Annotated in this window: 53 protein-coding genes and 3 tRNA genes (1 of these 56 cut by a window edge); 33 read left to right on the forward strand and 23 right to left on the reverse strand. The window is 65.2% G+C overall.

Annotation, left to right across the window (positions count from 1 at the left end; genetic code table 11):
* Nucleotides 1-468, forward strand: a 468-nt coding sequence (locus tag I2H36_RS15195; RefSeq protein WP_246718851.1) for a methyl-accepting chemotaxis protein, incomplete at its 5' end; no start/stop codon positions are given.
* 492 nt (nt 469-960) lie between these two features.
* Here the strand turns inward: I2H36_RS15195 and I2H36_RS15200 are convergent.
* The 7 genes from I2H36_RS15200 to hemC form a co-directional block, all read right to left on the reverse strand.
* Nucleotides 961-1035 (reverse strand) — tRNA-Gly (locus tag I2H36_RS15200).
* Nucleotides 1036-1135: 100 nt separating this feature from the next.
* Nucleotides 1136-1211, reverse strand: a tRNA-Ala gene (locus I2H36_RS15205).
* A gap of 48 nt (nt 1212-1259) precedes the next feature.
* A tRNA-Thr gene (locus tag I2H36_RS15210) sits at nt 1260-1335 on the reverse strand.
* A gap of 81 nt (nt 1336-1416) precedes the next feature.
* Entirely contained in the window at nt 1417-3006 is a 1590-nt protein-coding gene (locus tag I2H36_RS15215; RefSeq protein ID WP_196264756.1) for a heme biosynthesis protein HemY, read from the reverse strand.
* An 18-nt stretch (nt 3007-3024) separates the two neighbouring features.
* The gene (locus I2H36_RS15220; protein WP_196264757.1) at nt 3025-4671 is read right to left on the reverse strand and encodes a hypothetical protein; all 1647 of its coding nucleotides are present in this window, start codon (nt 4669-4671) and stop codon (nt 3025-3027) included.
* A gap of 198 nt (nt 4672-4869) precedes the next feature.
* Entirely contained in the window at nt 4870-5565 is a 696-nt protein-coding gene (locus tag I2H36_RS15225) for a uroporphyrinogen-III synthase (protein ID WP_196264758.1), read from the reverse strand.
* Complete coding sequence (gene hemC, locus I2H36_RS15230; protein WP_196264759.1) at nt 5565-6506, reverse strand: hydroxymethylbilane synthase; 942 nt, start codon at nt 6504-6506, stop codon at nt 5565-5567. Before hemC ends, I2H36_RS15225 begins: the two co-directional genes overlap by 1 nt.
* A 122-nt stretch (nt 6507-6628) precedes the next feature.
* Here hemC and tsaD point away from each other — a divergent pair, with 122 nt between their 5' ends.
* The 4 genes from tsaD to I2H36_RS15250 all read left to right on the forward strand — a co-directional run bounded on the left by tsaD (nt 6629) and on the right by I2H36_RS15250 (nt 9581).
* Entirely contained in the window at nt 6629-7684 is a 1056-nt protein-coding gene (gene tsaD, locus I2H36_RS15235; protein WP_196264760.1) for a tRNA (adenosine(37)-N6)-threonylcarbamoyltransferase complex transferase subunit TsaD, read from the forward strand.
* Nucleotides 7685-7852: 168 nt separating this feature from the next.
* The gene (locus tag I2H36_RS15240) at nt 7853-8128 is read left to right on the forward strand and encodes a hypothetical protein (RefSeq protein WP_196264761.1); all 276 of its coding nucleotides are present in this window, start codon (nt 7853-7855) and stop codon (nt 8126-8128) included.
* Complete coding sequence (locus I2H36_RS15245) at nt 8125-9120, forward strand: NAD(P)H-dependent glycerol-3-phosphate dehydrogenase (RefSeq protein WP_196264762.1); 996 nt, start codon at nt 8125-8127, stop codon at nt 9118-9120. The genes I2H36_RS15240 and I2H36_RS15245 overlap by 4 nt, the downstream gene beginning before the upstream one ends.
* Before the next feature lie 47 nt (nt 9121-9167).
* Nucleotides 9168-9581, forward strand: a complete 414-nt coding sequence (locus I2H36_RS15250) for an EVE domain-containing protein (RefSeq protein WP_196264763.1) — start codon at nt 9168-9170, stop codon at nt 9579-9581.
* Between the two features lie 15 nt (nt 9582-9596).
* Here the strand turns inward: I2H36_RS15250 and fabF are convergent, their stop codons facing one another.
* Nucleotides 9597-10865, reverse strand: coding sequence for a beta-ketoacyl-ACP synthase II (gene fabF, locus I2H36_RS15255; protein ID WP_196264764.1), 1269 nt, complete (start codon nt 10863-10865; stop codon nt 9597-9599).
* A gap of 139 nt (nt 10866-11004) precedes the next feature.
* Between fabF and I2H36_RS15260 the strand changes: the two genes are divergently transcribed.
* The 4 genes from I2H36_RS15260 (at nt 11005) to I2H36_RS15275 (ending at nt 14965) form a co-directional block, all read left to right on the forward strand.
* Nucleotides 11005-11472 carry a MarR family winged helix-turn-helix transcriptional regulator gene (locus I2H36_RS15260; RefSeq protein ID WP_196264765.1) on the forward strand — a complete coding sequence of 156 codons (468 nt, stop codon included), beginning with the start codon at nt 11005-11007 and terminating at the stop codon, nt 11470-11472.
* A 97-nt stretch (nt 11473-11569) separates the two neighbouring features.
* Entirely contained in the window at nt 11570-13528 is a 1959-nt protein-coding gene (acs, locus tag I2H36_RS15265; RefSeq protein WP_196264766.1) for an acetate--CoA ligase, read from the forward strand.
* Nucleotides 13529-13733: 205 nt separating this feature from the next.
* Nucleotides 13734-14372, forward strand: coding sequence for a VOC family protein (locus I2H36_RS15270; RefSeq protein ID WP_196264767.1), 639 nt, complete (start codon nt 13734-13736; stop codon nt 14370-14372).
* A 101-nt stretch (nt 14373-14473) separates the two neighbouring features.
* The gene (locus tag I2H36_RS15275) at nt 14474-14965 is read left to right on the forward strand and encodes a L,D-transpeptidase (RefSeq protein WP_196264768.1); all 492 of its coding nucleotides are present in this window, start codon (nt 14474-14476) and stop codon (nt 14963-14965) included.
* Here I2H36_RS15275 and I2H36_RS15280 read toward each other — a convergent pair.
* From I2H36_RS15280 to I2H36_RS15295, 4 genes are all read right to left on the reverse strand, one after another.
* On the reverse strand, nt 14962-16269 hold the full coding sequence (locus tag I2H36_RS15280; RefSeq protein ID WP_246718852.1) for a class I SAM-dependent methyltransferase: 1308 nt from the start codon (nt 16267-16269) through the stop codon (nt 14962-14964). The genes I2H36_RS15275 and I2H36_RS15280 overlap by 4 nt on opposite strands.
* An 83-nt stretch (nt 16270-16352) precedes the next feature.
* Complete coding sequence (locus I2H36_RS15285; RefSeq protein ID WP_196264769.1) at nt 16353-17231, reverse strand: RNA polymerase sigma factor SigJ; 879 nt, start codon at nt 17229-17231, stop codon at nt 16353-16355.
* Entirely contained in the window at nt 17218-17679 is a 462-nt protein-coding gene (locus I2H36_RS15290) for a carboxymuconolactone decarboxylase family protein (protein WP_196264770.1), read from the reverse strand. The genes I2H36_RS15285 and I2H36_RS15290 overlap by 14 nt, the downstream gene beginning before the upstream one ends.
* A gap of 82 nt (nt 17680-17761) precedes the next feature.
* A complete protein-coding gene (locus I2H36_RS15295) occupies nt 17762-17992 on the reverse strand; it encodes a DUF1674 domain-containing protein (protein WP_196264771.1) in 231 nt (76 codons plus the stop codon).
* 104 nt (nt 17993-18096) lie between these two features.
* Between I2H36_RS15295 and htpX the strand changes: the two genes are divergently transcribed.
* The 3 genes from htpX to I2H36_RS15310 all read left to right on the forward strand — a co-directional run bounded on the left by htpX (nt 18097) and on the right by I2H36_RS15310 (nt 22358).
* Nucleotides 18097-19041 carry a zinc metalloprotease HtpX gene (htpX, locus tag I2H36_RS15300; protein ID WP_196264772.1) on the forward strand — a complete coding sequence of 315 codons (945 nt, stop codon included), beginning with the start codon at nt 18097-18099 and terminating at the stop codon, nt 19039-19041.
* 3 nt (nt 19042-19044) lie between these two features.
* The gene (gene rsmB / locus I2H36_RS15305) at nt 19045-20358 is read left to right on the forward strand and encodes a 16S rRNA (cytosine(967)-C(5))-methyltransferase RsmB (protein WP_281433003.1); all 1314 of its coding nucleotides are present in this window, start codon (nt 19045-19047) and stop codon (nt 20356-20358) included.
* Between the two features lie 245 nt (nt 20359-20603).
* Nucleotides 20604-22358, forward strand: coding sequence for a heparinase II/III domain-containing protein (locus I2H36_RS15310; protein WP_196264773.1), 1755 nt, complete (start codon nt 20604-20606; stop codon nt 22356-22358).
* Nucleotides 22359-22594: 236 nt separating this feature from the next.
* Here the strand turns inward: I2H36_RS15310 and I2H36_RS15315 are convergent, their stop codons facing one another.
* A complete protein-coding gene (locus I2H36_RS15315; RefSeq protein WP_196264774.1) occupies nt 22595-22828 on the reverse strand; it encodes a hypothetical protein in 234 nt (77 codons plus the stop codon).
* 250 nt (nt 22829-23078) lie between these two features.
* Between I2H36_RS15315 and I2H36_RS15320 the strand changes: the two genes are divergently transcribed.
* The 3 genes from I2H36_RS15320 (at nt 23079) to I2H36_RS15330 (ending at nt 25960) form a co-directional block, all read left to right on the forward strand.
* Nucleotides 23079-23642: an AAA family ATPase gene (locus I2H36_RS15320; RefSeq protein ID WP_196264775.1), complete on the forward strand. Its 564-nt coding sequence runs from the start codon at nt 23079-23081 to the stop codon at nt 23640-23642.
* A 123-nt stretch (nt 23643-23765) separates the two neighbouring features.
* Nucleotides 23766-25358 carry a bifunctional phosphoribosylaminoimidazolecarboxamide formyltransferase/IMP cyclohydrolase gene (gene purH, locus I2H36_RS15325; RefSeq protein ID WP_196264776.1) on the forward strand — a complete coding sequence of 531 codons (1593 nt, stop codon included), beginning with the start codon at nt 23766-23768 and terminating at the stop codon, nt 25356-25358.
* Between the two features lie 281 nt (nt 25359-25639).
* A complete protein-coding gene (locus tag I2H36_RS15330) occupies nt 25640-25960 on the forward strand; it encodes a heavy metal-binding domain-containing protein (RefSeq protein WP_036355294.1) in 321 nt (106 codons plus the stop codon).
* A 7-nt stretch (nt 25961-25967) separates the two neighbouring features.
* On the opposite strand, the gene I2H36_RS15335 is transcribed toward I2H36_RS15330, so the two are convergent.
* The 3 genes from I2H36_RS15335 to I2H36_RS15345 all read right to left on the reverse strand — a co-directional run bounded on the left by I2H36_RS15335 (nt 25968) and on the right by I2H36_RS15345 (nt 32684).
* The gene (locus I2H36_RS15335; RefSeq protein WP_196264777.1) at nt 25968-27347 is read right to left on the reverse strand and encodes an MFS transporter; all 1380 of its coding nucleotides are present in this window, start codon (nt 27345-27347) and stop codon (nt 25968-25970) included.
* Nucleotides 27348-27392: 45 nt separating this feature from the next.
* Nucleotides 27393-32216, reverse strand: coding sequence for an NAD-glutamate dehydrogenase (locus I2H36_RS15340; protein WP_196264778.1), 4824 nt, complete (start codon nt 32214-32216; stop codon nt 27393-27395).
* A 117-nt stretch (nt 32217-32333) separates the two neighbouring features.
* Nucleotides 32334-32684 (reverse strand): winged helix-turn-helix transcriptional regulator, encoded by a 351-nt coding sequence (locus I2H36_RS15345; RefSeq protein WP_196264779.1) that lies wholly within the window; start codon nt 32682-32684, stop codon nt 32334-32336.
* A gap of 95 nt (nt 32685-32779) precedes the next feature.
* On the opposite strand from I2H36_RS15345, the gene I2H36_RS15350 reads away from it, so the two are divergent.
* Together I2H36_RS15350 and I2H36_RS15355 are read left to right on the forward strand one after the other, a co-directional pair.
* Complete coding sequence (locus I2H36_RS15350) at nt 32780-33796, forward strand: zinc-binding alcohol dehydrogenase family protein (RefSeq protein WP_196264780.1); 1017 nt, start codon at nt 32780-32782, stop codon at nt 33794-33796.
* Nucleotides 33797-34221: 425 nt separating this feature from the next.
* The gene (locus I2H36_RS15355; RefSeq protein WP_196264781.1) at nt 34222-34602 is read left to right on the forward strand and encodes a DUF2794 domain-containing protein; all 381 of its coding nucleotides are present in this window, start codon (nt 34222-34224) and stop codon (nt 34600-34602) included.
* Here the strand turns inward: I2H36_RS15355 and I2H36_RS15360 are convergent.
* Nucleotides 34599-35141 (reverse strand): GNAT family N-acetyltransferase, encoded by a 543-nt coding sequence (locus tag I2H36_RS15360; protein ID WP_196264782.1) that lies wholly within the window; start codon nt 35139-35141, stop codon nt 34599-34601. The two genes, I2H36_RS15355 and I2H36_RS15360, sit on opposite strands and share 4 nt — an antisense overlap.
* A 110-nt stretch (nt 35142-35251) precedes the next feature.
* Between I2H36_RS15360 and I2H36_RS15365 the strand changes: the two genes are divergently transcribed.
* Nucleotides 35252-36748, forward strand: coding sequence for an MFS transporter (locus I2H36_RS15365; RefSeq protein ID WP_343234459.1), 1497 nt, complete (start codon nt 35252-35254; stop codon nt 36746-36748).
* 61 nt (nt 36749-36809) lie between these two features.
* Here I2H36_RS15365 and I2H36_RS15370 read toward each other — a convergent pair whose 3' ends face one another.
* The 3 genes from I2H36_RS15370 to I2H36_RS15380 all read right to left on the reverse strand — a co-directional run bounded on the left by I2H36_RS15370 (nt 36810) and on the right by I2H36_RS15380 (nt 41107).
* Nucleotides 36810-37592 carry a Bax inhibitor-1/YccA family protein gene (locus I2H36_RS15370; RefSeq protein WP_196264783.1) on the reverse strand — a complete coding sequence of 261 codons (783 nt, stop codon included), beginning with the start codon at nt 37590-37592 and terminating at the stop codon, nt 36810-36812.
* A 226-nt stretch (nt 37593-37818) separates the two neighbouring features.
* A complete protein-coding gene (locus I2H36_RS15375) occupies nt 37819-40404 on the reverse strand; it encodes an ABC transporter permease (RefSeq protein WP_196264784.1) in 2586 nt (861 codons plus the stop codon).
* Nucleotides 40405-40414: 10 nt separating this feature from the next.
* Nucleotides 40415-41107 (reverse strand): ABC transporter ATP-binding protein, encoded by a 693-nt coding sequence (locus I2H36_RS15380; RefSeq protein WP_196264785.1) that lies wholly within the window; start codon nt 41105-41107, stop codon nt 40415-40417.
* Between the two features lie 72 nt (nt 41108-41179).
* Between I2H36_RS15380 and I2H36_RS15385 the strand changes: the two genes are divergently transcribed.
* The 8 genes from I2H36_RS15385 (at nt 41180) to I2H36_RS20365 (ending at nt 47598) form a co-directional block, all read left to right on the forward strand.
* The gene (locus I2H36_RS15385; protein ID WP_196264786.1) at nt 41180-41842 is read left to right on the forward strand and encodes an arylesterase; all 663 of its coding nucleotides are present in this window, start codon (nt 41180-41182) and stop codon (nt 41840-41842) included.
* Nucleotides 41843-41906: 64 nt separating this feature from the next.
* On the forward strand, nt 41907-42950 hold the full coding sequence (locus I2H36_RS15390; RefSeq protein ID WP_196264787.1) for an aldo/keto reductase: 1044 nt from the start codon (nt 41907-41909) through the stop codon (nt 42948-42950).
* 314 nt (nt 42951-43264) lie between these two features.
* Complete coding sequence (gene thpR / locus I2H36_RS15395; RefSeq protein WP_196264788.1) at nt 43265-43801, forward strand: RNA 2',3'-cyclic phosphodiesterase; 537 nt, start codon at nt 43265-43267, stop codon at nt 43799-43801.
* A 39-nt stretch (nt 43802-43840) separates the two neighbouring features.
* The gene (locus tag I2H36_RS15400) at nt 43841-44431 is read left to right on the forward strand and encodes a histidine phosphatase family protein (RefSeq protein ID WP_196264789.1); all 591 of its coding nucleotides are present in this window, start codon (nt 43841-43843) and stop codon (nt 44429-44431) included.
* A gap of 196 nt (nt 44432-44627) precedes the next feature.
* Nucleotides 44628-45644, forward strand: a complete 1017-nt coding sequence (locus I2H36_RS15405; protein WP_196264790.1) for a YeiH family protein — start codon at nt 44628-44630, stop codon at nt 45642-45644.
* Nucleotides 45645-45710: 66 nt separating this feature from the next.
* Entirely contained in the window at nt 45711-46013 is a 303-nt protein-coding gene (locus I2H36_RS15410) for a 4a-hydroxytetrahydrobiopterin dehydratase (protein WP_210331088.1), read from the forward strand.
* Between the two features lie 3 nt (nt 46014-46016).
* Nucleotides 46017-46421 carry a GFA family protein gene (locus I2H36_RS15415; RefSeq protein ID WP_196264791.1) on the forward strand — a complete coding sequence of 135 codons (405 nt, stop codon included), beginning with the start codon at nt 46017-46019 and terminating at the stop codon, nt 46419-46421.
* A 253-nt stretch (nt 46422-46674) separates the two neighbouring features.
* The gene (locus tag I2H36_RS20365; RefSeq protein ID WP_210331089.1) at nt 46675-47598 is read left to right on the forward strand and encodes a calcium-binding protein; all 924 of its coding nucleotides are present in this window, start codon (nt 46675-46677) and stop codon (nt 47596-47598) included.
* Between the two features lie 57 nt (nt 47599-47655).
* On the opposite strand, the gene I2H36_RS15430 is transcribed toward I2H36_RS20365, so the two are convergent.
* Nucleotides 47656-48441, reverse strand: coding sequence for an SDR family NAD(P)-dependent oxidoreductase (locus I2H36_RS15430; RefSeq protein WP_196264792.1), 786 nt, complete (start codon nt 48439-48441; stop codon nt 47656-47658).
* A gap of 80 nt (nt 48442-48521) precedes the next feature.
* On the opposite strand from I2H36_RS15430, the gene I2H36_RS15435 reads away from it, so the two are divergent.
* The 4 genes from I2H36_RS15435 to I2H36_RS15450 all read left to right on the forward strand — a co-directional run bounded on the left by I2H36_RS15435 (nt 48522) and on the right by I2H36_RS15450 (nt 51962).
* Nucleotides 48522-48902: a YkvA family protein gene (locus tag I2H36_RS15435; RefSeq protein WP_196264793.1), complete on the forward strand. Its 381-nt coding sequence runs from the start codon at nt 48522-48524 to the stop codon at nt 48900-48902.
* 308 nt (nt 48903-49210) lie between these two features.
* On the forward strand, nt 49211-49921 hold the full coding sequence (locus tag I2H36_RS15440) for a hypothetical protein (protein WP_196264794.1): 711 nt from the start codon (nt 49211-49213) through the stop codon (nt 49919-49921).
* Between the two features lie 140 nt (nt 49922-50061).
* Nucleotides 50062-51375: a dual-specificity RNA methyltransferase RlmN gene (gene rlmN, locus I2H36_RS15445; protein WP_210331090.1), complete on the forward strand. Its 1314-nt coding sequence runs from the start codon at nt 50062-50064 to the stop codon at nt 51373-51375.
* 89 nt (nt 51376-51464) lie between these two features.
* Entirely contained in the window at nt 51465-51962 is a 498-nt protein-coding gene (locus tag I2H36_RS15450) for a hypothetical protein (protein ID WP_196264795.1), read from the forward strand.
* Here I2H36_RS15450 and I2H36_RS15455 read toward each other — a convergent pair.
* Complete coding sequence (locus tag I2H36_RS15455) at nt 51934-52575, reverse strand: LysE family translocator (protein ID WP_196264796.1); 642 nt, start codon at nt 52573-52575, stop codon at nt 51934-51936. The genes I2H36_RS15450 and I2H36_RS15455 overlap by 29 nt on opposite strands.
* A gap of 261 nt (nt 52576-52836) precedes the next feature.
* Between I2H36_RS15455 and I2H36_RS15460 the strand changes: the two genes are divergently transcribed.
* The 3 genes from I2H36_RS15460 to I2H36_RS15470 all read left to right on the forward strand — a co-directional run bounded on the left by I2H36_RS15460 (nt 52837) and on the right by I2H36_RS15470 (nt 54959).
* On the forward strand, nt 52837-53442 hold the full coding sequence (locus I2H36_RS15460; RefSeq protein ID WP_196264797.1) for a LemA family protein: 606 nt from the start codon (nt 52837-52839) through the stop codon (nt 53440-53442).
* A gap of 164 nt (nt 53443-53606) precedes the next feature.
* Nucleotides 53607-54347 (forward strand): TPM domain-containing protein, encoded by a 741-nt coding sequence (locus I2H36_RS15465; RefSeq protein ID WP_425523315.1) that lies wholly within the window; start codon nt 53607-53609, stop codon nt 54345-54347.
* Nucleotides 54348-54959, forward strand: coding sequence for a TPM domain-containing protein (locus I2H36_RS15470; protein WP_196264798.1), 612 nt, complete (start codon nt 54348-54350; stop codon nt 54957-54959).
* Here the strand turns inward: I2H36_RS15470 and I2H36_RS15475 are convergent.
* Nucleotides 54956-55570 carry the 3' portion of a DUF1223 domain-containing protein gene (locus I2H36_RS15475; protein ID WP_196264799.1) on the reverse strand. 123 nt of this gene lie beyond the right edge of the window, so 615 of the gene's 738 nt are visible here — the last part of the coding sequence; the start codon falls outside the window, past its right edge; it ends in the stop codon at nt 54956-54958. The two genes, I2H36_RS15470 and I2H36_RS15475, sit on opposite strands and share 4 nt — an antisense overlap.

Here is a 55570-nt window from a genome sequence, read left to right on the forward strand (position 1 = left end):
ACCAACCTCCTGGCGCTCAACGCCACCATCGAGGCGGCGCGCGCCGGCGAGGCCGGCAAGGGCTTTGCCGTGGTGGCCACCGAAGTGAAGGAGCTCGCCTCGCAGACAGCCAAGGCGACGGAGGAGATCTCGGCCCAGATCGGCTCGGTGCAGCAGGCGACGCAGCAGACGGTGGCGGCGATCCAGGAGATCGCGCGCACGATCACCGAGATGAGCCAGATCTCGACCTCGATTGCGGCCGCCATGGAGGAGCAGGGGGCGGCCACCGCCGAGATCGCCCGCAACGTGCAGGAGGCGGCGCGCGGCACGGAAGCCGTGACCGGCAGCATCGTGGACGTGCAGCAGGGCGCCGGCGAGACCACCGCGGCAGCCAGCCAGGTGCTGGGGGCCGCCCAGGAGCTGTCGCGCCACTCCAACGACCTCTCCCGCGAGGTCACCGACTTCCTCACAGGCGTCAAAGCCGCCTAGACGTCGCTTCTCTCCGCCAGACACAGAAGACCCGGCAACGCTTAGCCGGGTCTTTTTCTTTGCCGCTACGCTGAAACAAGCGTCCGGTGAGGGGTTTAGTAGTCATGACGGGTCGTGATCCAAACCTGGAAGTACCCGTCACGGACAACGGATTGGCATGACGTTCTGAGTGGGTTCTTCACGGACGCTGATCCCGCAACCTGATGAGCCGGGCACCCGCCCCGGTCTGAATGGATGGAGGTTCGCATAGCGATCTCGAATGGGCTGACCGCCCCCTCCACGTTGCGAAGTTGAGCGTCGGAGGCAGCCTTCAGCCCGACAATCTGCACAATATGACCGGTTCAAGAACCGGATGAACGTCAATGACGCGTGACCTCGAGTCACCGCGGGCCCATTTTCCTTCATGGAATGGGCCCGTTTTCTTGAGCTGGTGCTGAAAACACGAAAGGCGCCCGGAGGCGCCTTGTCGATGAATTTCTCGATTTACGGAAATGGAGCGGGCGAAGGGATTCGAACCCTCGACCCCAACCTTGGCAAGGTTGTGCTCTACCCCTGAGCTACACCCGCACGCTCCGTCTCGTCTTCAACACGCACCGTGTGGACCGAAAAAACCGGAACCACTTTTCGCTCGCGCGGCCCGCTGGGTCCGCACGATCCGAAAGCAGGATGGTGGAGCCAGGCGGGATCGAACCGCCGACCTCTTGCATGCCATGCAAGCGCTCTCCCAGCTGAGCTATGGCCCCCTGCCCTTCCTTCCCATCTCCGGCAACCTTCGCCGCCAAGGATGGAAATGGTGCCGCAAGAGGGATTCGAACCCCCGACCCCCTCATTACGAATGAGGTGCTCTACCAGCTGAGCTATTGCGGCATCGCAAATCTTGCGATCCGAGAGGCCGCCCTCTTACCCCCTCGCCTGCCGGTTGGCAAGGCGGGAAAGATTGGAAAGGTTTTACCAGACCGAAAAAACGCTGCGGCGCGCGGCCGCCTCCAGCTTCGGCTTTGGCACGTCCGGAGGCGTTGCCGGGAAGACCACAGGCCCGGGCGGCGGCAGGGGCGTTTCCTCCTTCACAGGCTCCGCATCATTCAGGGCAGCTTTCAGCTCGCTTTTCAGGACATCGTCTTCTGACTCGGGGAGCGGGTCGCTCGGGGCTACAGCTTCGGGGGCCGTTTCTGGCGCGGCCACAGCCGGCAGCGGCCTCCGTTCCTCGTCGAGATCGGCCGTTACGTCATCATGCAAGGTGAGTTCGGGAGCGACCAGCATATCCGGCGGCGCCTGCCAGACGAAAGCATCAAGGCGACCGGTGACGGGCGAGATCGGCAGCCAGTGATCCGACACGACCCCGTCGGCGATCCAGGCCGGATCCCGCGGCGCGCGGGTGGCGCGGGCAAGCCATTCGCGGCCCCGGCCCGTGGAGCCATGCTCCGCCTGCTCCAGATCGGACATGAGGAGGCAGACCCGCATGCTCGGCCGGTCCTGCAGCAGCGGCTCCAGGGCGTCGCGGGCGCGGGCGAATTCGCGGGCCTCGAGAGCCGCGCGGGCCACCGCCAGCCGCCCTTCCGGCGCACTGCCGGAAATCTTCATGAGGGTCTCGGCCCGCTTGAGCCGGTCGAGGCCGGAATCGCCCGGACGCAGGTTGAGATAGACGTCCGCCAGGTCCGGATGGGGCAGGCTGCGCCAAGCTCCTTCCACCACCTTAGCACTCTTACGCAGATCGCCCTTGCGCGACAGAAGCCGGCCGGCCATCGCAGCGGCCGGCACGAGATCGGGTGCGAGCCTCACCGCATCCTGTGCGCTCCTGAGGGCGCCGTCGGGATCGTGATCCATGCGCTCCAGGGCATCGGCGGTGAGCAGGACCGCCCGGTGGCGCTTGGCCGTGGTCTTGTTCAGGAGCCCGAGGGACGCCCGCCGTTCGACGGCTTCCAGGGCTCCGCGCCAATCGTGATCGGCACAGCGTGCCTCAAGCACCGCATCGCTCGCCCAAGCGGCAGCGGGCGCCAGACGCACCGCCTCGGAGGCATATTGCTGAGCCTCCCCCACGTCGCCCCGGCGCCGGGCCTCGACAAAGAGGCCGCGCAGGCCGAGCACGCGGGTCTCGTCCTCCTCCATCATCTGGCTGAAGGCGGCTTCAGCCGCCTCGCGGTTGCCGGAGACCTGGGCTGCCTGCGCCTTGAGCAGGAGCGTCAGGGGCTCGCGCCCGAGCAGACGCTCGGCCTCGTTGGCATAGCGGCGGGCCGCAATGGTGTCGCCTGCGCCCACGGCCACCATGCCGCGGGAGACCGCCTGGTAGCCCCTGGAGCGGCGGCGGGCCCGCGACGCAAAGGTCAACCGGGAGGGCAGGTGCAGGATGCCGGACACCAGGGACCAGAGCAGGGCCAGGAACAGCGCAAGGCCCGTCAGGGCGATGGTCGCGACCGCCACCGACATCTGGATCTCATAGCCTGCGAAGGTGATCAGAACCGTCCCGGGCCGGTCGGCCAGCCAGACCGCGCCGAAGGCCGCGACGCAGAGAAGACCGATGAAGACGAGAGCGCGCCACATGCTGGGCTGATCCTTTTCTTATTGCGTCGAGCGGTTGAGGGTGGCGAGAGCATCCGTGCTGATCGCTTGAGCGGCCTGGTACGCTCCGGCGACGGCCTTGACCTGCCGGCCCCATTCCTCGGACACCCGTCGGGCCGGCTCCGGCAGGGCATCCCAGGCGGCAGCCGCCTCTACCACGTCGCCGCGTTCCAAGGCGTGCCGGATGCGGGTGACAAGAGCAGGAACGCCGCTGCCGCCGGGTTCGTTCACGGGCCTGACCGTCACCACCTTGTCGGCCATGCGCAGAATTCGGTCGGTCCAGCCTTCGGCCGGGCCGCGGTTCTCGCGCAGGATCGTGGTCTCGACCGGCTCGAAGCTCTGGGCCAGGGCGGCCGGGGTCGGGGCGCCCTCCTGGGCGAAGGGTTCAAGGGGCACTACCCGGGCCGGATCGGCACCGGCCTTTTTCACGCCGTCGAGCACCTCCGTATAAGGGGTGCCGCCCCGCAGGGCATCGTTCAGGCGCCCGGCCAGGACGACACGGGTGCCGGTCTGGCTTGCCGTCATCGCATTCCTGGTGTTCTCGACCGCCTGCTGGGACAGGGCGGCAAGGCGCTGCTCCTGCTCACCGAAGCGACGGTCCGTGTCGGCCAAGCGCCGGCTGCTTTCCGCCAGCTGGCGGTCGAGATCGGCCAAGCGCCGGTCGGTGTCCTGGAAGCGCTGCTCGCGCTCACTGACGCGGCGATCGAGATCCGCCAGACGCCGGTCGAGCTCCTGCGTGACACTCGCTGCATTCGTGGCGTTCTGCCCGTTCGTCCGCACCTGCTCGTCAAGCGCCCCGAGGCGGGTGGAGAGATCGGCCAGCGCGGCCTCTGACTGGGGAGAGGTTTGTGGCTGGGCCGCTTCCGGCGCGGGGCGGTTAAGAGCCTCCTGCGCCTGGGACGCCGCTTGCTGGGCCGTATTCTGGATGGCCTGAAGGCGCTGGTCGAGTTCACCTCTGGCGGTCTCGAGGGCCTGGATGCGCCCTTCCAGCGCCCCGGCATTGCCCTGCTGTTGGCCGGCGGGTGCTGCCGGCTGCTGCCGCAGCGCATTCACGCGCTGCTCGAGCTGGGCGATGCGAGGGTCGTTCTGGGTGGAAGGTGCTGCCTGCCAAGCCTGCAACCCATAAACGAGGCCTGCGCCGACGAGGCCGCCGAGAAGGCCGGATCCGATCAGGGCGCCGGCGGAGCTGCGCCGCTCAGGAGCGGGTGGCGGTGGCACGGCGTCTGCGCGTGTCTCGGCCGTGGAAGAATCCTGGAAGGAGCTGCCACCTGAACCGGTATCCTCGCCTGCCATGTGCTCAAGGGAGGCTTCGGAGGGAAGCGTATCGGTGCCCGAACCCGAATCGAGGCTGGCTTCCGGGGACGCGACCACATCCTCGGCCGGAGGCTCGCTGCCGCTGGCGATGGTCTCGTCAGGCTGGGCACCCGTCACCGTATCGGCCGCGATCGTCTGCGATGCGCGCGTTTCCGCGTCGACCGTGTCTTGACCAAGAGTGTCCTGGCCGGTGGTCTCCTGGGCGGCCGCCTCGGGATTGGACCGAACGCTGCCATCGTCGATCACGAAGGCCTCCAGATCGATGGTGGCCGGCTCGCGCGAGGGTCTCTTGCGGGAGGATTTCGGGCGTCGGGGGTCTGATGAATCGGTCACGGGTCTCTCTTGCAGGGTCGCTGTCGGGCGAGGTCTTCAAAAGGGCAGTGTGGTAGGCAATTGAGGCAAGCTTGAGCGCTCAGGTTTCGTTCCCTCAAGAGCCGGTGATCGTCCAAGAACGGCAGGCCCATGGGACCATGATCGTCTCCTCTGACAAAGATCCCCGTGGCGGGATCGTAGACGAAGCGGCGGCCAAGGTCATGGGAACCCATCGAGAAGCCGGAACAGGGCTTCCTCCGAGGGCTCCTCCGCCACGAGAGTCGCGGCGCCTGCCGATCTCAGGGGCGCGGCCACATCGGCCGACAGGCAGAGATGGGGGAACATCAGGAGACTCGATGCCAGACCTGCCTCCCCCGCCAGCCGGATCACGAGATCCGCGCTCCTTCGGGAATAATGGAGCGCGGCGCCGATTTGGCCAGTGCGCAGGGCCTCGACGCCGCCGTCCGGCAGCCTCTCCACGGCCTTTGCTTCATAGGCCTCCCATTGAAGCACGGTGAATCCGGCAGCGCGCAGGGAGGCCGCCGGCTCCTCCTTGTGGTGGCGCGCCGTCACGTGAAGCAGGGTCAGGCCGGACGGGAGGGTGCCGCGAATCAGCCGCGACAGGGAGACCGCATCGCCCTCGGCCACGACGATATGGGCAAAGCCTGAGGCGTGCACCCCCTCTGCCGTACGCTCGCCGACGGCGAAGATGGGCGTGGTCCGGTCGAGAGCGGCCAGGGCTGCCTGTGCGTGGACGCTGGTGACGATCAGGGCGTCATAGGGTTCGCTCGGCGCAGGATCGCCGGTCGGCACGATCCGGGTTACGGGCGCAAGGCAGGCCTGATGCCCGCGGGCGGCAAGTTTGTCCGCCGTGCGCGCGGCATCGTCCGCGGAGCGGGTGACAAGGAACCGCATCAGGCTTTGAGAAAATCGGGCGGCATGCGCGCGCGCAATTCGGCTCCAGCCTCGCGCCCGAGCGCCACCGCATCGCCAAGTGAGCCGCGGCGCATGGCTTCCAGGCTCTCGGAGCCATCAGGGCGCAGCACGAGGCCGCGGAATTTGAGCTCGCCGCCGATGAGCCGCGCGTGTCCCGCGATGGGCGTGCGGCAGGAGCCGTCGAGGATGGTGAGGAAGGCCCGCTCGGCCGCGAGCGCATGGCCGGTCGGCGCATCGAGGATTGGCGCCAGCGCCTCCCGAACGCGCTCGTCCTCGGCCCGGACCGCGATGGCGATGGCGCCTTGCCCGACGGCGGGGAGGAAGTCGTCGGTCTCCAGCACCGTGGTGACGTGGTCGGTGAGCCCGAGGCGGCGCAGGCCCGCCATGGCGAGCAGGGTCGCGTCGACCTCGCCGCGCTCCAGCTTGGCGAGCCGCGTCTGCACGTTGCCGCGAAGCAACGTGACCTGGAGATCCGGCCGCAGGCGCCGAACTTGGGCCTGACGCCGCAGCGAGGCGGAGCCCACGACCGCGCCCTGCGGCAGGTCACTGATGCTCTTGAAGCGGTGGCTGATGAAGGCGTCGCGCACGTCCTCGCGCGGCAGGAAGCCGGCGATCACGATGCCCTCCGGCAGGGTCGTCGGCAGGTCCTTGGCGGAATGGACCGCGAGATCGATGGAGCCTTCGAGCAGCGCGATGTCGAGCTCCTTGGTGAAGAGCCCCTTGCCCCCGGCTTCCGACAGGGGCCGGTCCTGAATGGCGTCGCCCGTGGTCTTGATGATCGACAGGGGTAGGTGTTCCACGGTCCAGCCGTCCCCGGTCGAGCCATGGGCGGCGACCAGCCGGTCTTGCGTCTCGTGGGCTTGGGCCAGCGCCAGCGGGCTGCCTCGCGTACCGATGACCAGGGTGGGTGAAGAGGCCATTCTGCCTGATGACTCCAATTCAACGACGATCAAGGTTTGATCTTGTGCGGCGCGGCGGACTATAGGGGGAGGAGCGCCGGGCCGAAACCCCGGACAACACCTTAATCGAGCAGCCACCGACCATGCGCATTCTAGGCATCGAGACCACCTGCGACGAGACCGCGGCCGCCGTGGTCGGCATCGGCTTCGACGGGCGGGGCGAGATCCTCTCCAACGAGGTTTTGAGCCAGATCGCCGAGCACGCCCGCTATGGCGGCGTGGTGCCGGAGATCGCGGCGCGCGCCCATGTGGAGGTGATCGACCGCTTGATCGCCCGCGCACTGAAAAACGCGAATTGCTCGGTGAAAGACCTCGACGGCATCGCCGTGGCGGCGGGCCCCGGACTCATCGGCGGCGTGCTGGTGGGGCTCACCACGGCCAAAGCCATCGCGCTCGTGACCCGCAAACCCCTCATGGCGGTGAACCACCTCGAGGCCCATGCGCTCACCGCGCGGCTCACCGACGGCATCGGCTTCCCCTATCTGCTGCTCCTCGCCTCCGGCGGCCACACGCAGCTCGTGGCGGTGCGCGGCGTCGGCGATTACGTGCGCATCGGCACCACCATCGACGATGCCATCGGCGAGGCCTTCGACAAGGTCGCCAAGATGCTCGGCCTGCCCTATCCCGGCGGCCCGCATGTGGAGCGCGAGGCGGCCAAGGGCAATCCCGAACGCTTCGCCTTCCCGCGCCCGATGCAGGGCCGGAAGGAGCCGAACTTTTCGCTCTCCGGTCTCAAGACGGCCGTGCGGATCGAGGCGGAGAAGATCGCGCCGCTCACCGCCAGCGACATCGCGGATCTCTGCGCCAGTTTCCAGGCCGCCATCGTCGACGTGGTGGTGGACCGCACCCGCGTGGGGCTTCGCGCCTTCCGCGAGATCGCCGGCCATCCGGCGGCGCTCGTGGTGGCGGGCGGCGTTGCCGCCAACCAGGGCATGCGCCAGGGACTGCAGCGGCTCGCGGTCGAAGCCGGCCTCAAGCTCGTGGCCCCGCCTCTGCACCTGTGCGGCGACAACGGCGCGATGATCGCCTGGGCGGGCCTGGAGCGCATGCGGCTTGGCCTCATCGACGACATCGGCGCTCCAGCCCGCGCCCGCTGGCCCCTCGACACCAGCCGCGACGAGGCGGGAGCGAAGGCGTAGCATGGCCGTGCTAGAGGACGCTCTGATGCACAGTCACTTTCTCCCTCCCCCTTGTGGGGAGGGGCCAGGGGTGGGGGTGCAAGCGCGAACCTATGACGGTCTGGTGCTCACACCCCCACCTCCAACTCCTCCCCACAAGGGGGAGGAGGGCTTGGAGAACGCCGAGGGATGAGCAGCACTCTCAAACTAACCTGTAGCTTGGCAGCCTTCATTGTTGGAGCGGCCATCGGTGCGTTGGCCGGCACGCTCGCCGCTGCTGAAATTTTTGCACTTGGCTTCGGGATAAGCGCTGCTTCAGCAGAAGGAACAAAACACGAGTTTTATTTGATCCTTATGACCTTCAACGGAGCGATCTTCGGCTTTGTCGGAGGCGGCGTTGCAGGCCTTATGCTGATACGAAGCATGCTTCGCGCCAAATCCTCGACTGAGACGCCTCCAAGATGAGCGCGCAACCCCAAACCATCGGCATTGCCGGAGCCGGCGCCTGGGGAACGGCGCTTGCCAATGCGGCAGCCAGCGCCGGCAACGACGTGGTGTTGTGGATGCGCTCGCCCGAGCAGGCGGATGCGCTGGCGGCCACGCGCACCAACGAGCGCTGCCTGCCGGGCGTGAAGCTTCACGAGCGCATCACGCCGACCGCCGAACTCGCCGATCTGGCTTCGACCCGCGTCGTTCTCCTCGTCACGCCCGCGCAGACAACGCGGGAAATGAGCATGGCCCTTGCTTCCGTTCTGCCCGTGGCAACGCCGCTGGTGCTCTGCGCCAAAGGGATTGAGCGCGGCAGCGGAGCCTTCCTCTGCGACGTGGTCGCGGAGGAGCGCCCCAGCGCCCCCGTGGCCGTGTTGTCGGGCCCGAGCTTCGCCCATGATGTGGCGCGCGGCCTGCCCACCGCCGTGACGCTGGCCTGCCGCGATGCGGCTTTGGCCGAGGCGCTGGCCAATGCCCTCTCCGGCCCGACGTTTCGTGTCTATCACCGGGGCGACGTGCGCGGGGTCGAGATCGGCGGTGCGGCCAAGAACGTGCTGGCCATCGCCTGCGGAGCCGTGGCGGGCAAGGGCCTGGGCGAGAGCGCCAAGGCGGCGCTGATCGCCCGCGGCTTCGCTGAGCTCCTGCGCTTTGCCCGCGCCTATGGCGGCAACCCTGAGACCCTCATGGGGCTCTCGGGTCTTGGCGATCTGGTGCTCACCTGCTCCACGGCGCAATCGCGCAACTTCGCCTTCGGCCAGCGCCTCGGCCAGGGCATGAGTGTGGAGGAAGCCGCCGGCGGCAAGCTGGTGGAGGGCGCCACGACCGCAAGCGCCCTCGTGGCGCTGGCGCGTGCAAAAGGCATCGACATGCCGATTGCGGAAGCTGTCGAGCAGATCCTGTCCGGCGCATGGACTCTGGATCAGGCGGTCGATGCGCTGATGAACCGTCCCATCAAGTCCGAGTATTGAAGCGAAACCCAAAGATTTCGCGACGTAAGTAAAGGGGTAAGCAGAACATGGCCCACTGGCTCTACAAGTCCGAACCCTCCGTCTGGTCCTGGGAGGCGCAAGTCGCGGAAGGCGCGAAAGGCACCCACTGGAACGGCGTGCGCAACCATGTCGCCAAGCAGAACCTGATGGCGATGAAAAAAGGCGAGCAGGGCTTCTTCTACCACTCCAACGAAGGCAAGGCGGTGGTCGGCATCGTCGAAGTGATCAAAGAATACTACCCCGACCACACGGACGAGACGGGCAAGTTCGGCATGGTGGACATCAAGGCGGTGAAAGCTTTCAAGCGCCCGGTCACTCTCGACGAGATCAAGAAGCAGCCCGGCCTCGAAAAGATGATCCTCATCAACAATTCCCGCCTCTCGGTGCAGCCGGTGACGGACGAGGAATGGGCCATCGTGTGCCGGATGGGCGGGCTCTGAGAGCGACCGGTCCGGTCACATCCAGCGCCGCAGCACGATCGACGCATTGACGCCGCCGAAGCCGAAGCCGTTGGACAGGGCGAATTCGATTGGCTGCCTGCGCCCTTCGGGCCCGACGAGATCCAGCCCTTCCGCGCTGGCGTCCGGCTGCGCGAGATTGAGGGTTGGCGGCAATGCACCGTCCCGCAAGGCCAGCAGCGTGAAGATGGCTTCAAGACCGCCCGCCGCGCCGAGAAGATGGCCGGTTGCGGACTTGGTCGCGGAGATCGCCGGGCCCCGCCCCGGAAAGAGGGAGCGGATGGCCGCGAGCTCGCCCCGGTCGCCGACCGGCGTCGAGGTGGAATGGGCGTTGAGATGCTCGATGTCCTGCAGCTGAAGCCCGGCATCCTTGATCGCCAGCGCCATCGCGCGCCGCGCGCCTTCTCCGTCCTCGGGACCTGCGGTCATGTGATAGGCGTCCGCGCTCGTGCCATAGCCGAGGATCTCCGCAAGCGGGGTCGCGCCCCGGGCGCGGGCGTGGTCCAGGTCCTCGATCACGAGAATGCCCGCCCCCTCGCCCATCACGAAGCCATCCCGATCCGCGTCGAAGGGGCGCGAGGCTCTCGAGGGTTCGTCGTTGAACCCCGTCGACAGGGCACGAGCCGCAGCGAAACCTGCGAGGCTCACGCGGTCGATGCAAGCCTCGGCCCCTCCGGCGATGGCAATATCCGCTTCACCGGCGCGGATCAGGCGCGCCGCGTCGCCCAAGGCCTGGACGCTTGCCGCGCAGGCGGTCGTGGGCGCGCCGAGCGGGCCTTTGAACCCGTGCCGGATCGAGACCTGCCCGGCCGCGAGATTGACGAGGAAGGACGGCACGGTGAAGGGCGAAAGCCGGCGCGGGCCCTTGCTGCGAACCGTCTCGGCGGCCTCCATCATGACGGGGAAGCCGCCGACGCCCGAGGCGATCACGGTGGCGGTCCGCTCCCGGTCGGCATCCGTCTCAGGTTTCCAGCCGGCCTGCATCAGGGCTTCTTCCGCCGCGAGGACGGCGAACTGGATGAAGCGGTCCATCTTCTTCTGGTCCTTGATCGAAATAGCCCTATCCGGATCGAACCCGGCCTCAGAATCCATCACCCGGTCGGGGACTGTCCCGGCGATCTTCGCGCCAATGTCCGCCACCATGGCTTCGGGCAGGCGCCGGAGGCCGGATTGTCCGGCAAGGAGCCGTTTCCAGACGGTCTCCACGCCGACGCCGAGCGGCGAGACCAGCCCCATTCCCGTGACGACCACCCGTTTTCTTGCCATGTTCCGACTCGCGATAAATAATGTATATACACTATTTTATGCGGACCGGCTTTGCTAGGGCCAATTTTCATTCGCCGGCATGGCGGGTTCTCGTCGAAAAAAGTGATATTGCCTTTCCGGATTACTCAGGACTTGCGCCATGAAGGACGAAAGAATTCGATCTGTCGCCCAGTCGTGCCTGAGCCGCCGCACCCGCGCGACGGCGGCGGTCCTGTCGCGCCATTACGGCGCGCAGCTCCGGTCGACGGGCTTGTCCGGCGTGGAATTCTCGCTCCTTGTCGCGATTGCGGGCGAGGATGGCCCGAACGTCAGCGCCGTTGCGGAAGCCCTGGGCTTCGATTCCACCACGGTCGTGCGGAACCTGAAGCATCTGGAGCGTCGCGGCTTCGTCGAGAGCGAAGGGGGCCGCGGCCGCACGGGCAAGCGCCTGCGTCTCACGGATGAGGGCGAAGCCGCGATCTCGGCGGCCCTCGACAGCTGGGACGCGGTCAACCGGACGCTCGTCGAGAAACTCGGCGCGGAGCGCGTGAAGGAGGGCCTGCGCTTCCTCGAAGCCCTCGAGGAAGCGGCCCTCGCGAGCGCAGCCCCACGAGCGCCGAAAGTATGAACGACCAAAGTCCGATCATTGTCCCGCTTGCCCGCACCCTCTCTCTTTCCGTAAACCTAACCCTAAATCCATCAGGCAAGCGTCTGGGAGAAGCGCCATGGAAGAGAAGATCTACGACGTGCCGTCCGAGTGGACCCACCGCGCCTATCTGGACGAGGCGGGCTACCGGGCCAAGTACGAGGCTTCGATCAAGGACCCGGAGGCCTTCTGGGCCGAGGAAGCCAAGCGCATCCACTGGTTCAAGGCCCCGACCCGGATCAAGAACACCAATTTCGGCCCCGAGAACGTCTCGATCAAATGGTTTGAGGACGGTGTCACCAACGTGGCCTATAACTGCGTCGACCGGCACCTTCACACCCGCGGCGATCAGGTCGCCATCATCTGGGAGGGCGACGACCCGTCGGAATCGAAGAAGATCACCTACCGGGAGCTTCACGACGAGGTCTGCCGCATGGCCAACATCATGCGCAACCGCGGTGTGGCCAAGGGCGACCGCGTCACGATCTACATGCCGATGATCCCGGAAGCGGCTTACGCCATGCTGGCCTGCGCGCGGCTCGGGGCGATCCACTCGGTGGTGTTCGGCGGCTTCTCGCCGGATTCGCTCGCCAGCCGCATCCAGGACGCGAAATCCGCCTTCATCGTCACGGCCGACGAAGGCCTGCGCGGCGGCCGCAAGGTGCCGCTGAAGGTGAACGTGGACGCGGCGCTCGAACGCGTCGGCGCGGGCGTGGTCGATCACGTGCTGGTGGTGCGCCGCACGGGCGGTGCGGTGAACATGCTGCCGGGACGCGACGTCTATTACGACGAGGCCGCCAGCATGGTGTCCGACGAGTGCCCTTACGAGGAGATGAACGCGGAGGATCCGCTGTTCATCCTCTACACGTCAGGCTCGACCGGCACGCCCAAGGGCGTGCTGCACACCACGGGCGGCTATCTCGTCCATGCGGCAATGACGCACCAATACGTGTTCGACTACCACGACGGCGACATCTACTGGTGCACGGCGGATGTGGGCTGGGTTACGGGCCACTCCTACATCCTCTACGGGCCGCTGGCGAACGGCGCCACCACGCTGATGTTCGAGGGCGTGCCCACCTATCCGACGATCTCCCGCTTCTGGGACGTGATCGATAAGCACGGGGTCAACATCTTCTATACGGCGCCCACCGCCATCCGCTCGCTCATGCAGGCGGGCGAGGAGCCGGTGAAGAAAACCTCGCGCAAGTCGCTGCGCCTGCTCGGTTCCGTGGGTGAGCCGATCAATCCGGAAGCCTGGGAATGGTATCACCGCGTGGTGGGCGACAGCCGTTGCCCCATCGTCGATACCTGGTGGCAGACGGAGACCGGCGGCATCCTGATCGCGCCGCTGCCCGGCGCCACGAAGCTCAAGCCGGGATCGGCTACGAAACCCTTCTTCGGCGTGCAGCCGCAGGTGGTGGATGCGGAGGGCAAGGTGCTGGAGGGCGCGGCCGAGGGCAATCTGGTGATCGCCGATTCCTGGCCCGGCCAGATGCGCACGGTCTATGGCGACCATGAGCGCTTCGTGCAGACCTACTTCTCCACCTATCCAGGCAAGTACTTCACCGGCGACGGCTGTAGGCGTGATGCGGACGGCTATTACTGGATCACCGGCCGCGTGGACGACGTGATCAACGTGTCGGGCCACCGCATGGGCACGGCGGAGGTCGAGTCCGCGCTCGTGGCGCATCCGAAGGTGTCGGAAGCGGCCGTCGTGGGCTATCCGCACGACATCAAGGGCCAGGGCATCTACGCCTATGTGACCCTAATGGCCGGCGAAGAGCCCTCGGAAGAGCTGCGCAAGGAGCTGGTCGCCTGGGTGCGCAAGGAAATCGGCCCCATCGCCTCGCCCGACCTGATCCAGTTCGCCCCCGGCCTGCCGAAGACCCGCTCAGGAAAAATCATGCGCCGTATCCTGCGCAAGATCGCCGAGGACGAGTTCGGCTCGCTGGGAGATACCTCGACCCTCGCCGATCCCGGCGTGGTCGACGACCTGATCACGAACAGGCAGAACAAGCGCACGCAGGCGGCTTGATCGTTTCCTGATCCCCTCGTCATGGCCGGGCTCGTCCCGGCCATCCACGTCTTGGGAACCGCGGCGTCGCAAAGATGTGGATCTCCGGACCAAGTCCGGGGATGACATTGGTGCCGCTCCTTGAGCAACACAGAACTTCAGCCTTAACCTTTGTGTCTAGCCCTTACCCGTTTTTGCATCAGTGTTTCCTGGAGGAGGCACGACGATGTTGAAACTGGATCACCTGACTGTCGTCGCACCGACGTTGTCGGAGGGTGTGGCGCATGTCCGGGATTGCCTTGATCTCGATGTCCCCTTCGGACAGCGTCATGATTACATGGGAACTCACAACCACCTGCTTCAGCTTGGCGACATGGTTTATCTGGAGGTCATTGCTTTGGATCCTGAGGCCCAACCACTAGCCCGGGCCCGCTGGTTCGGGATCGACAACAAGAAAGCCGTCATGGCCGATTGGGAAGCGGGTCGCCGCCTGAGGGGGTGGGTCGCGAGGACAGACGTGATAGATGTCATCCTTGAAGGTCGAGAGACCCTGTTCGGGCGGAAGGTCGCCTTGCCCTGGACGATTTCCTCGTTCGACTTCGCCATTCCCGATGACGGTTCCTTTCCACTCGATGGCGCAGTTCCTTCGATCATACATAGGCGCGGCAAGGCCCGCTCCATGGCGACCATGGCCGACCTGGGGGCAAGGCTACAATCGTTTTCGCTACACCATCCTGACACCGCATCTCTTTCAGAGCTCTATCGGACATTGGAGATCGACCGACCGCCCGCGATCGTACAAGGCAGCGACCTTCGCTATCGGGCACAGATCAAGACGTCGGCCGGTCTGCGGGAGCTTTTGTAACATCCCTTGGATAAGGCGGCATTTCTGGCAGCCTTTTCGCTGGAACCGTAGCCTTATCTTTCGCGTCTCACCTTCACTGTTTCCGCAGGAGGGTTCGAGACATGCGTAGCCTTGCCGCCTTCGCCGCCATCGCCATCGCGACCATGCCGGCCTTCGCCCGCGAGGTCGTGCCGTTCCAGGCCGGGATGTCGCCCGGCACCATCGTGATCAGGACGGCTGAGCGAAAGCTCTATTACGTGCGCGGCGACGGCACCGCCCTGCGCTATCGCGTGGCGGTGGGCAAGCCCGGCAAGCAATGGTTTGGCGAGGCGCGGATCGACGGTAAATACGTGCGGCCGGCCTGGTCGCCGCCGTTGGAAGTGAAACGCGACAACCCGCGCCTGCCCGACGTGATTCCCGGCGGCGCGCCCAACAACCCCATGGGCGCGCGGGCGCTCACCCTCAATCTCGACGAATACGCCATCCACGGCACCAACCGCCCGAGCTCCATCGGCACCTATGCGTCCTACGGCTGCATCCGCATGCTCAACGAAGACATCGTGGATCTCTACGACCAGGTGAATGTGGGCACGCGGGTGGTGGTGGTGCCTTAAGCGTACAAATCCGCCCGTGTCGGCGGCAAACCCGAAGGTCCGCGGGTGCGTCTGGAGGCCAAAGTCTGGTTCACGCCCACCGCACCGCGCTCGAAGGCCAGCGAGCAGCCGGCAAGATAGAGCAGCCACATGCGGGTTTTTTCCGGACCGACGAGCGCCTCCGCCTCCTTGCGGCGGGCGTTGAGGCTCTCCCACCAGAGCCGCGTGGTGCGCTGGTAGTGCTCGCGCCAGGCCTCCACGTCGTGCACCTCGAAGCCATGGCGCTCCAGGTTGGAAATCGACATGCCGAGATGATCGAGCTCGCCGCCGGGGAAGATGTAGCGGGTGAGCGCCTTGTACTCGGGCTTGAGCTTCTGGAACGCCCGCTCACTCTTCTTGGCGCGCCGCGCGATGGTGTGGTGGAGATAGAGCCCGCGCGGGCGCAGTAGGCGGTGCACGGCGCTGAAGTAAGACGGATGGTTGGCAATCCCCACCTGCTCGAACATGCCGATGGAGGAGATCTTGTCGAACTCGCCCTCCACTTGCGTGAAATCCTTCACCAGCACCTCGACGCGATCCTGTAGGCCCAATCGCGCGATCTTGTCCCTGGCGAGCTTCGCCTGTTCTTCCGCAAGCGTTACGCCCGTCGCCTTCACGCCGTAATGCTGCGCCGCATGGCAGATGAGCGCGCCCCAGCCGCAGCCGATGTCGAGCAGGCGCTCACCCGGTTTCAGCCGCAGCTTGCGGCAGATCATGTCGAGCTTGTCGCGTTGTGCGCGGGCGATGTCGTCGTGCCAGTCCGGCTGGAAGTAGGCGCAGGTATAGACCATCTCCGGATCGAGGAAGAGCCGGTAGAATTCGTTCGACACGTCGTAGTGATAGGCGACGTTGGCCTTGTTCGTGGACGGCTTTCCGTCGCGGGCGTCAGGATTCTCCGCAACGCGGGCAAGCGGGCGCGGCATGTCGGCGGGTGCGCGCAGGAAGTGATAGGCGGTCCTCAGGGCCTTGACCTTGCTCACCGCTTTCAGGCGGCGTCCGACTTTCTGCGGGCGCTGGTCGGCCAAGTCGAAGATGGTGCCGTTCTTCAGGTCGAGCAGGCTGGCCACATAGGCGTTGAGCACCGTGTCGAGGTTGGGCCGGCGCAGGAGGGCCGCGATCACGCTCTCGCGCCGGATCACGAGGCGCATGGCGTATGACGGCAGGTCAGCCGGGATCGTCGAGCCGTCCCACAGCTCGAAGCCGAACTGGAGAGCGAGCGCCCGATGCGCGTCGCTCAGAAGATCCCGGAACATCTCCAGCCGTGCCGTCTCGCGCGCGCCAACCATGAGCTTCTCCCCGGGCCAAGGTAGCCGGAGGCCCCAGACGTAACAACCTTCCCGTTGCCCGAAGATCGACTTGTCGACCGTCGTTAATTCGCCAGATCCGCCAAGTGACGGAGTTTCTCGGGATTGCGGACGATATAGACCCCGACGATGCGGCCACCCTCGATGTCGAGCGCGGTCGTCTGAACCATACCGTCCTGTTCGAGGGTGACGAAGCCCGGGAGCCCGTTGATGGGGCCCTTGTAGAGAACCGGCGGCAATTGTCCTGCGCTCTTGCGCGCCACGCCCAGGAACAGGCCTGCGACCCTGCGGAAGCCGAAGAGCGGATTGAGGGCCGCATTCCGGATGCCGCCGCCATCCGTATAGGCGACGACATTCTCCGCCAGAAGATTGCGCAAGCCAGACAGGTCGCCGCTGCGCGAGGCCGCCAAGAAGGCATCGGTCATCCGCTCGCCCTCCTCCCGTTCGATGGCGTAGCGCGGTCTCTCCGCCCGCACGTTCTTGCGGGCCCGCGCCGCAAGCTGGCGACAGGCGGCGGGATCCCGGTCGAGGGTTGCGGCGACCTCATCGAAGCCTAGCCCGAACACGTCGTGCAGCAGAAAGGCCGCCCGCTCCAGGGGCGACAGCCGCTCCAGGGCCATCATGAGCGTCAGCGACAGATCCTCGGCCCTGTCCTCGGCCCCGTCCGTGTCCAGAACCGGCTCGGGCAGCCAGGGGCCGATATAGGTCTCCCGCTTCACCCTGGCCGATTTCAGGATGTCGAGGCACAGACGCGTAACGGTCTTCGACAGGAAGGCGCCCGGCTCGCGGACGGCCGAGCGGTCCGTCTGGTGCCAACGGATATAGGCCTCCTGCACTACATCCTCGGCCTCCGCGACGGAGCCGAGCATGCGGTAGGCGAGGCGAACCAGCCCCGGCCTGAGGGGCTGGAACCGGTTCGCGGCATCGCCATCAGGCGGCAGCACGCTTCGCCTCGACCGGGTGGATGGACCGGAAGCCGATGGCTAGGCGGTTCCAGGCATTGATCGCGCCGATCATCAGGGTCAGGTTGACCTGTTCGGCGGGTGTGAAGTGTCGGCTCAGCTCCTCATAATCCGCATCGGGCGCATGGGTTTCGGCCACGAGGGTCAGGGCCTCGGTCCAGGCGAGCGCGGCCCGCTCGCGGTCGCTGTAGAGCGGGGATTCCCGCCAGGCGCTGAGGAGATAGAGCCGCTCCTCGGTCTCGCCGTTGGCGCGGGCATCCCTGGTGTGCATGTGGATGCAATAGGCGCAGCCGTTGATCTGCGAGGCGCGGGTTTTCACCAGCTCCAACAGGCTGTGCTCCAGACCGCTGTTCTTCAGGGTCTTTTCCAGCTCGATCATCGGCTTCAGGGAGCCGGGGGCGACTTCGAAGGGTATCAACCGGGCTTTCATCGTCTTGGTCCTCATTGTCTTGGTGCTGACGATGCTAAGACGAGACGGGACAGCCGGATGTGACATGAGGCCCGAAATCTCTCTAAAAATCGCTCGCCAGTCCCTTCACCTCCCAGTCCTCGTAGCGGACGGGCTCGAGGCCGCCGCGGCCCTGGAGTTCCTTCTGCTTGGCGATCTCGGCCGCGCGGGCGTCGATGTCGAGGCGGCGCTGGGCCGCCTCCTCCAAGGCCCGCTGGGCTGCGGGCGACAGGGGCTTGCCGGGAGCCGCGCCCTCGATGGGGCGATCAGGAGGAGTGTTGTCGTTGGTGCTCATGAGAAGCCTTATGCCAGAATCCCACCCCTCTTGGGAGGGAGCTGGACCGTTCCCACATAGGGGTCAAAGGATGGATACGTGCTGACCACGAGGTGGAGACCCCGATGAACACCGTCAAGACCGGAATGCTGCTGGCGGGCCTCATGGCCCTGTTCGGCGTCGTCGGCTATTTCCTGGGCGGCGGCACCGGCATGATGATCGCTTTGGGCTTTGGCTTGGCCACCAACCTCTTCGCCTACTGGAACTCGGACCGGCTGGCGCTTGCTGCGCACCACGCCGTCGAGGTGGACGAGCGCACTGCCCCCGAACTCGTCACCATGGTGCGCGATCTCAGCCAGCGCGCTGGGCTTCCCATGCCACGGGTCTACCTCATCGACAATCCGCAGCCCAACGCGTTCGCTACCGGGCGCAACCCGGAGAATGCGGCGGTGGCTGCCACCACGGGCCTGCTGCACATGCTCTCCCGCGACGAGATCGCAGGCGTGATGGCGCACGAGCTTGCCCACATCAAGAACCGCGACACGCTGATCATGACGGTCAGCGCGACGATTGCCGGCGCCATCGCGACGCTGGCGCAGTTCGGCTTCCTCTTCGGCGGGCGCGACGAGCGGCCTAACCCCATCGTGATGCTGGGCACCGCGCTTCTTGCGCCGATTGCCGCCATGATCATCCAGATGGCGATCAGCCGCTCGCGGGAATACGACGCCGACCGGATGGGCGCCGCAATCTCCGGCCAGCCCCTGGCGCTCGCCTCCGCACTCGCCCGCATCGCCGGCGGCGTGGCGCAGATCCCCAACCCCGATGCGGAGCGGCGGCCTGCCACCGCCTCGCTCTTCATCATCAACCCACTCTCCGGTCAGGGCGTGGACAACCTGTTCTCCACCCATCCCGCGACGGAAAACCGGATTGCCGCGCTCCACGCTTTGGCGCAGGAGATGGGCTCGACGCCGCAAGGCGGCTTCTTTCAGCAGAGTTCATCGGGTCCATGGGGTTCTCCTGGGGGATCCGTTTCAGGTTCGACCGGCACCCGCCGCGGGCCTTGGGGATAGATTTTGAGTCAATCGGACGAACAATCGGGCCTCGGCCCCCGCCGCCTTGCCTGGATGGCTGTGACCGAGACCCTCAAGCGGCGCGTGCCGCTCGACGACGTGATGGAGGAGCTGGCGCGCGCGGAGAATCTCTCCTCTCGTGACGAGGCGCTGGCACGGGCCATCGCCATCGTGACCTTCCGGCGCCTCGGCACCCTCGGGCACGCCTTGAGGGAGCGGCTCAACAAGCCGCCCAAGGACGAGCGCCTGATGCATCTGCTCGCCACCGGGGCGGCGCAGATCCTCTACCTCGACGTGCCCGACCATGCGGTCGTCGACAGCGCCGTGCAGCTGGCGCAGAACGATCCCAAGCTCCATCACGCGGGCGGGTTCATCAACGCGGTCCTGCGCCGTGTGGCCCGCGAGCGCGACGTCATCCTGGCCGAGAGCGACCCATGGCTCGACACGCCCACTTGGCTCGAGGAGCGCTGGATCGCGCAATACGGCGAGGCACTGGCCCAGACAATCGCCGAAGCGCACCGCTCCATGGCTTCCGTCGACCTGACGGTGAAGAGCGATCCTGAGTCCTGGACCGAGCGTCTGGGCGGCGTGCTCCTGCCCACAGGCAGCATCCGGCTCAAAGAGCGCACTGCGATCCGCGAGCTTCCCGGCTTCGAGGACGGCGAATGGTGGGTACAGGACGCCGCCGCCGCCCTGCCGGCCCGCCTGCTTCAGGCCAAACCCGGCGAGCGCATCGCGGATCTCTGCGCCGCGCCCGGCGGCAAGACCGCGCAACTGGCGGCCGCCGGCGCCGAGGTGCTTGCGGTCGACCGCTCGGCGAAACGTCTGCAACGGCTCGATGAAAACCTCGCCCGCCTGAACCTGAAGGCCGAGACCCGCGCCATCGACGCGGAAAAGCTCGACGCGGAGCCCTTCGACGCCATCCTGCTCGACGCCCCGTGCTCGGCCACCGGCACCATCCGCCGCCACCCGGACGTGGCCTGGACCAAGAGCGACGAGGACATCCGCAAGCTCGCCGGCCTCCAGAGCCGTCTCCTCGACAAGGCCGCGAACTTGCTGAAGCCCGGTGGGCGGCTCGTCTACTGCACCTGCTCGTTGGAAGCCGAGGAAGGTGAGCGGCAGGCGGAAAGCTTCCTGGCGCGTCACCCCGAGTTCACCCGCCTGCCCATTACCCCCGACGAAATCGGCGGCTTTGCCGAGTGCATCACGCCACAGGGCGATGTCAGAACCCTGCCGAGCCAGATGGCGCTGGCGGACCATGACCGCTCCGGCCTCGATGGCTTCTTTGTCGCACGGTTTGTTCACAGCCCTTCGTGACGATGGTGAATGGTCTCTTACCGGGTGTTAACCGGTCAGCAGGAACTCCTCGCTTAAGTTGGCTGAGATTTGGAGCGCCTAACAATCCCCTTCATCCTGAAAAGCCTGCGCAGCAGGCGTCTCGAAGGAGGGTCCAGTAATCTCTGGAGGCGCCTTGTCCTTCGAGACGGACCTGAAGGTCCTCTTCAGGATGAGGCTTAGGTGGTTTGTCGGCAGTTCTTGAGCGAACAAGAGGAGCGCCACGGGTGGATTTCGGGCCGGATCGCTGGCGTTTGTACAGGCTTGCCCTTCGCGAGGCAGGCCGCGCCGCGCGTGAAAGCATGGTCTGGAGCCTGTCCCGGCTCTCCGGCGCCCCCGTGCCCACGCGACTGCTCTTCGCCCCCCAGGACCTGCGCACCGCCGATCCCACCATCGCGACCGACATCTATTCCGGCTTCTTCGCGTTCTCGGGCCGCGCCGTCACCACCGGCGGGCGCTCGCCCTTCGCGTTTTCGCCCCCGAGCCGCGCCTGGGGCGAGGCGCTCTACGGCTTCGGCTGGCTGCGCCACCTGCGCGCCGCCGGCACGGCGCTGGCCCAGGCCAATGCCCGCTCCCTGGTCGACGAGTTCGTCACCTCCAAGCTCGGCGACAAGCGCATTGCCTGCAGCACCGAGATCACGGCGCGCCGGCTCATGTCGTTCATCAGCCAGTCGCCGCTGATCCTGGAAGGCGCCGACCATGCCTTCTACCAGCGGTTCCTGAAGATCATCGGGCAGCATGTGCGCATTCTGGAGCGCCAGATCCGCGCCGGCGCCCTGCCCTATCAGCAGCTCATGGCGGCGATTGCGCTCTGCTATGCGGGCCTGTGCTGCGAAGGCCTCGACCGCACCTTGCGCCGTGCGAGCCGCCTGCTGTCACGGGAACTCGACCGCCAGATCCTGGCCGATGGCGGACATGTGAGCCGCAACCCGCGCATCGTCGTCGAGCTGCTGTTCGACCTGCTGCCCTTGCGCCAAATGTTCGCCAGCCGCGAGGTCGACACGCCCGAGGCGCTGCTGCGCTCCGTCGACCGCATGCTGCCGATGGTGCGCCTGTTCCGGCACGGGGACGGCACGCTCTCGCACTTCAACGGCATGGGCGTGACGGCGGCCGACCATCTTGCAACGCTGCTCACCTATGACGACATGCGCAGCCAGCCGATCCACCACGCACCGCATTCCGGCTATGAGCGGCTGGAGGCCGGACGCACCCTGCTCGTCGCCGATGTGGGCGCGCCGCCCCCGCGTCCCCTGTCGCAGGAGGCGGGTGCAGGCTGCCTGTCCTTCGAGTTCTCGAGCGCCGCGCAGCGCATCGTGGTCAATTGCGGCATGCCGCAGATCGCAACCGATCCGATCATCCAGGCCTCGCGCTCGACCGCCGCGCATTCCACCGCTTCCATCAACGACATCTCCTCCTGTCAGATCGTCGACAAGAAAGGGAGCTGGCTGCAGCGCCGGATGTCGGCCTGGCTCCTGCGCCGGGTCGGCCCGGTCATCCTGAGTGGGCCGGAGCGGGTGAATGCGGAGCGCAGCGAGCGCGAGCACGCACAGCTTCTCAGCGCCAGCCACGACGGCTACAAGGCGCGCTTCGGCCTCACCCATGAGCGGCGCTGGCAGCTCGCACCCAAGGGCAACGTGCTCGAAGGCGAGGACAATTTCTGGAGCGAAGGGGGCAACCCCGGCAGCGCCCAGGCCATCATCCGCTTCCATCTCGCGCCCGGCATCAAGGCAAGCATTGCCCAGGGCGGCCGGGTGGTGATGCTGGTGCTGCCAAACCGGGAGGCCTGGCAGTTTTCGGCCGCTCCCATCGAAGCCGAGATCGAGGACAGCGTGTTCCTCGCCACCGCCGACGGCCTGCGCCGCACGGAGCAGATCGTGCTGACCGTCCGCCCCAGCGAGACTCCGACAATCCGCTGGCGCTTCGAGCGCTTGGCGCGCACGTTCGAGCCGAACCAGCCGCAGGAGCAGGCGGAGCTGATTTGAAGGTAAGTCTACCAGACAATGAGCGAGGTCTAAGGGGATTTTCCTGAGAGGTTGAGCCATTAAATTGTTGCGCCTGTTTCCCTCCCCCTTGTGGGGAGGGATCAAGGGTGGGGGTGCCAACGCCTGACCTTCATAGGCTATCGCTCACACCCCCACCTCCAACTCCTCCCCACAAGGGGGAGGAGGGTTGCCCGCGCTTTGTAAGGCAGCTTCTGAGGACTCACGACTCTCCTTGTCTAAGGCGGCGGATTCATCCACCATTCGCCGACCCGGCTTTCGGGTTCGCGCCACACGCCGATGTCGCGCAACGCATGGTCGTTGAGATGCTCGAGCCTTTGTAAAGCCCACCGATAGGTGAAGTGGTTCCATGATGCAGCCATTCCCGCCACCCAGGATGCAACGATCCTGAACGTCAGAATGGCCCGGTCAAAGCGGGGCTTGCGTTTCGGCGCAGGGAAATGTGTGTTCATGCTTGCTCTCCCCAATCGATAGGAGGAGAGCAGAGAACGTCAGGACCCTACCCGCCTCGGGAGGGTCCTCGGGAATGATCAGGCACGCATCAGCGCAACACCCATCCCGCGCACCCTTTGAGGTACGTGAATTGATGGGTAAGCCAGGTCATGCGCTTGATCATGACAGCAATCCTAGCAGAGGTTATATCATCCGCCAAGGTTTTGAGTGCTTTGAAATTGGCACGACCTCATGAGCAGAAGAGGGTAAATGGAGTGGTTCGTTGTCATTTCCGGCTGTTCGGGCGGTGGCAAATCTACTTTGCTCGCTGAGCTTGGTAGGCGTGGGCACCCCATCGTGGAGGAGCCTGGCCGACGGATTGTGAAACAAGAACTGCGAGAAGGAGGGACGGCGCTTCCCTGGAAGGACGAACGAGCCTTTTCTCACCGTGCAATCGCTATGGCCCTGGACGATCGAGCGGCAGCGACCGCTCTGAACGGATGGGTGTTCTTTGACAGGAGCTTGGTGGACGCTGCGGCATTCCTACAGCACGTGACACATGAGCCAGTTCTCACTTCACTCGCTCAGTCGCATCGTTACCACCACACTGTGTTCCTGACGCCGCCGTGGCCGGAAATCTACGTGAATGATCCAGAGCGGCGTCACGACATGGAAGCAGCGGAAGCTGAATACTCTCGGCTGCTAGAGGCCTACCCCATGCTTGGGTACAAAGTTTCTATCCTGCCCAGGGTGAGTGTGGCGGAGCGTGCCGATATGATCGAGAGGGCTCTGGCAGATGAATCGCACTGTTCAGGCCCGATGGAAGGTCAATGACCAGCGCCAACGGCTTCGCCCGCCATTGCGCATGGGGTGGCCTGAAACTCTGGCCTCCCCGGTTCCCATCCCGCACCCGCCATGCTATCGCGCCCACATCTTTCCTTGAATGGAGCGGCCGTCATGCCGAGCGACCTGAAGCGCGTCTCCCGTGCTCTGCTTTCCGTATCCGACAAGACGGGTCTCGTGGACTTCGCCCAGGCGCTCCATGAGCGCGGCATTGAGCTGGTCTCCACCGGCGGCACGCACAAGGCCTTGAGCGAGGCTGGGCTGCCCGTAAAAGACGTGAGCGAGCTTACGGGCTTTCCGGAGATGATGGACGGGCGCGTGAAGACGCTTCACCCGGCCGTCCATGGCGGGCTCCTGGCGATCCGCTCCAATCCGGAGCATCAGGCGGCGATGCTGGCGCACGGCATCCAGGCCATCGACCTCCTGGTGGTGAATCTCTATCCGTTCGAGGCGACGGTCGCGGCCGGCAAGCCATACGATGACTGCATCGAAAACATCGACATCGGCGGCCCGGCGATGATCCGCGCGGCGGCCAAGAACCATGGCGACGTGGCCGTGGTGGTGGACGGCGCCGATTATGCGGCCGTTCTCGACGATCTCGCGCAATACGACGGCTCGGTGACGCTCACCCTGCGCCGCCGACTGGCCCAAAAGGCCTATTCCCGCACGGCCGCCTACGATGCGGCGATCTCCAACTGGTTCGCGAACGAGCTTGGCGAAGCGACACCGCCGTTCCGGGCTCTCGGCGGATCGATTGCGGAAGTGATGCGCTACGGCGAAAACCCGCACCAGTCTGCCGCCTTCTACCGCACGCCGGAAAACCGGCCGGGCGTGGCCACCGCCCGCCAGGTGCAGGGCAAGCAGCTTTCCTACAACAACATCAACGACACCGATGCGGCCTACGAGGCAGTCGCGGAATTCGCGCCTGAACGCTCGGCCGCCATCGTGATCGTCAAGCACGCCAACCCGTGCGGCGTGGCCGAGGGCGCGAGCCTTCGCGAGGCCTACGAGAAGGCCCTGCGCTGCGATCCGGTCTCGGCCTTCGGCGGCATTGTGGCCATGAACCGGACACTCGATGCGGAGGCCGCCAAGGCCATCACGGAAATCTTCACCGAGGTGATCATCGCGCCCGATGCGAGCGAGGAGGCGGTTGCCATCGTGGCGGCCAAGAAGAACCTGCGCCTGCTGCTCGCCGGCTCCCTGCCCGATCCGCGCGCACCGGGCCTGACCGTGCGCACGGTCGCCGGCGGCTTCCTGGCCCAGAACCGCGACAACGCCGTGGTCGACGCCATGGACCTGAAGGTGGTGACGAAGCGGGCACCGACCGAGCAGGAGCTCGCCGACCTACGTTTCGCCTTCCGGGTCGCCAAGCACGTGAAGTCGAACGCCATCGTGTATGCGAAGGACCTCGCCACGGTGGGCATCGGCGCCGGCCAGATGAGCCGCGTCGATTCCTCCCGTATCGCCGCCTGGAAAGCCGCCGAGGCCGCGAAAGCCGCGAACCTGTCTGAGACCCTCGCCAAGGGTTCCGTGGTGGCCTCCGACGCCTTCTTCCCCTTCGCCGACGGCCTGCTCGCCGCAGCCGAGGCCGGCGCCACCGCGGTGATCCAGCCCGGCGGCTCCATGCGCGACGACGAGGTTATCAAGGCCGCCGACGAGGCAGGGCTGGCGATGGTGTTCACCGGGCACCGGCATTTCCGGCACTGAATCTAGGAAACAAGCGTCATCCCGGACGCCGCAGGGATCCGGGATCGTCTGACGAGTATGGCGCGGGAAACCCTCCTCCCCCTTGTGGGGAGGAGTTGGAGGTGGGGGTGCTGGCGCCACCTTCTGACGGAATGGTGCTCACCCCCCACCCTGACCCTCCCCACAAGGGGGAGGGAAAAAACATGCGCCTTATCCTGAGAACGATCCCGGATCGCCTGCGGCGTCCGGGATGACATTTCTCCTTTCCCTTCCCATCTGAAGCGGAGCAGAAGGAGAGCCCCATGATCATCACCACGACGCCCACCATCGAAGGTCGCCGCATCGCGTCCTATCGCGGCATCGTCTCGGGTGAGGCGATCCTCGGCGCCAACGTGTTCCGCGATTTCTTCGCCTCCATCCGCGACGTGGTGGGTGGGCGCGCGGGCTCATACGAGCGCGTGCTGCGCGACGGGCGCGACACGGCCATCCAGGAGATGATCGAGGAGGCGCAGCGTCTCGGCGCGCACGCCATCGTGGGCGTCCATCTCGATTACGGCGCGCTCGGCAAGAACGAAGGCATGATGATGGTGTCGGTCAGCGGCACGGCGGTGACGCTGGAATAAGCGCCGCTCACGCGCGCTTCACGCCGCTCAACAGCCAGAAGCCCACAAGCAGGAACAGGATCAGCATCGCCGGTCCCGCCGCTTGCGTCTGGAAGATCGCTGTTGCCACGGCCACCGCGAGCGGCGCGAGGAATGACGTGACTTTTCCCGAGAGCGCCAGCAGGCCGAAATACCGTCCGGCCTCCTGCGCTGGAACCAGGCGCGCGAGCAGGCTGCGGGAGGATGCCTGGAGCGGACCCGCCACGGCGCCGATGACGAGGCCGAGCAGCACGAACACCTTTTCCGGCGCGGAGCCGTAGAGGCCGTCATCGGGTGCGGGAGGCATGGTGGGCACCACGAAGAAGATGGTGTCGCGCCCCAGGGACAGAACACCGACGCAGACGAGCGCCAGGATGACGATGGAACTGAGGATCACGGGCTTCGCCCCGATGCGATCATCGAGCCGCCCGCCGATCAGCGCCCCGATGGTGCCGGTAATGGTGAGCATGATGCCGAAGAGTCCGAGCTCGATGGCCTGCCAGCCGAACACGCCGGCGCCGTAGATGCCGCCGAAGGCGAAGAGCGCCACCAGCGCGTCCTGATAGACCATGTTGGCCAAAAGGAAACGCCCGACGCTTTCGTGCCGCCGCGCATCCGCGATGGTGTTTTTCACCTGCGAGACACCCTTTTGCGCCGCGGCCTTCAGGCTCATACCAGAACGGGGCACGTCGGGCGTGACGAAAAAGAGCGGCAGCACGAAGACGAGAAACCAGAGGGCCGAGAACGGTCCCGTGACGCGGTCGCCCTCACGCGTTCCCGGATCGAGACCGAAGAGTGGGTCCAGGCCGAAGACGGTTTTCATCGACGCAGGATCGGCGGCGAGAAAACCCAGCACGATCACGAGCGACACGAGCCCGCCGAGGTAGCCCATCGCCCAACCGGTGCCCGAGAGGCGCCCGTAGCGCTCTGGCGGCACGAGATGCGGGATCATGGCGTTATTGAACACCGCCGCCACTTCCACGGCCACCGTCCCGAAGGCGAAGCCGATCAGCGCGATGGCAATGGCATTGGGCTGCCCGGGCGCGGCATACCACAGGGCGAGGGATGCGATGACCAGTACGAGACCGCAAGCGGCGATCCAGGGCTTCTTCGGCCCCGTGGCATCGGCGATGGAGCCGAGCACGGGCGAGAGAATGGCGAGCACGAGGCCCGCCGCCGCCGTCGCATAGCCCCAGAGGCTCTGACCGCTCACGGGATCGGAGGCGAGCGCCGAGGCGAAATAGGGGGCGAACACGAAAGTGGTGACGAGGGTGAAGAAGGGCTGGCAGGCCCAGTCAAACAGGAGCCAGCCCAAGATCGCCGGACGCGAGGCCTTTTGTGAAGGCGCGAGGGGATTGATGTGTTTCACTAGCCCCTCGCTATCTTCATTCAGATTTGTATCCAGCGTCGCGTGTCAGGTCGTCCGCGCCAGATCGCCCAGCAGGCTCGCCGCAACGGTGATCTTCGACAGGGTCAGGCCCGATGACACGATGCCGTCGACGGCGCTGCGGATGCGGTTGACGTCCGCGCCGCGCTTCTCACCCCAGGCGCGCACCGCCTCTACTCCGGATGCATCGTGCGACGCCACTTCGGCGGTCAGGCCGCGATGGGCATAGGCGATGCTGTCGATGGCGCGATCCAGCGCCAGGCGATCAAAGTAATCGTTGACCGTGATCTCCTGCGCGGCGCCGATGAGCGCGCCGAGACGGAAGGAGGCTTCGAGCGCGAAGTGGGTGCAGGCGATGTCGGCCACGGGCTTGTCGGTCTTGTGCGCCGTCTGCACGATGTCGGGCGCCGCCACGAGATCGGGGAGCGACGCGATGCGCCGCGCCAGATCCTCGGGAACGCCCTCGTCCACCAGCGCCTTCGTGCGCGCCTCCCATGCCGTCTTGGCTTCGGACGAGAGCGCGTCCTGAAGGCTCTGCTCGACCTCTGCGATGCCGGACTGGTAGGTGCCGATGATCTGGTCGAGGGAGTGGTTGGCGAAATCCACGTTGCGGATGAACCAGACGATCCGGTTCATGAGCAGGTCCTGCAATTCCCCGTAGAGCCGCAGCTGCACCCGGCCCGGCACGATGCCGTCGAGGGCATCGATGGCAATGTTCATCTCGGTGAGATTGAAGGAATCGCGAGTGGCCGCGTAAGCCGCCGCGATGGTCGGTGCATCGGCGCCGGTCTGGTCGACGAGGCGGGCCACCATGGTCGGGCCGCCGCGATTGATGATCGCGTTCGCCAGCTGCGTAGCGATGATCTCGCGCCGAAGGCGATGGCTTGCGATCGCGTCGGGAAAGCGTTCGCGCATCCCGGCCGGGAAGTAGCGATCGAGCTCCTTGCCGAGATAGGGATCATCCGGCACGGGGCTCTCCAGCAGCGCGTCGTGCAGGGAAAGCTTTGCATAGGCCAGGAGCACTGCAAGCTCCGGCCGCGTCAGTGACTCGCCGCGGCGGGCGCGCTCGGCGAGGGTCGAGTCGTCGGGCAGGTACTCGACCGCACGGTTGAGGCGGCCGGCCGCTTCCAGCATGTGCATGAGCCGGCGCGCGAAGCCGAGATCGGTCAAGCCCCGCTGCTCGGAGAGCGACAGCGCCAGGGTCTGCAGGTAGTTGTTGCGCAGCACGAGGGCTGCGACATCCTCGGTCATATCGGCAAGCAACACATTGCGCTGCTCTTCCGAGAGGCGTCCGTCGCGCTCCGGCGTGGTGAGCGCGATCTTGATGTTCACCTCCACGTCGGAGGTGTTCACGCCTGCCGAGTTGTCGATGGCATCCGTGTTGAGGCGCACGCCCTTCTGGGCCGCCTCGATGCGCCCGCGCTGGGTCATGCCGAGATTGGCACCCTCGCCGATCACCTTGGCGCGCACGTCCGGGCCGGCAATGCGGATCGCATCGTTGGCGCGGTCGCCCACCTGCTCGTCGGTCTCGGACGAGGCGCGGACATAGGTTCCGATGCCGCCGAACCACAGCAGGTCGACCCGGGCTTTCAGGATCGCGTTCATCACCTCGGCCGGCGTGGCCTCCGGCTTGTCGAGGTCGAGCAGCTCACGCACCTCGGCCGAGAGCGGGATCGATTTCGCGTTGCGCGGGAAGATGCCGCCACCCTTGGAGATCAGCGCCTTGTCGTAATCCTGCCAGCTGGAGCGGGGTAGATTGAACAGGCGCTCGCGCTCAAGGTAAGTCGCTTCCGGATCCGGGTTCGGATCGAGGAAGATGTCGCGATGGTCGAAGGCCGCCACGAGCTTGAGGGCCCGCGACAGCAGCATGCCGTTGCCGAACACGTCGCCCGACATGTCGCCCACGCCTGCTACCGTTACCGGGGTGGTCTGAATGTCGATGTCGATCTCGCGGAAGTGGCGCTTCACCGCCTCCCAGGCGCCGCGGGCCGTGATGCCCATCTTCTTGTGGTCGTAGCCCTGGCTGCCGCCGGACGCGAAGGCGTCGCCCAGCCAATGGCCCTTCTCGATGGAAAGCGCGTTCGCTGTGTCGGAGAAGGTGGCCGTGCCCTTGTCGGCCGCAACCACGAGGTAGGGATCGTCGCCGTCGTGACGCACCGTATCCGGCGGCGGGACGATGCTGTCACCGACGATGTTGTCGGTGAGTTGCAGCAGCGTGCGCACGAAGATGCGGTAGCTCTCGGTGCCCTCATTGAGCCAGGACTGCCGGTCGCTCGCGGGCGGCAGGAGCTTGGGAACGAAGCCGCCCTTGGCACCCACCGGCACGATGACGGCGTTCTTGACCTGCTGCGCCTTCACGAGGCCTAGCACCTCGGTGCGGAAATCCTGCGGCCGGTCGGACCAGCGAAGTCCCCCTCGCGCCACCTTGCCGAAGCGCAGATGCACGCCTTCGACCCGTGGCGAATAGACGAAGATCTCATAGAGCGGCCGTGGCAGCGGCAGCCCTTCCACCTTGGCGCATTCGAACTTGCACGCGATGGTTTGGCGCGGCAGGCCGTTATCCTCGAGCTGGAAGAAATTGGTGCGGGTCGCGGCATCGATCAGGTTGATGAAGCGGCGCAGGATGCGGTCGTCATCGAGGCTCGTGACCTGCTTCAGCTGCTCCTCGATCCGCTCGCGGATCGCGGCCTCGGCGGCCTCGCGGCCTTTTTCGTGGCGTGGGTCGAAGCGGGCATAGAAGAGCTTCACGAGATCGGCCACGATGGCACCGTGGCGCGCCAGCGTTCCGGCGATGTAGTCCTGCGAATAGGTGACCTGGATCTGGCGCAGGTAGCGGCCAAATGCCCGGATCATGGCCACATCGCGCCAGCCGAGGCCGGCTTCGAGCACGAGGCGGTTGAAGCCGTCGGATTCCGCAAGGCTGCGGAACAGGGCGAGCAGCGCCGCCTCGATCAGCGCCTGGATCTCGTCGATCTGGATCGTACCGCCCGTGGCGCGCTCCAGGGTCATGTCGTGGAGCCACACCCGGTCGGAGCCCGTGAACGCCACGCGATAGGTTCGCTCGTTCACCACGCGGAAACCGAGGTTTTCGAGGAGCGGCACGCGATCCGACAGCGGCAGCGACTGGTTGAGCGAGAACACCTTCAGGTTCACGCGGGTGTCGCCGTCACCTTCGCGGCGGTAGAGATCGACGGCACGCGGACGTGCCTCGGAAAGCTGCTCGAGCAGGCTGATATCCTGGATCACCTGCTCGGCCCCAAAGGCCTCGCGATAGGCAGCGCTGAACGCCTCGCCATAACGGGATGCGAGCGCGCGCGCCTTCGCGCCGCCAACAGAGGCGTCGAGCGCGTCGCGCAGGGCATCGCTCCAGGTGCGAACGATGGAGGATATGCCCTTTTCCAGGGTCTCACGGGCGACCTGCGGGGTCAGCCCCTCGTCGCGGCCGATGATGTAGTGCGTGCGTGCGAGCGGGCCTTCCGGATAGGATGGATAGGAGGCGGAGACGCGCCCCTCAAAAATTCCGGCGAGGAACTGGCCGATGCGCAAGCGAGCCTGCGTATCGTAGCGGTCCTTCGGCACGAACACGAGCACCGACACGAAGCGGTCGAACTCGTCGGCGCGCGCCAGCACCCGCACCCGCGGACGCTCCGACAGGTTCATGATGTCGATGGCGAAGTGGTAGAGCGTGTCCTCGTCGATCTGGAACAGCTCGTCGCGCGGATAGTTCTCGAGAACATTGAGAAGCGCGCGGCCTGCATAGCTCGCCGGGTCGAAGCCGGCGCGAGACGTGACCTTCGCCACCTTGTGGCGCAGATACGGCACCTCGCCGGTGGTGTTGGTATAGGCGCTTGCGGTGAAAAGGCCGACGATGCGGAGCTCCCCTTGCAAGTGGCCGTTGCCGTCGAAGAGCTTCACGCCGATGTAGTCGAGATGTGCCTTGCGATGGACGCGGGACTTCACGTTCGCCTTGGTGATGATGAGCGCCTGCGGACGCGCCAGGAAGGCGCGAATTTCAGGCGTCATCGCCACGAGCTCGCGCCCGCGCCGTAACACGCGCACGCTCGGGTCGCGCAGGAGGCCCAGGCCTGAGCCTTCCACCGGATCGGCCGCAGTGTCGCCGGACGGCAGGCGGTATTCGCGCAATCCCAAGAAAGTGAAATTGTCCCGTGCGATCCAGTCGAGGAACGCGATCGCCTCCTTCACCTCGTCGTCCGGCAGCGGCGGAGGGTTGAGCCGGTAATTGTGCACGATCTCGGTGACGCGGGCGCGCATACCCGGCCAGTCGTGCACCGCAAGCGACACGTCGCTGTGGACCCGCCGGATGGCCTCGATGAGTCCGGTGCGTGTCTCAGGATCGTCGATACGGGGCAGATGGATATGGATGAAGCTCTCGCGCTTCACGCCAAGCCGCAGGGCCGCCGTGGCCTCGCCCACGAGGCGGACCAGCGCACCGCTTGCGTCCCGCTCCACGGCCAGGATCGGATGGGCTACGAGCAGCGGGTCGTAGCCCTGGTCGACGATCTCGGCCAGGGTCGAATCGAGCAGGAAGGGCATGTTGTCGTTGACGATCTCGAGCACCGTCACGTCCTGGCGCCGGCCGTCGCGCTCGACCTCTACGTCGAGGAGGCGGACATCCGCGCCCTCGGCGGTGCGGGAGGCCTTGAGATGCTCGAAGGCTTCAGCTGCGAGATCCGCCAGGGATTGAGGCGAGTAGAAGGCGAGATCCTCGGACGGCACCCGCCCGTACAGATCGCGCACGAAGGTCGGAGGGGTGGCCTTGTGTCCGGCTTCCAGCACGGCGACGGCTTCCGCCGTCAACTCGCTTCCGCTGGTGGGGGTATCCAGCTTCATGCGCGCATCCTCTGATTGTCGTTGTTGCGGGAGCGTTGCCACAGAGCGGCAGGCGGCGCAAGGACAGCCTGCGAGCGCACGCTGCGTAGGGTTAAGTTCTTGCCACGCACGAACACTTTAGGCTGCCTGAGCCTCCTGAGACGAAAGATTCGTATCACCCCATTCCTTCATGGCCATGAGCACCGGCTCGAGACTCCGCCCGCGGGCCGACAGGGAGTATTCGACTCGGGGCGGAACCTGGGCATAGACCGTGCGGATGATGAGACCATCGGCTTCCAGTTCGCGCAGCTGATGGGTCAGCATGCGCTGGGTGACCAACGGCATCAGACGCCGCAGCTCGTTGAAGCGCAAGGTCCCCCTCAAAAGCTTGTAGAGCACGACGATCTTCCACTTGCCCTCGATGAGGCTCAGCGTGCGCTCGACGGCGCATCCCTGAACTCCCGGAATTTTCGAAGACACCCTCGGCATCACGGTATCCTTTTTGACACTATGGGCTGTTTTTGTGCGTTCTTGCGGTCTCAGACACTATGCTCAACTATGGGTTCGTCAACAGGAGACACGTCATGCGCGCCGTCGGCTACCAACAATCCCTCCCCATCGATCAGGATGCCTCCCTCATCGACGTCGAACTCCCCCGTCCCGAGCCGGGCCCGCGCGACCTTCTGGTCGAGATCAAGGCCGTGTCCCTGAACCCGGTCGACACCAAGGTCCGTATGCGGGCTCAACCGGAGTTCGGTGGCGTGAAGGTGCTGGGGTTTGACGCCGCCGGCATCGTGCGCGGGGTCGGCGCGGAGATCTCGCTCTTCAAGGAAGGTGACGAGGTGTTCTATGCCGGGGCCATCACCCGGCCCGGCACCAACGCGGAATTCCATGTGGTCGATGAGCGCCTGGTGGGGGCAAAGCCCAAATCCCTCAGCTTCGAGGAGGCGGCCGCGCTGCCGCTCACCACGCTGACCGCCTGGGAAACCCTGTTCGACCGACTCGACGTGAAGCGTCCGGTCAAGGGTGCGGCCAACGCGATCCTGATCGTCGGCGCGGCCGGCGGCGTGGGTTCAGTGGCCATTCAGCTCGCGCGCCACCTCACGGACCTGACCGTGATCGCCACGGCATCGCGCCCTGAAACGCGGGCCTGGGCCCAGGAGCTTGGGGCTCATCATGTGATCGATCACAGCCAGCCGCTGGCCGCCCAAGTGGAAGCCCTCGGGATCGGCGCACCGGCCTTCGTGTTCTCGATCACCCATACGGACACGCATTTTCCGGAGATCGCCAAGGCCATCGCGCCTCAGGGCCGCTTCGCGCTCATCGATGATCCGAAGGCACCTCTCGACATCAGCCTGCTGAAGGGCAAGAGCGTGTCGATCCACTGGGAATCCATGTTCACCCGCTCGACCTTCCAGACCGCCGACATGGAGCGTCAGCACGAGATCCTGAACGAGGCCTCGCGTTTGGTTGACTCGGGAACGATCAGGACGACGCTATCGGATGTGATCGGGCCGATCAATGCGGCCAATCTCAAGCGGGCGCATGCGCTCATCGAGAGCGGCCGCACACGGGGCAAGATCGTGTTGTCGGGATTTTGAGGTCTTCCAATCCTCTTCCGTCATCACCGGCCTTGTGCCGGTGATCTCGATCCGGAAAGCACTGCATCTAGAAACATCGGGATGGCCGGGACAAGCCCGGCCATGACGGCAGAGGTCATGGATACATGGCACGAAAGCTCAACCAAAAAAGAAAAGGCTGCCCCGTAAGGCAGCCTTGTGTCTCGACGTGGCCCGGCTCTCCAAACGACCCAGAGGGCTGGGGGGCTGACGTGTCCAAGCCATTCGATGAGCCGGGCCGTCGAGGCAACTTAAGCATTTACGGGGTTTAGTGCGGCTCCATTTCGGCGCGAATGAGGCAGGAATAAGATTTGCAAAGGAAGCGGTGATTCATTGTGTCCCGACGGGTTGATCCGATAGCCGCCTAAGCCCATCATCAGCAAATGTTAACAGCCATGGGAGGCGTCATGAGCGAAGGTGACATCGCGGAGCCGCTGCGCGGCGGCTCAAGTCAGGGCACAGCCCATATCGTGCCCTTCCCCGCCGCGCCGAAACAGGTGTCCTTCGACCGCTCCGAGCTGCAGGCCATTCTCAACCTCTATGGCCGCATGGTGGCCGCCGGCGAGTGGCGGGATTACGCCATAGACTTCATGCCGGACAAGGCCGTGTTCTCCATCTTCCGCCGCACGTCGGAAATGCCTCTCTACCGCATCGAGAAAGACCCGAAGCTCGCCAAGAAACAGGGCGCGTATTCCGTCATCGTCTCGACCGGTCTGATCCTCAAGCGAGGGCACGAGCTTGATCGCGTCTTGCGCGTGCTTGACAAGCCGAAGGTGGTGGCGAACTAACTTGCAGGCAGAGGCCGGGTCGGAGACTCGCTCATGCCCCGTCCAAGGGGGCGCTGCATGAGTACGGTGGAGAGCCAGCGTCCGTGCTTGTAGCCGATTCCCTTGAGAATGCCGGCGGGTTCGAAGCCGAGGCTCCTGTGCAGGCCGATGGAGCCATGCGAATCCTCATCGCCGATGACCGCCACCATGAGCCGGAAATCCAGGGCCTCGCATTGCTCGATCAATGCCACCAGAAGCGCGCGCCCGACGCCCTGTCCTTGGGCCGACGGAGCAACATAGATCGAGTCTTCCACCGTTGAGCGATAGGCGGGTCGGGCGCGGTAGGCGCCCGCATAGGCATAGCCCAGGATGTCGCCATTCATCTCTGCGACGAGATAAGGATAGCCGCCTTTCAAGATGTCATCGCGTCGGCGCGCCATCTCGGCTTCCAATGGCGGCTCAAGCTCGAAGGAGGCCGTGCCGTGCGTGACCGCATGGGCATAGATCGTCGCGATGACGGGAATATCGGTTTCACGGGAAGGACGGATGACGAAGCTCATGCGGTCTTCTAAACCATTTTGGGGGCGCTGAGGAAGTCGCACCGACTCGCCAGGGCTGTCTTTATTCCTGCTTCAGCACTAGCATGTAGCATCATGAGAAAGGGTCGCGGGTGAACCAGTTCAGCCCAGGCGCGACGCAGCCGGCCATTACATCCCGTGCGCAGAACGCTGTCGTCTGGAGTGCGATCCTCGGCTCCAGCATGGTGTTTGCCGATGGCGCCATCGTGACCGTCGCGATCCCGCAGATGCGCGAGAGCCTGCAGGCGTCGTTGGCCGAGATGCAATGGGTCACCAATGCCTACGCGTTGACATTGTCCGCTTTCCTGCTCCTCGGCGGCGCGGCAGGCGATGCCCATGGTCTGCGACGAATCTTCATGATCGGCATTGCCTGTTTCGGTCTGACCTCCCTGTGGTGCGGGTTGTCCCAATCGGCCCAGATGCTGATCGTGGCCCGGGCCTTTCAGGGTGTCAGCGGCGCCCTGCTGGTGCCGGGGTCGCTAGCGCTCATCAGCGCCCATTTCCCGCCCGATGCCCGGGGCAAGGCGATCGGCACATGGGCGGCTGCCTCCGCCATCGCGGCGGCCCTCGGGCCGATCCTCGGCGGATGGCTGATCGATATCGGCCCGTGGCAGGCGATCTTCTGGATCAACCTCCCGGTTGCCGCGCTGGCGCTCTGGATCTGCTGGAGGCATGTGCCGGAAAGCCCAGCGCTGGAAGACGCCACCATGGACTGGCTCGGAGCCGCTCTCGCCGTCCTTGGGCTCGGTCTCCTCGCCTATGGGCTGACGGCGTTCGGCGAACGGGACAGTCAACGCAGCATCGCTCTCCTGCTCACGATGGCCGGCGCGATTATCCTCGTCCTCTTCGTGCTGCACGAGAGGCGCAGCGCCGTGCCGATGATGCCGCTCGACCTGTTCCGCATCCCGGCCTTCGCCAACGTCAATGCGCTGACCCTGCTGCTCTACTTCTCGCTGAGTGGGGCCCTGTTCTTCCTGCCAACGGCGCTGATCGAAGCCCATGGCTATTCGGCTGCCAAGGCAGGGTCGGTGTTCCTGCCGTTCACGCTCGTCATGGCTGTGCTCTCCCGCCTCGGCGGGGGCATGGCCGACCGGTTCGGGACCCGGATGCTTCTTACCGTAGGTCCGTTGATCACGGCCTTGAGCTTCGCGCTCCTGGCCCCTGCGGTGTTCCATGGGGGCTACTGGCTCGCCGTCGTGCCCGTCATGGCCGTGATGGGGTTAGGCATGGGCATCACGGTTGCGCCCCTGTCGACGACGGTGATGAACGCCGCGCCCGGCGACCGGATCGGCGTCGCCTCGGGCATCAACAACGCGATCTCCCGCGTCGCGGGCCTGATTGCCGTTGCCGGTCTCGGCGTCATTGCCACCTTGGGATTCCAGTACGCCGCCGCATGGGCGAGCCCGGAAACCGCAGGTCTCTTCGGGCTGGCGACGTTCGGCACTCCCCTGCTGTCCGAGTCCAGAACCGATGCCGTGCAGAATACCTACGCCACGGCCATGGCCGGCGGGTTCGGGCTCGTGACCTTGATCTGCGCGGCAGCGGCTGTCGCGAGTGCTTGGTTCGGCCATCGGTCGGCGCAGACGTGAGCCCAAAACAAAAGCCCCGGCTGAAAAGCCGGGGCTTCGCGATCAAGCGATCCGCTCATCCTTACTCGTTGCGGTTGCCCACGAGAGCCAGGAGGAACTGGAACATGTTGATGAAGTCCAGGTACAGCGTCAGGGCGCCGAACACGGAGACCTTAGCGGCGGCTTCCTGGTCGAAGTTGCCGTACAGGTACATCTCCTTCAGCTTCTGCGTGTCGTAGGCGGTGAGGCCTGCGAAGATCAGAACGCCGATCACCGAAATGCCGAACTGCAGGGCGCTCGACGCGACGAAGATGTTCACGATCGAGGCCAGGATCAGGCCGACGAGGCCCATGATCAGGAACGAGCCCATGCCGGACAGGCTGCGGTTCGTGGTGTAGCCCCAGAGCGACAGCGAGCCGAAGGCGGCCGCCGTGATGAAGAACACCTGCACGACGCTCGCGCCGGTGTAGCGGATGAGAAGCGTCGAGAGCGAAGCACCCATCACCGCCGCGAAAGCGAAGAAGGTGGTGCGAGCCGTCGCCGCGGACATCCGGTCCATCCGGAACGAGAAGAAGAAGATGAAGGCCAGAGGCGCCAGCGCCACAACCCACATCAGGGGCGAGCCATACAGGGTCGCGCCGAACTGGGTCAGGCCGACACCACCCATCCGGGCAACCGCTTGCGACGGATCGCTCGTGGTGGCCAGCATGTTGATGCCGAGTGCGACCAGGGCCGAGATGGCTAGGCCCAGGACCATGTTGTTGTAGACGCCGAGCATGAAGGCGCGCAGGCCCTGATCGACCTGAGCCGCCGTCCGGGCAAAGCCGGTGCCATAGGCGTTTTGGTTTTGCTCATACGGTTGCATCGGAGTCCTTTCTCGCGGTGTCCGTTGTTCCCTCGAAAGGCTGGGGTCAGCCCTCGGCCGCCGCGTTGGGCGACGACACCCGAAATATGAGAGGTCGGCCCCTTTTCCGCAAGGGGCAAGGTCAAGCTTCAAATCTTCGTGAAGCAAGAAAAACGAAGAGCAGACTTGCCGCTGCTCTTCGCTAAGCTTCTCGCGCTTCTTTATTACGCCGACGCGCTCGCGGCCTCTAAAGGTTTCTTAAATATTGCGCCGGTTTTTGACTGAGAATCCGCCAGGTTCCCACCAGCCCTAATCCGACGCTCACTAGAACCGCCAGGGCTGAAGCCAGCAAGGCTCCCGAGAGGTCTAAGGTAAAGCTTAGGTTCATGACGCGCTCGACGATGAAATAGGCGGCGAGCGAGCCTGCCAGGAGGCCGAAGACCGCCGTTGCCAACCCTAAGAGACCGTATTCGAGCGCGTAGGCCGAGAGCAGCCGGGCGCGGGTGGCGCCGAGGGTCTTGAGCACCACCGCATCGTAGAGCCGTGCCCGGTGGCCGGCCGCCAGGGCGCCCGCGAGCACCAGGAGGCTCGCGATCAGCGCGATGGAGCTGGCGCCGCGGATCGCCATGACGAGCTGCGAGACCACGTCGTTGACCGCCTCCAGGGCATCCTTCACCCGCACGCTCGTGACCATGGGATAGACTTGCGCAGAGCTGCGCAGGATGCGGGTGTCGAGGGCCTCGTCGGAGCCGTTCGGGAACGTGACCGTGGCCAGATGCGTGTGCGGCGCGCCCGCGAAGGCGTTGGGTGAGAACACCATGACGAAGTTGATGCCCATGGAGCGCCACTCCACCTCGCGCAGGTTGGAAATGGTGGCGCTGATGTTGCGCCCGAGCACATTGACGGTGATCACGTCGCCGATCCTCAGCCCCAGGCCTTCGGCGATCTTCCGGTCGAAGGAGACCAGCGGCTTGCCGCGGTAATCCTCTGGCCACCACTCGCCCTGTACGATCTTCGAACCCTCCGGCGGCTTGGCCGCGTAAGTGATGCCGCGGTCGCCCTCCAGCACCCAGGACACGTCCTCGGGCGCCTTGACCTCGGCGACGGGCCGCCCCCCCAGGGTCACCAGACGGCCGCGCATCATGGGCACGCGCTCGATCTGCGCCTCCGGGGTCTGGCTCTTGAGGAAGCCCTCGAAGGCATCGGCCTGCTGGTTCGGGATATCGAGAAAGAAGAAGCTCGGCGCCCGCTGCGGCAGGCTTTGCGTCAGCTGGCGCGTCAGGTTGGTGTCGATGAGCGCGAGCGTGACCAGGAGCGTGATGCCGAGGCCTAATGACAGCACGAGCGAGGGCGTGAGCGCACCGGGCCGGTGGATGTTTGCGAGCGCGAGCCGCGGGGCCGTTCTGCGGGGACGCGGCAGGCGGCGGGCGAGCGCCATGATGCCGACGGCCACCACCCGCAGCAGCGCGAAGGAACCCGCCGCAGCGGCGATGAACATCAGAGCAATCCGCCGATCGTAGGCCGCGAGCAGCGACAGTCCGACGAGCGCCGCGACGGACAGCGCGAGCGCCGTTACGTAGCGCTTGCGCGGCCAGCGCCGCTCCGGATCGATCTGGTCGCGGAACAGACCCGAGACCGGCACGTCATGGGCTCTCCCTAAGGGCGCGATGGCGAAGACCAGGGCAGTGAGCGCCCCGTAGAGCAGCGCGATCCCGAGCTCGCTCCAGGCCAGCGTCGGCTGGATCGGGATCGGCAGGAGATGACCGAACAATCCCGTGATCACGAACGGCAGCGCCGCCCCGAAAGCCAGCCCGATGCCGATGCCCACGATGGCGATCAGCATCACCTGGGTGAGGTACAGCATCACCACTTGGCCACCCGGCGCGCCGAGGCTCTTGAGGGTCGCGATGGAGGCGCGCTTGCGGTCGACGAAGCCGCGCACCGCGTTGGCGACGCCGACGCCGCCCACGAGCAGCGCCGTAAGGCCAACCAGCGTCAGGAACTGGGTGAAACGCTCGATGTTGCGGGCAAAGCGCGGGTCGGCGTTGAGCCGGGTGCGGATGTTCCAGCCGGCCTCGGGCAGGACGCGGCCTGCCTCCGCCTCGATCCGGGTCAGCCCGTCCTCGGTAGACACCTCCGGCGGCAGGATCAGCCGATAGGTCCAGCGCACGAGGCTGCCGGGCTGCACGAGGCCTGTGGCCTGCAGGGCCTGCTGCGAGAGCAGGAGACGCGGCCCGAAGCCGATGCCGTCGGCGATCTTGTCGGGCTCGGACACGAGACGCGCCCGCAATTCCACCTTGGCGCCCCCCACCGTGACACGGTCGCCCACCTTGAGATCGAGCCGCGCCAGCAGTGCTGGATCCACCGCCGCCCCGAAGGCGCCGTCCCGTTCGGCGAAGAGCTCGGCTGGAGCAAGCTGCGGATCGGTCTCGAGCGCGCCGACAGTGGGATAGCCCTCATCGACCGCCTTCATCTCGACCAGACCGGAGCCCTTGTCGCCGGCAATGGCCATGGCGCGCATGGTCGCAATGATGTTGACCTGACCTTTCGATTCCAGGAAAGCGCGCTCAGGCGCGCCCGCTTCGCGCTGGAGCAGGGAGAAGGCCATGTCGCCGCCGAGAATCCGGCGTCCCTCGCGGGAAATGCCCTCCGTCAGCGACCGCGACAGGGACGAGACGCTGGCGATCGCCGCAACGCCGAGCGCGATGCAGGCCAGAAAAATGCCGAAGCCCTTGAGGCCCGCGCGCAGTTCGCGCAGCGCCAGGCGCAGCAGGAGCGGCAGGCGGGGCGACGAAGAGCGCCTCGGTGGCGTGACCGGAAGGGTGCCGTGCATGGGATTTTCCTTAGGCCGCGGCGGTGGCCGCATCGGCCTCGAGCTGCCCGGAGCGCAGGCGCACCATGCGGTCGCACAGACGCGCGAGGTTGAGATCGTGGGTCACGAGCACCAAGGTTGCACCGCGGTCGCGCTTCAAGGCGAAGAGCAGGTCGATGATGGACCCGCCGGTGTTCTCATCGAGGTTGCCGGTGGGCTCGTCGGCCACGAGGATCGCCGGATTGGGCACGATGGCGCGGGCAATCGCCACGCGCTGCTGCTCGCCGCCCGAGAGCTGCGCCGGATAATGGTGCAGGCGATGGCCGAGGCCGACCGCCTGCAGCTCGGCCTCAGCGCGCTCGAATGCGTCGTCCTCGCCAGCAAGCTCCAGCGGAAGCGCCACGTTCTCCAGCGCCGTCATGGTAGGCACGAGGTGGAAGGACTGGAACACGATGCCGATGCGCCGGCCGCGGAAGCGCGCCAGCGCATCCTCGTCGAGGCCCGACAGATCGGTGCCATCGACGATCACTTTTCCGGAATCGGGGCGCTCCAATCCTGCCATAGTCATGAGCAGGGTCGATTTGCCGGAGCCTGAGGGACCAACGAGCCCCACGGCCTCGCCTTTGGGGATGTCGAGGGAAATCCCCTTGAGGATATGCACCCGTGCAGCCCCGCGCCCGAGGCTCAAATCGACATCGTGCAGCGCGATGGCCTTGTCCTGCATGCCCGTTCACCCGATCTGTTGGAAACTCGAAACGACCCCGGTTCTAGTCCGGCCTATATGGGAAGCCCATCGATGAAGCGCCAATCCGGCCCATTCATGACGATCATATTTGCGTGTGCGGTCGCCCTGGCCGCCATGATCACGCCTCTTCCAGAGGCTCAAGCGCAGGGACAGCCGATCCGCCTCGTGGCTCTGGGAGACAGCCTGAGCGCGGGCTACGGCCTGCCGCAGGAGGCGGCATTCCCAGTGGTGCTGGAGCGTGTGCTCAAAGCGAAGGGTTACAAGGTGGAGATCACCAATGCGGGCGTCTCCGGCGATACCTCCTCCGGCGGGCTCGACCGGCTCGACTGGTCGGTGCCGGACGGCACCGACGGGGTGATCGTGGAGCTTGGCGCCAACGACATGTTGCGCGGGCTCGACCCGGCACTTACCCGGAAGAATCTCGAGGCCATTATCGAGCAACTGAAAGCCCGCAACATACCGGTGATGCTCGCCGGCATGGTTGCCTCGCGCAATCTCGGCCCGGATTACGTGCAGAAATTCGACAGCCTCTATCCGGACATTGCGAAGAAGCACGACCTTGTGCTCTATCCGTTTTTCCTGGATGGAGTCGCCGGCGAGCGTTCCCTCAACCTGCCCGACGGGCTGCACCCGACGGCCAAGGGCGTGGAGATCATCGTCGAGCGCATCCTGCCCACCATCGAGGGCTTTCTCGCCCGCATCGCCCAGCGCTGATCGTCCTCAGCGCCTCATTCTTGCCTGAACGCGGCGGATCATGTCGCCGCGAGGAGATTACCTCATGGAATATCGCCGCCTCGGCCGCACGGACCTCAATGTCAGCCTCATCTGCCTCGGCACCATGACTTGGGGCCAGCAGAACACGGAGGCCGAGGGCCACGCGCAGATGGATTATGCCCTCGACCAGGGCATCAACTTCTTCGACACCGCCGAGCTCTACTCGATCCCGCCCAAGCCCGAGACACAAGGCTCCACGGAACGGATCATCGGCTCCTGGTTCAAGGCGCGGGGCTCCCGCGACAAGGTGATCCTCGCCTCCAAGGTGATCGGCCGCTCCGACAGCACCTGGTACCGGGATGACGGCTCCAAGGGTGAGCTCTCCCGCAAGCAGATCGAGGAGGCGGTCAACAAGAGCCTGAAGCGGCTCCAGACCGACTATATCGACCTCTACCAGATCCACTGGCCCGACCGCCCGATGCCCTGGGGCTCGAACCCGACGATCTTCCGTCATCAAGAAGCCCAGTCCCATCCCATCGCCGAGACGGTCGAGATCATGACCGATCTGGTGAAGGCTGGAAAGGTCCGGCATTTCGGCCTCTCCAACGAGAGCGCCTGGGGCACCATGACCTTCCTCAAGCATGCGGATTCCAAGGGTCTGGCGCGGGTGCAGTCGGTGCAGAACGCCTACAACCTCCTCAACCGCACCTACGAGGTGGCGCTGGCCGAGGTGACGATGCACGAGAACGTAAGCCTGCTCGCCTATTCGCCGTTGGCTCAAGGATATCTCACGGGCAAGTACCTCGACGGCGCCCGCCCGGCTGGGACGCGCACGACCCTGTTCGGGCGCGGCCAGCGCTACGAGAACCCCACCGCGGAGGCCGCCATCCGCAAATACATCGCGCTCGCGAAGGAGTTCGGTCTCGATCCCGCCCAGATGGCGCTGGCCTTCGTCAACTCCCGCCCCTTCGTCACGTCCAACATCATCGGCGCCACCTCCATGGAGCAGCTGAGGACGGATATCGCTTCCATCGGCGTGACGATCACGCCGGAGCTGGAAAAGCGCATCGACGCCATCCACGTCGAGCACTGCAATCCATGCCCCTAACCACCACAAGGTCATCCCGGACGGCGTAAGCCGATCCGGGATCGTTGATGACAGTGTGACGTAAACCCTCCTCCCCTTCTGGGGAGGAGTTGGAGGTGGGGGGTGTGAGCAATAGCCTATGCAGGTGAGGCGCCAGTACACCCCGGTCGCTGTCGCGACCACCCCTCCCCACAAGGGGGAAGGAAACAGGTACTTCATTCTGCGCCCGCCCCCGGATCTTCTCTGCGCTTCGTCCGGGATGACGCTCTCCACTCCGGAACAATCCCGGTCACCAATCGTCTGATTCGGCATCAGCAAGCCCTGGGAGGTGCCGCATGCCACGTCTGTTTACCGGCATCGAGATCCCGGCCGAGATCGGCTTGGCGCTGTCGAGCTTCCGCGGCGGGCTTCCCGGGGCGCGCTGGATTGACCCCGAAAACTACCACATCACCCTTCGCTTCATCGGCGACATCGACGAGCGCATGGCCGACGACGTCTGTTCGTTTCTCGGCGAGAGGCGCCAGCGCACTCCGCTCGCCATCACCATCGACGGGCTCGACAGCTTTGGCGGCGGCAAGCCCCGGGCCGTCTTCGCCCGCACCTCCGGCAATGGCGAGCTAAACGAGTTGCAGGGGGAGCAGGAACGCCTCCTGCGCCAAGCGGGTTTGCCGCCCGAGACGCGCAAGTTCACGCCCCACATCACCCTGGCGCGCCTAAAGCATGTCTCGCCCATCGACGTCGCGGACTACATCGCAACCCGTGGTCACTTTCCCAAGCTCACCTTCACGGCCCACCGCTTCGTGCTCTATTCGTCACGCGCCTCCGTGGGTGGCGGCCCTTATGTGATCGAAGCGGCTTACCCCCTGAGCTGAACCTCGACGCGCCCAGGCAGGTTTGTTACAGCCAAGATCATGGCTTCGCTCATTTTCCTCACCCATCCCGAAGTGGTCATCGACCCGGACCAGCCCATTACCGAATGGCCGCTGAACCCAATCGGGCGTGCCCGCATGAAGCTGTTCGTGGATCTGCTCGCCGACCGCGACGTCACGGCCGTTCATGCGAGCACGGAGCGGAAAGCGCGGGACGGGGCCGCCATCGTGGCGGAGCGGCTCGGCTTGCCCTACGAGACGCACGAGGATCTCGGCGAGAACGACCGCTCGTCCACGGGCTTCATCGCCCCGCCGGAATTTTGGGAGGTGGTGCGCGAATTCTTCGGCCGCCCGCACGCAAGCATCCGCGGCTGGGAACGCGCCATCGACGCGCAGGCACGCATCGTCAACGCCATCAGCGGCATCCTGCGCGAAGACGCAACCTCCGGCGACATCGTTGTCGTCTCCCACGGTGCCGTCGGCTGCCTGCTGACGGCTCATCTGCAGAAGGTGGAGATCGGAAAGGAAAGCCGCCCGCAGCATCCCGGCGGCGGCTGCTTCATCGTCATCGACCGGGACACGTTCACGTTGACGCAGGACTGGCGCGCCATCGAGGACGGTTTTGCGGGCTGAGTTGGCGAAACCTCCAGTGTCATCCCCGGCCGGAGCGCAGCGGAGGGGAAGGGAATCCATAGCGCCGCGCCTGATCATGAATACCCTTCCCTCGCTTCGCTTGGCCTGAGGATGACAATGGCGTGTTTCGCACTTGCATCCTGTCTACCTTGCGAATAGCCCCTTCCTCACGACGCGCAGGACCTCAACCATTCCCATGATCCGCACTCCTCTCGTGCAACTGGCGCCGGGCATCGCCCTTTGTGCAGGCATCGCGCTTGCCGCCATGGGGCTGCAACGGATCGAGGAGCACTGGACAGGTCGGCCCTGGCTCGAAGCCCTCGTGATCGCGATCCTGCTCGGCACCCTCCTGCGCACCCTTTGGACGCCTGATCGGCGCTGGGCTCCCGGCATCGGGTTCTCTGCCAAGACCCTGCTCGAGATCGCCGTGATGCTGCTCGGTGCCTCGATCAGCTTCCAGGCGGTGCTGGATGCCGGCCTTGGGCTCATCCTCGGCATCGCCGTCGTGGTGGCCCTGGCCCTCGGCGTCAGCTACGCCCTCGGGCGCATGCTCGGCCTGCCGAAACGCATGGCGGTGCTGGTCGCCTGCGGCAACGCGATCTGCGGCAACTCGGCGATTGCGGCGGTTGCGCCAGTGATCGGCGCGAAGCCGGCGGACGTGGCTTCCTCCATCGCTTTCACGGCTATTCTCGGCGTCATCGTGGTGCTCGCCCTGCCCTTGCTGGTGCCGCTCATCGGCCTGTCGATGACCCAATACGGGGTGCTTGCGGGGCTGACCGTCTATGCCGTGCCGCAGGTTCTGGCCGCAACCATGCCCATCGGTCTCGTGAGCACGCAGCTCGGCACTCTCGTGAAGCTCGTGCGCGTGCTGATGCTCGGGCCGGTGGTGATCGCGCTGTCGGTGATCGTGGGCCGCCAGACAGAAGGGGCTAAACCGAGACTCTCCTTTGGCCGGCTCGTGCCCTGGTTCATTGTCGGTTTCTTAGGCCTTGCGCTGCTGCGCTCGCTCGGCGCTATTCCCGAAGCGCTCCTGCTGATCGTGATGCCGGTCACGGCGTTTCTCACCATCGTGGCGATGGCAGCGCTTGGCCTTGGCGTCGACCTCAAGGTCTTGGGCAAGGTCGGCGGCCGGGTGACACTTACCGTGACGCTCTCGCTCCTCGTGCTGATCGCCATCAGCCTGGGGCTCATTCGGCTGCTCGCCATTCCTTGAACCCTTGAAAACACGTCCTGCCGCTTCATCACTAGGAGACATCTTTTCTCAGGGTGAAGGCGGATCATGCCCCGATTGTCCGATACTGAACGCCAGGAACTCCTGCCCGCCCTTGATGGCTGGGCGATGGTCGAGGGCCGCGATGCGATCACCAAGCGCTTCGTCTTCGACGATTTCAGCGCGGCTTTCGGCTGGATGACCCGCGTGGCGCTCGCCGCCGAGGCGATGAACCACCACCCCGAATGGTCCAACACCTACAACCGGGTCGAGGTTACGCTGGCGACCCACGATGCCAAGGGCCTCACGCGCCGCGACGTCGAGCTGGCGCAGCGCATGGACCAGATGGCGGCCGGGCTGGTGAAGAGGTAGGCCATGCCCGCGATGCGCGTTCTGACGGGCGGCTGCGCCTGCGGCCAGCTGACCTTCAAGGCCACAGGCGAGCCGACTCGCGTGGGCCTGTGCCATTGCATGACCTGCCGCAAGATCAGCGGCGCAGCCTTCAACGCCTTCGTGATCTACCCCGTCGATCAGGTGACGGTCACCGGGCAAATCCGAGCCTGGTCCGCTACGCCAGAATCCGAGCGCTGCTTCTGTCCCGTCTGCGGCTCGCAGGTGTTCGACCGGGATGCCGGCGACGAGATCGAGATCAAGCTCGGCGCCTTCGACGAGCCCAACCTGTTCACGCCCACCTACGAGGCCTGGACCAAGCGTCGCGAGACCTGGCTCTGCACCCCGGATCTCGAGAGTTATTCTGAGAACCGGGGCGAGCTATTTTGAGGGCTAATGCCGTTATGGCCTACCCCTCTATAGGAAGAGCATTTCATGCGTCTACATCGGCACTATCGGCAATAACCTCTCTGATTGGAGAGTCTTGTATGAGATTTTATTCTAATTATTACTTTAAAGTAAAGTATATCTCCATTATGAACTGATTAATTCGCTACAGATGACTTGACTAAAGCGCTCATAGGATGAGTAAGGTAACTTTATTGCATATCATGCAATGTTTCATACCTTAATGAGAAAACCTATGGCAAAATTGAACCTGAGATTGACCAAGACAAAGCCGACCCAAACGCCGCCGGAACCCGAGAAGTTCAGCATCGTGGTGGATGGCACCAACGGAAAGGACGTGCTGTTTGCAACGCGCGGCCATGACACGATCAATGGCGGCGCAGACAACGACTTTCTGTTCGGTCTCGGCAACCGCGGAGGAGCCGACGGGCACGACAAGCTCTATGGTGGGGCTGGCGATGACACTCTCGTCGGCGGCCCGGGCGACGACCTCCTCGACGGCGGCGACGGCGTTGACACTGCCGCTCTCTCCACGGACGTCGTCATGTGGATGCCGAAGGTGGGCGCCCGCGTGGATCTTGCCCTTACCGGCGCTCAGAATACGCGCGTCGGGACGAAAACCTTCGTCTCGGTCGAGAATCTGATCGGCACCCTCAAGGCCGATGCGTTCAAAGGCAACGACGCCGACAACACATTTCTCGGTGATGCAGGCCACGATGCACTCTGGGGTCGGGCTGGCAATGACGTGCTGGATGGCGGCGTCGGCAACGACCGCCTTAACGGTGGCGATGGCGACGATCTCCTGATTGGCGGGCTCGGTCAGGATCGGCTGACCGGCGGCAGCGGTAGCGACACCTTCTCGTTCACCCCCAAGGGGTTGAAGGGCGGAAACGTCGATGTGATCACCGACTTTAAGGCGGGAGAGGACGAGATCAGCCTATTGGGACCCGGACTCAGCGGCTCCAAAGAGGGCGGCTTCCTGGCCGAGAAGGCTTTTCATGTCGGGGCCCAGGCATCTGACGCAAATACCCGCATCTTCTACAACGAGGACAACGGAAAGCTTTTCTTCGATGCAGATGGTACGGGCGCCCAAGCCGCAGTCCAGATCGCGAAGCTCGGCGCAGGCCTCGCTCTGACCCACACTGACTTCGTGCTCTGAAAGGTTCCGTCCAAACAGCAGGCTGTCGCTGTGGTGACAGCCTGCGATATCTCAAATCTATTTCGGCTGCATGCGCAACGCGCCGTCGAGGCGGATGCCCTCGCCGTTGAGCATGTCGTTCTCGATGATGGCCTTGACGAGATTCGCGTATTCCTCGGGCCGTCCGAGACGCGACGGGAACGGCACGTTGGCCTCCAGCGCCTTGCGATAATCCTCCGCGATGCCCTCGAAGAGCGGCGTGTGGAACAGACCCGGCATGATGGTCATCACGCGGATGCCGAAGCCTGAGAGATCGCGCGCGACGGGCAACGTCAGGCCCAGCACGCCGCCCTTGGAGGCAGCATAGGCCGCCTGCCCGATCTGTCCGTCTTGGGCTGCGACCGACGAGGTGTTGACGATGACGCCGCGCCCGCCGTCCGGCGTCACGGGATCCAGGCCCGCCATTTCGGCGGCGCATTTAGAGATCATGGCATAGGTGCCGATCAGGTTGATCTCCACCGCGCGGCGGAAGCTTGCGAGATCGTGCGGGATCAGCTCGCCGGTGTCGCGCTTCTTCGACACCGTGCGCTTGCCCGGCGCGATGCCGGCGCAGTTGACGAGGACACGCTCGATGCCGTTGGCCGCCCGCGCTTCCGCCAGCGCCGAATCGATGGAGGCCTCGTCCGTCACGTCGGCCCGGCAGAAGACTGCACCGATCTCGCGGGCAACCGCGCCGCCGCGTTCCGCGTTCATATCGAGAATGGCCACCTTCGCGCCGCTGGCCGCGAGCATGCGGGCGGTGGCCTCGCCGAGGCCCGAAGCGCCCCCGGTGACGACGGCTGCCATCAATTTGTCGAGCTTCATCGCTTTTCTCCCTGTGTCGGGACCTGTCTTACGGTATCCTCGACGGAACGGAAACGCAGACCATGGAAGGAACAGACCGGATGAGCGAACCCTTCATGAAGCCTTTCACCAAGGCCGAGATGGAGGCCATGCGCGAGGCGACCCGGGACGAGGCCGGCCTCAAGCGCCGCTTCTGGGAGAAATTCAAGCGCGTGGCCGGCAAGATTCCCTTCGCTGAGGATCTCGTGGCGGCCTATTTCTGCGCCACCGATCCCTCGACCCCAAGCCGCGTGAAGCTGATTCTCCTCGGCGCCATCGCGTATTTCGTGTTCCCGACCGATGCGATCGCCGACCTTCTGCCTATCATCGGCTTCGCCGACGACGCGGCGGTGCTTGCGGCTGCCATCACCCAGGTGGCTGGCTCGATTACGGAAGAGCACAAAGAAAAGGCGAGAAAAACTTTGGGAGAGGCTTTGACCTAAATCTCCTGACAGTTGCGGCAGATCCATCTCAGAGAAGAATATATACTTATTGCAATGTTATTTCTTGTCGATATAAGTGATTCCGTTAGCGACAAAGTGATTTCAATTCCTCCGACATTTTAAAAACGAACAAGCTTTGAAGGCTACTGAACGGGTCGCGCAAGCGGCCCTTTTTGTTGGGTTGAGGTTCAGGCTGAACCGTCATCTTTGGAGCAACCGCCACGTTTCGACGCATCGCCAATCTCTCGATGTAGCCTTAACGGAGGTGGTGAAAAGTTCTTAACCATCGGCTTGTATCGTCCCGCCCCATGACCTCTGCATCTTTCCAGCGCGGCATCGCCGCGGGCATCCTTTCCGCCCTCGTCGTCATCGGAACCGGACCTGCAGCCCTGGCTCAGGCCCAGCGTTCGACGCCGCCCTCGAACCGCCAAACGCCGGCGAAGCCCGCAGCCAAGCCGGCTGCCACGGCGAAGCCTCCGGCCGCCAAGACCACGCCGGCCAAGCCCGCCGCAGCAGCCGCTGCTGCCGGAGCGGCAGCTGCTGCCACCACGGCCAAGCCAGCCAAGGCCTCAAGCCCCGGCGGCTCCCTCGTGACGTCCTATGGCGACTGGGAGGTCTACATGGCCCAGAGCGGTCGCTCGAAGATCTGCTATGCGCTGAGCCGCCCGAAAGACTGGTCGCCCAAGACTGCCAGCCGCGACCCGGCCTATCTCTTCGTCTCTTTCCGCCCGGCGGAGAACGTGAAGAACGAGGTGGCGTTCGAGTTCGGTTTCACGGCCAAGGAGAACGGTCCCGCCGAGGTTTCCGTGGGCAACACGTCCTATGCGCTCCTCGCCAAGGCCACCAATGCCTGGCTGAAGAACCCGGCCGAGGAAGGCCAGGCCATCGCCATGATGGCGAAGAGCGGCACCATGACCGTGAAATCGCAGTCGGCCCGCGGATCGAGCTTGACCGACCGTTATTCCCTCAACGGCTTCAACAAGGCCCTGGAGCACGCCCGCAAGGAATGCGCTTCATAAAGCTCTGCGCGATTGAAAATCAGTACGCTAATGAACATCTTCCGGGCCCGAGGCCCGGATTTTGCGTTGAGACGCTCACTTTTCCGGCGCAATCGTGTTATATGACCGCCGAACTCCCAACAACGAAGGCATGATCTCCCATGGCGACGGTGCTCGACATCGCCAAGCACAACCCCAATGCGGCGCCTATAGCCGTCAGCGATGCCGCACGCGCGGCCGGGTTCATCGAAAAGACCGCGGAGCTGACCGTCGCGGCGGGAGCAGCCCCTGGCGGCGCCTCGCTCGTCGGCCTTACCCGGGACCAGCTGAAGGACTCGCTGGCCGCCATCGGCGTGCCGGAGCGCGAGCTCAAAATGCGCGTGGCCCAGCTTTGGCACTGGATCTATTTCCGGGGCGCCAGGGACTTCGCCGAGATGACCAACATGGGCAAGGAGCTGCGCGCCAAGCTGGCAGCCGCCTACACGCTCGCCCGCCCGCAGGTGGTCTCCGAGCAGGTCTCGAAGGACGGCACCCGCAAGTGGCTGATCCGCATGGCCTCCACCGGACCCCTCGACAAGGGCGCGGAGATCGAGTGCGTCTATATCCCCGAGACGGACCGCGGCACGCTCTGCGTGTCGAGCCAAGTCGGCTGCACGCTCACCTGCTCCTTCTGCCACACGGGCACCCAGCGCCTCGTGCGCAACCTGACCTCGGCCGAGATCGTGGCGCAGCTCATCGTCGCCCGCGATGCCATCGGCGACTGGCCCGGCGCCACCCCGCCGGAAGGCGCCTTCGTGCCGAATGACGGCGGACGCTTCGTGTCCAACATCGTGTTCATGGGCATGGGCGAGCCGCTCTACAACACCGACAACGTGGTAACCGCCATTGAGGTGATGTCGGACGGCGAGGGCCTGACCCTGTCGCGCCGGCGCATCACTGTCTCCACCTCCGGGGTCGTGCCGCAGATGGAGCGCCTCGGTGCGGAGGCCAACACTATGCTGGCGATCTCGCTCCATGCCGTGCGCGATGAGCTGCGCGACGAGCTGGTGCCGATCAACCGCAAATACGACATCGCGCAGCTGCTCGATGCCTGTCGCGCCTATCCCGGCCTGTCGAACGCTCGCCGCATCACGTTTGAGTACGTAATGCTCAAGGGCGTGAACGATTCGGATGCGGATGCGCGCAAGCTCGTCCAGCTGCTGAAGGGCATCCCGGCGAAGATCAACCTGATCCCGTTCAATCCCTGGCCCGGCTCGAAATACGAGTGCTCGGACTGGGAGCGGATCGAGCGCTTCTCCGAGATCGTCTACCGCGCCGGCTATGCCTCGCCAGTGCGCACCCCGCGCGGCCGCGATATCCTGGCCGCCTGCGGCCAGCTCAAGAGCGAGACCGAAAAGCTGCGCGCCCGCGCCCGCATGATGGCCGAACAGGGCATCGGGGCCGAGGGCGTGTATGCGGTGGGGAACGGGGAATAGAAGCTGAAAGGCGCCGTGTTGCCCTTGAGCGCGGCGCTTTCTCCACAGCCTGACTGGCGGATGCTTTGAGGCTCCTTTAGTTATAGGCCATGATCCGCTGGCTCATCCTCATTCCCTTTGCGCTCCTCATCGCCGTCGGCGCGAGCGGCACGTTCTTCCTCATCGCCACCATGGTCGATCCGGTAATGGCGCTGCTGACCGGCGACACGCTGTTCGTCGGCTTCTGGTCGCTGATCGACGCGGTGTTTGCGGCCGAGGATCCCGGACCCATCGTGGAGGACGCGTTCCTGGCGGTCGGAAGGATCATGTTCACGCTGCTGATCTTCCCGCCGCTGCTGGTCGCCATCGTCAGCGAGGTGCTGGGGATGCGCAGCCTTCTGTGGCACATCCTCGCCACGGGGGTGCTCACGGCGGCCGTGCCCTGGATCCTGCGCGGGCAGGCGCGGATCGCCAGCCCCGAGGAGCTGCATGTGAGCTTCGTGCTGGGACTGACCGGCGCCGTGGCCGGCCTCATCTATTGGGCGATCATCGGCGGACGCGAGCCGAGGCGAAAGGAGCCTAACGGGTCGATGTCGCCAGGATCTTGATGGCGAAGACCGAGAACAGGCCCGCGAAGGAATAGTCGATTCCCCGCATGAACTTGGGATGGCCGCGCAGGAGCGAGATCATCTTGTCGGCCCCCAGGATCATGAGCGCGCCCATCGGCGTGTTCAGCACGACGAAGTAGAGTCCGAGGAACAACAGCTTGTCGGCCGCATGCGGATCGCTCGCGTCCACGAATTGCGGCAGGAAGGTCACGAAGAACAGCACCACTTTGGGGTTCGTGAGATTGATGCCGACGCCCATGAAGAAGGTCTTCCAGAACGAGACCTCCGCCCGGCCATCCTCTTTCACATTCAGGGCCGAGCCGTTGCGCACGGCATCGAATGCCATCCAGAGCAGGTAGAGCGCGCCGACGATCTTCAGCACCGTGAAGGCGGTGACGGAGGCAGCCAGAAGCGCCGAGAGGCCAAGGGCTGCGAGCAGCGTATGGACGCAGCACCCCGCCGTCGCGCCAAGCATCGAAGCCATGCCGGCCTTGCGCCCGCCTGACATGGTCTTGGCCAGGAACAGGCTCATGTCCGGGCCTGGCGTGATGAAGAGCAGGATGGCGGCCAGGGTGTAGGTGAGCAGAGTGCTGACGTCGGGCAGGAAATTCATGAAGCGAATCCGGTGACTACGGCGGGATCATGCCTCAACTCCATGTGCACGGCCACCCGAAAGCCGCTTGTTGAAATGCCGCCCCTGCTCCATGTGTTGATCCGGGCGGGGCAAAAAGAACCTAACGCATCGTGCGGAAAAGTGGACCCGGTTTTTCCGCGCCCAACGATGCGTAACTTAAGAAGTGGAGCATCGGATGGATCCCAAAAGTGCAAGTCCACTTTTGGGTCCGATGCTCTAGGAACCGCGAAAAGGACAGACATGACCGCATTGCTCTCAACGGCTCGGATCCGCATAGGCCTGATCGGCCTGATCCTGGCATTCGGATTGTCGGCCTGCGGCATCAACAATGTCCCGACCCTGGAAGAGCGGGCCAAGGCCGCCTGGAGCGAGGTGCAGAATCAGTACCAGCGCCGGGCCGATCTCATCCCGAACCTCGTCGAGACGGTCAAAGGTTTCGCCCAGCAGGAGCGCGAGGTGCTGACCCAGGTGACGGAAGCCCGCGCCCGCGCCACGCAGGTCCAAGTCGACGCCTCCACCATCACCGACCCGGAAAAATTCCGCCAGTTCCAGGAAGCGCAGAACCAGCTTTCCGGCGCGCTCGGCCGGCTGCTTGCCACCGTCGAGCGCTATCCGGAGCTGAAATCCAACACCAACTTCCTGGCCCTGCAGTCGCAGCTGGAGGGCACCGAGAACCGCATCGCCGTGGCGCGGCGCGACTATATCTCGACCGTTCAGGCCTACAACACGGAGCTGCGCACAATCCCCGGACGCTGGATTGCCGGCATTCTCTATCCAGAAGCCAAGCCCATGGAGACGTTCACCGCCACACCCGGATCGGACCGCCCGCCGCCGGTGAAGTTCTGACGGGGTGAAGTTCTGACGGGATGAGGAAAGCCCCACAAGTCCCCTCCCCCTTGTGGGGAGGGTTAGGGTGGGGGTGCTGGTGTTTCGCTAGATTTGACTTGGTGCCAACACCCCCACCTCCAACTCCTCCCCACAAGGGGGAGGAGAGCAGATCTGCGTCCCTCATTGCTGTCATCGGTACCCTTCTCACCCTTCTCTTCTCCCTCCCCACCCTCGCCCAGACCTTCCCGCCGCTGACCGGCCGCGTGGTCGATACGGCCAATCTCCTCAAACCCGAGGAGCGGGAAGCGCTGGAGGCCAAGCTCAAGGCGCATGAGGACAAGACCACGGATCAGGTGGTGGTCGCGACCCTGCGCTCACTGGAAGGCTATGAGATCGAGGACTACGCCAACCGCCTGTTCCGGCAATGGCAGCTCGGCCAGAAGGACAAGAACAATGGTGCGCTGCTCCTCGTGGCGCCGCAGGAGCGTAAAGTGCGCATCGAGGTCGGCTACGGGCTGGAAGGCGCTCTCACCGACGCCCTGTCGAAGGTCATCATCACGACGGCCATCGCGCCTCAGTTCCAGAAGGGCAATTTCGCGGGCGGCATCAATGCGGGCGTGGACGCCATGCTGTCGATCCTCACCGGCGATGCGGAGGAATGGCAGCGGAGAGCACAGGTGCGTGAGGACAACACCACCGCCATCGATCCCATAATAGCCTTCGTCATCCTGTTGATCCTGTTCTTCCTGATCTCGCGCCTGATGGGCGCGGGCCGCCGCGGCATCCGGCGCGGCCGCCATGGCCCGTGGATCGTCACCACCGGCGGGTGGGGCGGTGGTGGGGGTGGATGGTCCGGCGGGAGCGGCGGCTTCTCGGGAGGCGGCGGCTCGTCGGGCGGCGGCGGCGCTTCGGGGAGCTGGTAGATGATCTCAACCGACGAACAGACCCGTCTGGCCAGCGTGATCGGCGACGTGGAGGACGAGACCTCCGGCGAGATCGTTCTCGTGATCGCCGAGCAGGCCGGGCATTACCGCGCCGTTCCGCTGCTCTGGGCGATGCTCGCAGCGCTTGTTACGCCCTGGCCGCTGATCTGGCTCACAGACATCGGCACCTCGCGCATTGTGCTGATCCAGCTCGCGGTGGCGCTGGCATTGAGCCTCGCGCTCTCCTGGCAGAAGCTGCGCTTTGCCCTGGTGCCGCGCTCGATCAAGCACAACCAGGCTCACGAGGCGGCCTCGCGCGAGTTCCTGCGCCGCGGGATGACCCGCACGCGGGAGAAGACGGGTGTGCTGATCTATCTGGCGCTTGCCGAGCGTCATGCCGAAATCCTGGCCGACACTGGGGTCGCGGACCGGGTCGATCCACAAATCTGGATCGGCATCGTCGCGGAACTGACGGCGACGATCCGGGAAGGGCGCATGATCGCGGGACTGGAAGAGGCCATTCGGCGCACGGGCGCGATTCTCGCCGAGCACGCCCCTCCCCGTCTCGACGACGTGGACGAGTTGCCGAACAAAGTGATCTTGCTCGATTAGAGACCGGGTCCCTTCGCCGCACCGAGAATGAGGCCTGGCCGCGCTGCATCGGTGCCCTGCAAGAGCACCACATAGGCATCGCCACCCTTGCGGGCCATGTCGAGCGGCACCTCGAAGCGGGCGGAGCCGCCGCGCCATTCGCCGACCCGGTTCAGGCCGCGCACTACATTGGCATAGGTTATGGTCTTGCCCCGGTTCTCACCGCGCTCGATCGGCACCGTCTGCGATCTCAGCACCGGCAGGATCCAGATCTCGGCCTCACGCTGCGTGGTGTCGGGGGTCTCCTCGACGGTGATCGTGACCGTATCGTTCTGCTCAGCAATGTTCACAGTCACCGGCAGGGTCTTGCGCCCTTTCGTGGTGAGCTGGATCGCCTTCTCGACCTGGGCCCGGTCGGACCCGATGGAGGACTTCTTGCCATTGACGATCATCTGCGGCGTGAAGACCTGCCGGTCGCTGCGGGAATGGGCATAGGCCTTTTGGCGCTCGGTGAAGGCCACATGGGCGAGCGTGTCTTTCCAGCCGAGATAATCCCAATAATTGACCGGCAGCGACAGGGCGACGATATCCGGCTGGCGGGAATACTCGACCAGCAATTCATCCGCCGGTGG

This window comes from Microvirga terrestris (assembly GCF_015694425.1).
Classification (GTDB): Bacteria; Pseudomonadota; Alphaproteobacteria; order Rhizobiales; family Beijerinckiaceae; genus Microvirga; species Microvirga terrestris.

What these genes read in the sequence shown, in the direction of transcription:
- I2H36_RS15380 (WP_196264785.1), bottom strand. Translation starts at nt 41,107, where the DNA reads ATGCAGGACAAGGCCATCGCGCTGCACGATGTCGATTTGAGCCTCGGG.
- I2H36_RS15290 (WP_196264770.1), bottom strand. Translation starts at nt 17,679, where the DNA reads ATGAAAGCCCGGTTGATACCCTTCGAAGTCGCCCCCGGCTCCCTGAAG.
- I2H36_RS15440 (WP_196264794.1), top strand. Translation starts at nt 49,211, where the DNA reads ATGACCTCTGCATCTTTCCAGCGCGGCATCGCCGCGGGCATCCTTTCC.
- I2H36_RS15245 (WP_196264762.1), top strand. Translation starts at nt 8,125, where the DNA reads ATGAGCGCGCAACCCCAAACCATCGGCATTGCCGGAGCCGGCGCCTGG.
- I2H36_RS15455 (WP_196264796.1), bottom strand. Translation starts at nt 52,575, where the DNA reads ATGAATTTCCTGCCCGACGTCAGCACTCTGCTCACCTACACCCTGGCC.
- thpR (WP_196264788.1), top strand. Translation starts at nt 43,265, where the DNA reads ATGCCACGTCTGTTTACCGGCATCGAGATCCCGGCCGAGATCGGCTTG.
- I2H36_RS15385 (WP_196264786.1), top strand. Translation starts at nt 41,180, where the DNA reads ATGAAGCGCCAATCCGGCCCATTCATGACGATCATATTTGCGTGTGCG.
- I2H36_RS15215 (WP_196264756.1), bottom strand. Translation starts at nt 3,006, where the DNA reads ATGTGGCGCGCTCTCGTCTTCATCGGTCTTCTCTGCGTCGCGGCCTTC.
- I2H36_RS15470 (WP_196264798.1), top strand. Translation starts at nt 54,348, where the DNA reads ATGATCTCAACCGACGAACAGACCCGTCTGGCCAGCGTGATCGGCGAC.
- acs (WP_196264766.1), top strand. Translation starts at nt 11,570, where the DNA reads ATGGAAGAGAAGATCTACGACGTGCCGTCCGAGTGGACCCACCGCGCC.
- I2H36_RS15460 (WP_196264797.1), top strand. Translation starts at nt 52,837, where the DNA reads ATGACCGCATTGCTCTCAACGGCTCGGATCCGCATAGGCCTGATCGGC.
- rlmN (WP_210331090.1), top strand. Translation starts at nt 50,062, where the DNA reads ATGGCGACGGTGCTCGACATCGCCAAGCACAACCCCAATGCGGCGCCT.
- I2H36_RS15250 (WP_196264763.1), top strand. Translation starts at nt 9,168, where the DNA reads ATGGCCCACTGGCTCTACAAGTCCGAACCCTCCGTCTGGTCCTGGGAG.
- I2H36_RS15340 (WP_196264778.1), bottom strand. Translation starts at nt 32,216, where the DNA reads ATGAAGCTGGATACCCCCACCAGCGGAAGCGAGTTGACGGCGGAAGCC.
- I2H36_RS15345 (WP_196264779.1), bottom strand. Translation starts at nt 32,684, where the DNA reads ATGCCGAGGGTGTCTTCGAAAATTCCGGGAGTTCAGGGATGCGCCGTC.
- I2H36_RS15370 (WP_196264783.1), bottom strand. Translation starts at nt 37,592, where the DNA reads ATGCAACCGTATGAGCAAAACCAAAACGCCTATGGCACCGGCTTTGCC.
- I2H36_RS15240 (WP_196264761.1), top strand. Translation starts at nt 7,853, where the DNA reads ATGAGCAGCACTCTCAAACTAACCTGTAGCTTGGCAGCCTTCATTGTT.
- I2H36_RS15435 (WP_196264793.1), top strand. Translation starts at nt 48,522, where the DNA reads ATGAGCGAACCCTTCATGAAGCCTTTCACCAAGGCCGAGATGGAGGCC.
- I2H36_RS15415 (WP_196264791.1), top strand. Translation starts at nt 46,017, where the DNA reads ATGCCCGCGATGCGCGTTCTGACGGGCGGCTGCGCCTGCGGCCAGCTG.
- I2H36_RS15315 (WP_196264774.1), bottom strand. Translation starts at nt 22,828, where the DNA reads ATGAACACACATTTCCCTGCGCCGAAACGCAAGCCCCGCTTTGACCGG.
- I2H36_RS15430 (WP_196264792.1), bottom strand. Translation starts at nt 48,441, where the DNA reads ATGAAGCTCGACAAATTGATGGCAGCCGTCGTCACCGGGGGCGCTTCG.
- I2H36_RS20365 (WP_210331089.1), top strand. Translation starts at nt 46,675, where the DNA reads ATGGCAAAATTGAACCTGAGATTGACCAAGACAAAGCCGACCCAAACG.
- I2H36_RS15275 (WP_196264768.1), top strand. Translation starts at nt 14,474, where the DNA reads ATGCGTAGCCTTGCCGCCTTCGCCGCCATCGCCATCGCGACCATGCCG.
- I2H36_RS15410 (WP_210331088.1), top strand. Translation starts at nt 45,711, where the DNA reads ATGCCCCGATTGTCCGATACTGAACGCCAGGAACTCCTGCCCGCCCTT.
- I2H36_RS15375 (WP_196264784.1), bottom strand. Translation starts at nt 40,404, where the DNA reads ATGCACGGCACCCTTCCGGTCACGCCACCGAGGCGCTCTTCGTCGCCC.
- purH (WP_196264776.1), top strand. Translation starts at nt 23,766, where the DNA reads ATGCCGAGCGACCTGAAGCGCGTCTCCCGTGCTCTGCTTTCCGTATCC.
- I2H36_RS15360 (WP_196264782.1), bottom strand. Translation starts at nt 35,141, where the DNA reads ATGAGCTTCGTCATCCGTCCTTCCCGTGAAACCGATATTCCCGTCATC.
- I2H36_RS15225 (WP_196264758.1), bottom strand. Translation starts at nt 5,565, where the DNA reads ATGCGGTTCCTTGTCACCCGCTCCGCGGACGATGCCGCGCGCACGGCG.
- I2H36_RS15330 (WP_036355294.1), top strand. Translation starts at nt 25,640, where the DNA reads ATGATCATCACCACGACGCCCACCATCGAAGGTCGCCGCATCGCGTCC.
- I2H36_RS15400 (WP_196264789.1), top strand. Translation starts at nt 43,841, where the DNA reads ATGGCTTCGCTCATTTTCCTCACCCATCCCGAAGTGGTCATCGACCCG.
- I2H36_RS15280 (WP_246718852.1), bottom strand. Translation starts at nt 16,269, where the DNA reads ATGGTTGGCGCGCGCGAGACGGCACGGCTGGAGATGTTCCGGGATCTT.
- I2H36_RS15295 (WP_196264771.1), bottom strand. Translation starts at nt 17,992, where the DNA reads ATGAGCACCAACGACAACACTCCTCCTGATCGCCCCATCGAGGGCGCG.
- htpX (WP_196264772.1), top strand. Translation starts at nt 18,097, where the DNA reads ATGAACACCGTCAAGACCGGAATGCTGCTGGCGGGCCTCATGGCCCTG.
- hemC (WP_196264759.1), bottom strand. Translation starts at nt 6,506, where the DNA reads ATGGCCTCTTCACCCACCCTGGTCATCGGTACGCGAGGCAGCCCGCTG.
- I2H36_RS15270 (WP_196264767.1), top strand. Translation starts at nt 13,734, where the DNA reads ATGTTGAAACTGGATCACCTGACTGTCGTCGCACCGACGTTGTCGGAG.
- I2H36_RS15355 (WP_196264781.1), top strand. Translation starts at nt 34,222, where the DNA reads ATGAGCGAAGGTGACATCGCGGAGCCGCTGCGCGGCGGCTCAAGTCAG.
- fabF (WP_196264764.1), bottom strand. Translation starts at nt 10,865, where the DNA reads ATGGCAAGAAAACGGGTGGTCGTCACGGGAATGGGGCTGGTCTCGCCG.
- tsaD (WP_196264760.1), top strand. Translation starts at nt 6,629, where the DNA reads ATGCGCATTCTAGGCATCGAGACCACCTGCGACGAGACCGCGGCCGCC.
- I2H36_RS15320 (WP_196264775.1), top strand. Translation starts at nt 23,079, where the DNA reads ATGGAGTGGTTCGTTGTCATTTCCGGCTGTTCGGGCGGTGGCAAATCT.
- I2H36_RS15260 (WP_196264765.1), top strand. Translation starts at nt 11,005, where the DNA reads ATGAAGGACGAAAGAATTCGATCTGTCGCCCAGTCGTGCCTGAGCCGC.
- I2H36_RS15405 (WP_196264790.1), top strand. Translation starts at nt 44,628, where the DNA reads ATGATCCGCACTCCTCTCGTGCAACTGGCGCCGGGCATCGCCCTTTGT.
- I2H36_RS15450 (WP_196264795.1), top strand. Translation starts at nt 51,465, where the DNA reads ATGATCCGCTGGCTCATCCTCATTCCCTTTGCGCTCCTCATCGCCGTC.
- I2H36_RS15350 (WP_196264780.1), top strand. Translation starts at nt 32,780, where the DNA reads ATGCGCGCCGTCGGCTACCAACAATCCCTCCCCATCGATCAGGATGCC.
- I2H36_RS15390 (WP_196264787.1), top strand. Translation starts at nt 41,907, where the DNA reads ATGGAATATCGCCGCCTCGGCCGCACGGACCTCAATGTCAGCCTCATC.